Annotated in this window: 48 protein-coding genes and 3 tRNA genes (2 of these 51 cut by a window edge); 42 read left to right on the top strand and 9 right to left on the bottom strand. The window is 63.0% G+C overall.

Annotated elements, in window-relative coordinates; all coding sequences use genetic code 11:
• The 13 genes from leuB to AC3IYG_RS15130 form a co-directional block, all read left to right on the top strand.
• Nucleotides 1-709, top strand: partial view of a 3-isopropylmalate dehydrogenase gene (gene leuB, locus AC3IYG_RS15190; RefSeq protein WP_489309740.1) — the 3' portion only. It extends 374 nt beyond the left edge of the window; the window shows 709 of its 1,083 coding nt (coding positions 375-1,083); its start codon lies off the left edge, out of view; its stop codon occupies nt 707-709.
• A 72-nt stretch (nt 710-781) separates the two neighbouring features.
• Nucleotides 782-1,894 (top strand): aspartate-semialdehyde dehydrogenase, encoded by a 1,113-nt coding sequence (asd, locus tag AC3IYG_RS15185; protein WP_489309739.1) that lies wholly within the window; start codon nt 782-784, stop codon nt 1,892-1,894.
• Between the two features lie 95 nt (nt 1,895-1,989).
• Nucleotides 1,990-3,000, top strand: a complete 1,011-nt coding sequence (locus tag AC3IYG_RS15180; protein WP_489309737.1) for an aspartate-semialdehyde dehydrogenase — start codon at nt 1,990-1,992, stop codon at nt 2,998-3,000.
• 167 nt (nt 3,001-3,167) lie between these two features.
• On the top strand, nt 3,168-6,023 hold the full coding sequence (locus AC3IYG_RS15175) for a motility hub landmark protein FimV (RefSeq protein WP_489309735.1): 2,856 nt from the start codon (nt 3,168-3,170) through the stop codon (nt 6,021-6,023).
• Between the two features lie 36 nt (nt 6,024-6,059).
• Nucleotides 6,060-6,890 carry a tRNA pseudouridine(38-40) synthase TruA gene (truA, locus tag AC3IYG_RS15170; RefSeq protein WP_489313923.1) on the top strand — a complete coding sequence of 277 codons (831 nt, stop codon included), beginning with the start codon at nt 6,060-6,062 and terminating at the stop codon, nt 6,888-6,890.
• 47 nt (nt 6,891-6,937) lie between these two features.
• On the top strand, nt 6,938-7,558 hold the full coding sequence (locus AC3IYG_RS15165) for a phosphoribosylanthranilate isomerase (RefSeq protein WP_489309733.1): 621 nt from the start codon (nt 6,938-6,940) through the stop codon (nt 7,556-7,558).
• A gap of 393 nt (nt 7,559-7,951) precedes the next feature.
• Complete coding sequence (accD, locus tag AC3IYG_RS15160) at nt 7,952-8,824, top strand: acetyl-CoA carboxylase, carboxyltransferase subunit beta (RefSeq protein WP_489309732.1); 873 nt, start codon at nt 7,952-7,954, stop codon at nt 8,822-8,824.
• Nucleotides 8,821-10,128 (top strand): bifunctional tetrahydrofolate synthase/dihydrofolate synthase, encoded by a 1,308-nt coding sequence (folC, locus tag AC3IYG_RS15155; protein ID WP_489309730.1) that lies wholly within the window; start codon nt 8,821-8,823, stop codon nt 10,126-10,128. Before accD ends, folC begins: the two co-directional genes overlap by 4 nt.
• Entirely contained in the window at nt 10,112-10,738 is a 627-nt protein-coding gene (locus AC3IYG_RS15150) for an SPOR domain-containing protein (protein WP_489309728.1), read from the top strand. Before folC ends, AC3IYG_RS15150 begins: the two co-directional genes overlap by 17 nt.
• A 211-nt stretch (nt 10,739-10,949) precedes the next feature.
• Nucleotides 10,950-11,504 (top strand): CvpA family protein, encoded by a 555-nt coding sequence (locus AC3IYG_RS15145; RefSeq protein WP_489309726.1) that lies wholly within the window; start codon nt 10,950-10,952, stop codon nt 11,502-11,504.
• 45 nt (nt 11,505-11,549) lie between these two features.
• Nucleotides 11,550-13,055 (top strand): amidophosphoribosyltransferase, encoded by a 1,506-nt coding sequence (gene purF / locus AC3IYG_RS15140; RefSeq protein ID WP_489309724.1) that lies wholly within the window; start codon nt 11,550-11,552, stop codon nt 13,053-13,055.
• A gap of 12 nt (nt 13,056-13,067) precedes the next feature.
• Complete coding sequence (locus AC3IYG_RS15135; protein WP_489309722.1) at nt 13,068-14,279, top strand: O-succinylhomoserine sulfhydrylase; 1,212 nt, start codon at nt 13,068-13,070, stop codon at nt 14,277-14,279.
• 11 nt (nt 14,280-14,290) lie between these two features.
• Nucleotides 14,291-15,052 carry an SDR family oxidoreductase gene (locus AC3IYG_RS15130; RefSeq protein WP_489309721.1) on the top strand — a complete coding sequence of 254 codons (762 nt, stop codon included), beginning with the start codon at nt 14,291-14,293 and terminating at the stop codon, nt 15,050-15,052.
• An 89-nt stretch (nt 15,053-15,141) separates the two neighbouring features.
• On the opposite strand, the gene gspD is transcribed toward AC3IYG_RS15130, so the two are convergent.
• Together gspD and AC3IYG_RS15120 are read right to left on the bottom strand one after the other, a co-directional pair.
• Nucleotides 15,142-17,112 (bottom strand): type II secretion system secretin GspD, encoded by a 1,971-nt coding sequence (gene gspD, locus AC3IYG_RS15125; protein ID WP_489309719.1) that lies wholly within the window; start codon nt 17,110-17,112, stop codon nt 15,142-15,144.
• Nucleotides 17,113-17,116: 4 nt separating this feature from the next.
• Complete coding sequence (locus AC3IYG_RS15120; RefSeq protein ID WP_489309717.1) at nt 17,117-17,764, bottom strand: type II secretion system protein N; 648 nt, start codon at nt 17,762-17,764, stop codon at nt 17,117-17,119.
• A gap of 245 nt (nt 17,765-18,009) precedes the next feature.
• Between AC3IYG_RS15120 and gspE the strand changes: the two genes are divergently transcribed.
• The 12 genes from gspE (at nt 18,010) to AC3IYG_RS15060 (ending at nt 25,921) form a co-directional block, all read left to right on the top strand.
• Complete coding sequence (gene gspE, locus AC3IYG_RS15115) at nt 18,010-19,497, top strand: type II secretion system ATPase GspE (protein WP_489309715.1); 1,488 nt, start codon at nt 18,010-18,012, stop codon at nt 19,495-19,497.
• Nucleotides 19,497-20,714 carry a GspF family T2SS innner membrane protein variant XcpS gene (gene xcpS, locus AC3IYG_RS15110; protein ID WP_489309713.1) on the top strand — a complete coding sequence of 406 codons (1,218 nt, stop codon included), beginning with the start codon at nt 19,497-19,499 and terminating at the stop codon, nt 20,712-20,714. The genes gspE and xcpS overlap by 1 nt, the downstream gene beginning before the upstream one ends.
• Nucleotides 20,715-20,718: 4 nt before the next feature.
• The gene (gspG, locus tag AC3IYG_RS15105; protein ID WP_489332109.1) at nt 20,719-21,150 is read left to right on the top strand and encodes a type II secretion system major pseudopilin GspG; all 432 of its coding nucleotides are present in this window, start codon (nt 20,719-20,721) and stop codon (nt 21,148-21,150) included.
• A 6-nt stretch (nt 21,151-21,156) separates the two neighbouring features.
• Nucleotides 21,157-21,690, top strand: a complete 534-nt coding sequence (gene gspH, locus AC3IYG_RS15100) for a type II secretion system minor pseudopilin GspH (protein WP_489309711.1) — start codon at nt 21,157-21,159, stop codon at nt 21,688-21,690.
• Nucleotides 21,687-22,076 carry a type II secretion system minor pseudopilin GspI gene (gspI, locus tag AC3IYG_RS15095; RefSeq protein ID WP_489309709.1) on the top strand — a complete coding sequence of 130 codons (390 nt, stop codon included), beginning with the start codon at nt 21,687-21,689 and terminating at the stop codon, nt 22,074-22,076. Before gspH ends, gspI begins: the two co-directional genes overlap by 4 nt.
• Nucleotides 22,073-22,750 carry a type II secretion system minor pseudopilin GspJ gene (gspJ, locus tag AC3IYG_RS15090; protein ID WP_489309707.1) on the top strand — a complete coding sequence of 226 codons (678 nt, stop codon included), beginning with the start codon at nt 22,073-22,075 and terminating at the stop codon, nt 22,748-22,750. Before gspI ends, gspJ begins: the two co-directional genes overlap by 4 nt.
• Nucleotides 22,747-23,736, top strand: a complete 990-nt coding sequence (gene gspK, locus AC3IYG_RS15085; RefSeq protein WP_489309705.1) for a type II secretion system minor pseudopilin GspK — start codon at nt 22,747-22,749, stop codon at nt 23,734-23,736. The genes gspJ and gspK overlap by 4 nt, the downstream gene beginning before the upstream one ends.
• Entirely contained in the window at nt 23,733-24,878 is a 1,146-nt protein-coding gene (gspL, locus tag AC3IYG_RS15080; RefSeq protein WP_489309704.1) for a type II secretion system protein GspL, read from the top strand. The genes gspK and gspL overlap by 4 nt, the downstream gene beginning before the upstream one ends.
• The gene (locus tag AC3IYG_RS15075) at nt 24,875-25,399 is read left to right on the top strand and encodes a type II secretion system protein M (RefSeq protein ID WP_489309702.1); all 525 of its coding nucleotides are present in this window, start codon (nt 24,875-24,877) and stop codon (nt 25,397-25,399) included. The genes gspL and AC3IYG_RS15075 overlap by 4 nt, the downstream gene beginning before the upstream one ends.
• Nucleotides 25,400-25,548: 149 nt before the next feature.
• A tRNA-Val gene (locus AC3IYG_RS15070) sits at nt 25,549-25,624 on the top strand.
• A 37-nt stretch (nt 25,625-25,661) separates the two neighbouring features.
• Nucleotides 25,662-25,738 (top strand) — tRNA-Asp (locus AC3IYG_RS15065).
• Between the two features lie 106 nt (nt 25,739-25,844).
• Nucleotides 25,845-25,921 (top strand) — tRNA-Asp (locus tag AC3IYG_RS15060).
• Between the two features lie 233 nt (nt 25,922-26,154).
• Here the strand turns inward: AC3IYG_RS15060 and AC3IYG_RS15055 are convergent.
• Together AC3IYG_RS15055 and AC3IYG_RS15050 are read right to left on the bottom strand one after the other, a co-directional pair.
• A complete protein-coding gene (locus AC3IYG_RS15055) occupies nt 26,155-27,192 on the bottom strand; it encodes an AraC family transcriptional regulator (RefSeq protein WP_489309700.1) in 1,038 nt (345 codons plus the stop codon).
• Nucleotides 27,193-27,196: 4 nt separating this feature from the next.
• The gene (locus AC3IYG_RS15050; protein WP_489309698.1) at nt 27,197-28,327 is read right to left on the bottom strand and encodes a carbon-nitrogen hydrolase family protein; all 1,131 of its coding nucleotides are present in this window, start codon (nt 28,325-28,327) and stop codon (nt 27,197-27,199) included.
• Nucleotides 28,328-28,548: 221 nt separating this feature from the next.
• Here AC3IYG_RS15050 and AC3IYG_RS15045 point away from each other — a divergent pair, with 221 nt between their 5' ends.
• The 5 genes from AC3IYG_RS15045 to AC3IYG_RS15025 all read left to right on the top strand — a co-directional run bounded on the left by AC3IYG_RS15045 (nt 28,549) and on the right by AC3IYG_RS15025 (nt 34,813).
• Complete coding sequence (locus AC3IYG_RS15045) at nt 28,549-30,585, top strand: oxidoreductase (protein ID WP_489309696.1); 2,037 nt, start codon at nt 28,549-28,551, stop codon at nt 30,583-30,585.
• Between the two features lie 84 nt (nt 30,586-30,669).
• Complete coding sequence (locus AC3IYG_RS15040) at nt 30,670-31,098, top strand: nuclear transport factor 2 family protein (protein ID WP_489309694.1); 429 nt, start codon at nt 30,670-30,672, stop codon at nt 31,096-31,098.
• A 216-nt stretch (nt 31,099-31,314) separates the two neighbouring features.
• Complete coding sequence (locus AC3IYG_RS15035) at nt 31,315-32,682, top strand: chromosome partitioning protein ParA (RefSeq protein WP_489309692.1); 1,368 nt, start codon at nt 31,315-31,317, stop codon at nt 32,680-32,682.
• Nucleotides 32,683-32,724: 42 nt separating this feature from the next.
• Nucleotides 32,725-33,711 carry a 1-aminocyclopropane-1-carboxylate deaminase/D-cysteine desulfhydrase gene (locus tag AC3IYG_RS15030; RefSeq protein ID WP_489309690.1) on the top strand — a complete coding sequence of 329 codons (987 nt, stop codon included), beginning with the start codon at nt 32,725-32,727 and terminating at the stop codon, nt 33,709-33,711.
• Nucleotides 33,704-34,813, top strand: coding sequence for a cyclic nucleotide-binding domain-containing protein (locus AC3IYG_RS15025; protein WP_489309688.1), 1,110 nt, complete (start codon nt 33,704-33,706; stop codon nt 34,811-34,813). The genes AC3IYG_RS15030 and AC3IYG_RS15025 overlap by 8 nt, the downstream gene beginning before the upstream one ends.
• A gap of 51 nt (nt 34,814-34,864) precedes the next feature.
• Here AC3IYG_RS15025 and AC3IYG_RS15020 read toward each other — a convergent pair whose 3' ends face one another.
• On the bottom strand, nt 34,865-35,827 hold the full coding sequence (locus AC3IYG_RS15020) for a DUF1853 family protein (RefSeq protein ID WP_489309686.1): 963 nt from the start codon (nt 35,825-35,827) through the stop codon (nt 34,865-34,867).
• A gap of 229 nt (nt 35,828-36,056) precedes the next feature.
• Between AC3IYG_RS15020 and AC3IYG_RS15015 the strand changes: the two genes are divergently transcribed.
• The 12 genes from AC3IYG_RS15015 (at nt 36,057) to AC3IYG_RS14960 (ending at nt 52,360) form a co-directional block, all read left to right on the top strand.
• The gene (locus AC3IYG_RS15015; RefSeq protein WP_489309684.1) at nt 36,057-36,947 is read left to right on the top strand and encodes an NAD(+) kinase; all 891 of its coding nucleotides are present in this window, start codon (nt 36,057-36,059) and stop codon (nt 36,945-36,947) included.
• 2 nt (nt 36,948-36,949) lie between these two features.
• The gene (locus AC3IYG_RS15010; RefSeq protein ID WP_489313921.1) at nt 36,950-37,921 is read left to right on the top strand and encodes a metallophosphoesterase; all 972 of its coding nucleotides are present in this window, start codon (nt 36,950-36,952) and stop codon (nt 37,919-37,921) included.
• Between the two features lie 72 nt (nt 37,922-37,993).
• Nucleotides 37,994-39,343, top strand: a complete 1,350-nt coding sequence (locus tag AC3IYG_RS15005; protein ID WP_489309682.1) for an ATP-binding protein — start codon at nt 37,994-37,996, stop codon at nt 39,341-39,343.
• Nucleotides 39,343-39,828 (top strand): hypothetical protein, encoded by a 486-nt coding sequence (locus AC3IYG_RS15000; protein ID WP_489309681.1) that lies wholly within the window; start codon nt 39,343-39,345, stop codon nt 39,826-39,828. The genes AC3IYG_RS15005 and AC3IYG_RS15000 overlap by 1 nt, the downstream gene beginning before the upstream one ends.
• Nucleotides 39,828-40,754 carry a tetratricopeptide repeat protein gene (locus tag AC3IYG_RS14995; protein ID WP_489309679.1) on the top strand — a complete coding sequence of 309 codons (927 nt, stop codon included), beginning with the start codon at nt 39,828-39,830 and terminating at the stop codon, nt 40,752-40,754. The genes AC3IYG_RS15000 and AC3IYG_RS14995 overlap by 1 nt, the downstream gene beginning before the upstream one ends.
• A gap of 82 nt (nt 40,755-40,836) precedes the next feature.
• Nucleotides 40,837-41,097 carry a YeaC family protein gene (locus tag AC3IYG_RS14990; RefSeq protein ID WP_489309677.1) on the top strand — a complete coding sequence of 87 codons (261 nt, stop codon included), beginning with the start codon at nt 40,837-40,839 and terminating at the stop codon, nt 41,095-41,097.
• A complete protein-coding gene (locus tag AC3IYG_RS14985; protein WP_489309675.1) occupies nt 41,094-41,921 on the top strand; it encodes a DUF2797 domain-containing protein in 828 nt (275 codons plus the stop codon). The genes AC3IYG_RS14990 and AC3IYG_RS14985 overlap by 4 nt, the downstream gene beginning before the upstream one ends.
• A 19-nt stretch (nt 41,922-41,940) precedes the next feature.
• Entirely contained in the window at nt 41,941-44,598 is a 2,658-nt protein-coding gene (pepN, locus tag AC3IYG_RS14980) for an aminopeptidase N (RefSeq protein ID WP_489309673.1), read from the top strand.
• Between the two features lie 591 nt (nt 44,599-45,189).
• Nucleotides 45,190-47,193 (top strand): DUF1302 domain-containing protein, encoded by a 2,004-nt coding sequence (locus AC3IYG_RS14975; RefSeq protein WP_489309671.1) that lies wholly within the window; start codon nt 45,190-45,192, stop codon nt 47,191-47,193.
• Nucleotides 47,194-47,258: 65 nt separating this feature from the next.
• Complete coding sequence (locus AC3IYG_RS14970; RefSeq protein ID WP_489309669.1) at nt 47,259-48,629, top strand: DUF1329 domain-containing protein; 1,371 nt, start codon at nt 47,259-47,261, stop codon at nt 48,627-48,629.
• A 216-nt stretch (nt 48,630-48,845) separates the two neighbouring features.
• Complete coding sequence (locus tag AC3IYG_RS14965) at nt 48,846-49,958, top strand: WD40/YVTN/BNR-like repeat-containing protein (RefSeq protein ID WP_489309667.1); 1,113 nt, start codon at nt 48,846-48,848, stop codon at nt 49,956-49,958.
• 17 nt (nt 49,959-49,975) lie between these two features.
• Complete coding sequence (locus tag AC3IYG_RS14960; RefSeq protein ID WP_489309665.1) at nt 49,976-52,360, top strand: efflux RND transporter permease subunit; 2,385 nt, start codon at nt 49,976-49,978, stop codon at nt 52,358-52,360.
• A gap of 478 nt (nt 52,361-52,838) precedes the next feature.
• Here the strand turns inward: AC3IYG_RS14960 and AC3IYG_RS14955 are convergent, their stop codons facing one another.
• The 4 genes in view from AC3IYG_RS14955 to AC3IYG_RS14940 are tightly spaced (each overlapping or abutting the next) and all read right to left on the bottom strand, a layout consistent with a single transcriptional unit that may run on beyond the window.
• Entirely contained in the window at nt 52,839-54,479 is a 1,641-nt protein-coding gene (locus AC3IYG_RS14955; RefSeq protein ID WP_489309663.1) for a BatD family protein, read from the bottom strand.
• Nucleotides 54,476-56,227 carry a VWA domain-containing protein gene (locus AC3IYG_RS14950; protein WP_489309662.1) on the bottom strand — a complete coding sequence of 584 codons (1,752 nt, stop codon included), beginning with the start codon at nt 56,225-56,227 and terminating at the stop codon, nt 54,476-54,478. Before AC3IYG_RS14950 ends, AC3IYG_RS14955 begins: the two co-directional genes overlap by 4 nt.
• Nucleotides 56,224-57,252 (bottom strand): vWA domain-containing protein, encoded by a 1,029-nt coding sequence (locus tag AC3IYG_RS14945; RefSeq protein WP_489309660.1) that lies wholly within the window; start codon nt 57,250-57,252, stop codon nt 56,224-56,226. The genes AC3IYG_RS14950 and AC3IYG_RS14945 overlap by 4 nt, the downstream gene beginning before the upstream one ends.
• Nucleotides 57,245-57,254, bottom strand: partial view of a DUF4381 domain-containing protein gene (locus AC3IYG_RS14940; protein ID WP_489309658.1) — the end only. Its footprint extends 485 nt past the window's final position; only the last 10 of its 495 coding nucleotides appear in the window; its start codon lies beyond the right edge, outside the window — the gene reads right to left on this strand; the stop codon is at nt 57,245-57,247. The genes AC3IYG_RS14945 and AC3IYG_RS14940 overlap by 8 nt, the downstream gene beginning before the upstream one ends.

Below are 57,254 nucleotides of genomic sequence, written 5' to 3'. Positions count from 1 at the left end.
CGCGGGTCTGGATATCCTGATCGTTCGTGAGCTGACCGGCGGCATTTACTTCGGCGCGCCGCGTGGCACCCAGGTGCTGGAAAACGGCGAGCGCCAGGCCTTCGACACGCTGCCCTACAGTGAAAGCGAAATCCGCCGCATTGCCCGTGTCGGCTTCGACATGGCCCGCGTGCGCGGCAGCAAGCTGTGCTCGGTAGACAAGGCCAACGTGCTGGCGTCGAGCCAGCTGTGGCGCGAAGTGGTCGAGGAAGTGGCCAAAGACTACCCCGACGTCGAACTCAGCCACATGTATGTCGATAACGCGGCGATGCAGCTGGTACGCGCGCCCAAGCAGTTCGATGTGATGGTCACCGACAACATGTTCGGCGACATCCTGTCGGATGAGGCTTCCATGCTTACCGGTTCGATCGGCATGCTGCCGTCGGCATCCCTGGATGCCAGTAACAAAGGCATGTACGAGCCGTGCCACGGTTCGGCGCCGGATATTGCCGGGCAGGGCATTGCCAATCCGCTGGCGACCATTCTTTCCGTGTCGATGCTGCTGCGTTACAGCTTCAACCAGCACGCCGCCGCGCAGGCCATCGAAACCGCGGTGAGCCTGGTGCTCGATCAAGGGCTGCGTACCGGTGATATCTGGTCGCCAGGCTTTACCAAGGTCGGCACGCGAGCAATGGGCGATGCGGTAGTCGCAGCGCTCGGTACACTCTAGTTTGCAAGTCGGGTAATCTCTCGGGCCCGCTGCCCAGGCAGCGGCCCACTTTTCTATCAAGGTGTAGTTGCGATGAAACGTGTAGGTCTGATCGGTTGGCGCGGGATGGTCGGTTCCGTACTCATGCAGCGGATGCTCGAAGAGCAGGATTTCGATCTGATCGAGCCGGTGTTCTTCACCACCTCCAATGTAGGCGGCGAAGGCCCGGCCGTGGGCAAGGAAATCGCTCCGCTCAAGGATGCCTACAGCATCGAGGAGCTGAAAAGCCTTGATGTGATCCTCACCTGCCAGGGTGGCGACTACACCAGTGAAGTGTTCCCCAAGCTGCGCGAAGCGGGCTGGCAGGGTTACTGGATCGATGCGGCCTCGTCGTTGCGCATGGACGACAGCTCGGTCATCGTGCTCGACCCGGTGAACCGCAAAGTCATCGACCAGCAACTCGATGCGGGTACCAAGAACTACATCGGTGGCAACTGCACCGTCAGCCTGATGCTGATGGCGCTGGGTGGCCTGTTCGAAGCCGGTCTGGTCGAATGGATGAACGCCATGACCTACCAGGCCGCTTCCGGCGCCGGCGCGCAGAACATGCGCGAATTGATCAAGCAGATGGGCGCGACCCACGCTGCAGTGGCGGATGACCTGGCCAACCCGGCCAGTGCGATCCTCGACATCGACCGCAAAGTGGCTGAAGCCATGCGCGGCGAAGCCTTTCCGACCGAGAACTTCGGTGTGCCGCTGGCCGGCAGCCTGATTCCCTGGATCGACAAGGAATTGCCCAATGGCCAGAGCCGCGAAGAGTGGAAAGGTCAGGCCGAAACCAACAAGATTCTCGGTCGCTTCAAGAGCCCGATCCCGGTCGACGGCATCTGCGTGCGCATCGGCGCCATGCGTTGCCACAGCCAGGCATTGACCCTGAAGCTGAACAAGGACGTGCCGCTGAGCGATATCGAAGGGCTGATCAGTCAGCATAACCCCTGGGTGAAACTGGTGCCGAACCAGCGCGAAGCCAGCATCAAGGAGCTGACGCCGACTGCGGTGACCGGCACCTTGAGTGTGCCGGTCGGTCGTCTGCGCAAGCTCAACATGGGCTCGCAGTACCTGGGCGCTTTCACGGTGGGCGACCAACTGCTGTGGGGCGCTGCCGAACCGCTGCGACGCATGCTGCGGATTCTGCTCGAGCGTTGATGTCGGGCCGGCGCCGGCGGGCTCGTCGGCGCTCGATTGCCTGGGCGCGGGGTGGCGGTTAAAGTGCCGCTCCCCGTTTCGCCTGAGGTCGTTCCATGAGCCAGTCTTTCGATATCGCCGTGATTGGCGCCACCGGCACCGTCGGCGAAACCATCGTGCAGCTCCTCGAAGAGCGCGAATTTCCCATAGGCACCCTGCACCTGCTCGCCAGCATCGAGTCGGCCGGCCAGTCCGTGCCGTTTCGCGGTAAGAACGTACGGGTGCGTGAGGTCGATGAGTTCGATTTCAGCAAGGTGCGCCTGGTGTTCTTTGCCGCCGGCGAAGCAGTGACCCTGGCCTATGCGCCTCGCGTGCATGCCGCCGGTTGCGCGTTGATCGACTTGTCCGGTGCTTTGCCCGCGGCCCAGGCCCCGCGGCTGGTGCCCGAGGTCAATGCCGAGCTGCTCAAGTCGCTGTCGGCGCCTTATCAATTAAGTAGCCCAAGCGCCTCTGTGGCGGCATTGGCCGTGGTGCTGGCGCCGTTGTGCGGTCTGCTGACGCTGCAGCGCCTGAGCGTCACGGCGTGTCTGGCAGTCTCCAGTCAGGGGCGTGAAGGCGTGGTTGAGCTGGCGCGACAAACGGCCGAGCTGCTCAATGTGCGACCGCTCGAACCGCGGTTTTTCGATCGGCAGATCGCTTTCAACCTGCTGGCTCAGGTCGGGCCGACGGACGGCGGCGGGCATACGCTGTTGGAAAAACGCCTGGCGACCGAGTTGAAGCAGGTGCTCGCCGATCCGGGCCTGAAGGTGGCGGCAACCTGTGTGCAGGCCCCGGTGTTTTTCGGTGACAGTCTGAGCGTGTCGCTGCAGTCGGCAAATCCAGTTGATCTGGCGGCAGTCTGTGCGGCGCTGGACAGCGCGCCGAGCGTCGAGCGGGTAGAGCAGGGCGACTATCCGACGGCGGTAGGCGATGCGGTTGGCCAGGATGTGGTGTATGTCGGGCGGGTTCGCAACGGATTGGACGACCCGACAGAACTCAATTTGTGGATTGCGTCTGATAATGTGCGCAAAGGCGCCGCTCTGAACGCTGTGCAAATAGGTGAGTTGTTGATAAAACACTATCTGTAAAAGATACTTACCTAGAAATTTGAAGAATCATTCTAGCTTGGCCTATCTTGGTGATACCGAGGGGTTGAGCTGTTTGCTGGTGGGGAACCGCTGCAAGGCGGAAACAGGCAGCAACTATAAGACCCTCTCGCACGTCGAGAAAAAAAGATAAAACAAGGGATAACGCTATGGCTCGGGTTCGCAAACTGGTGCTGGCAATCGCGGCTGCTTCGGCCTTGACCTCCGGTGTGGCACAGGCGCTGGGGCTCGGGGAAGTAACCCTGAAGTCTGCGCTGAATCAGCCGTTGGTAGCCGAAATCGAATTGGTGGAGGTTCGTGATCTGGCCTCTAACGAGGTAATTCCGAACCTGGCGTCTCCTGAAGAGTTCAGCAAGGCTGGCGTCGACCGCCAGTATTTCCTCACGGACCTCAAGTTCACTCCCGTGCTCAAGCCCAATGGCAAGAGCGTGATCCGGGTGACGTCGAGCAAACCGGTGCGCGAGCCCTACCTTAACTTCCTGGTAGAAGTGCTCTGGCCAAGTGGTCGCGCCCTGCGCGAATACACCCTGTTACTGGACCCGCCGCTGTATTCCCCGCAGACCGCCGCGGCTGCCGCACCCAAGCTGCCGGTCGCGGCCCCGGCACCCCGTCCACTGGCGGCGCCTGCACCGCGGCCAGCGGCACCGGTCGCCACTGCACCGGTCAGCCGTCCTGTGGCGTCTGCCCCGGCTGCCAGCAGCAAGCTGGAAGGCAACGAATACAAGACCACCTCCAGCGATACCCTGTGGGAAATCGCCGAGCGGGCGCGTGACAGTGGCTCGGTGCACCAAGCCATGCTGGCGATTCAGGACCTCAACCCGAATGCCTTCGTCGATGGCAACATCAACCGCCTGAAAAGCGGTCAGGTGCTGCGTCTGCCCGACGAGCAACAGATCAAAAGCCGCTCGCAGAGCGAGGCGATTGCCCAGGTCGCCGAGCAGAACGCTGCCTGGCGCGAAGGCCGCAGCGTGGCTGCAGCCGGTGCGCGCCAGTTGGATGCGACCAAACGCGCCGCTGCGGGCGCTGCCCCAGCCCAGGCCGAAAGCAAGGACAGCCTGAAGCTGGTGTCCGCCGAATCGGGCAAAGCCACTGCCGGCAGCGATAAAGGTGCGAGCGGTGACAGCAAGGCGCTGAATGACAAGCTGGCGGTAACCAAGGAGAGTCTGGACTCCACCCGTCGTGAGAATGACGAGCTGAAAGGCCGCATGGGCGATCTGCAGAGCCAGTTGGACAAGCTGCAACGCCTGATTGAATTGAAGGACAGCCAGCTCGCCAAGCTGCAGGCCGATCTGGCCACCAAGGCCAAGCAACCGGCCGTCGAGGCTGCTGTGCCAGCCACTCCGGTGGTTGCCGCGCCAGTGACGCCAGCACCTGCTGCTGAGCCGGCCGCATCTGCTGCACCTGAAGCGGCACCAGCAGCGGCACCAGCAGCGGCAACGCCGCCCGCCGCCGCGACGGACTACAACTACAGCGAGGAGCCGGCCGCCAAACCGGAAGCCGCGCCTGAAGTCGTTGCCAAGCCTGCCGTCGAGCCGGCTGCGGCCCAACCGGTCGCGCCTGCCCAGGCTCCAGCACCTGCCGCTGCTCCCGTGGTGAAAGATGAGCCGGCCACCGGCTTTGTCGATGACCTGATGGCCAATCCGATGTTGCTGGGCTTGGTCGGTGGCGGTGCGCTGCTGTTGTTGCTGGTTGGCTTGATGGTGCTGTCGCGCCGCAATGCCTTGAAAGAGGCCGAGCTGCAGAACAGCCTGGCTGCCCAGGACGAAGAAAGCCCCTTCGACACCGATCTGGAGCTGGCTGGCAGCAGCTTCGATGGCCTCGACAGCGATGCCGACGCCGAAGCGCCGGCTCCGGCCCAGGACGGTCGCGTTACTGCGCAAACCGGCGATGTGCTCGGCGAGGCCGATATCTACATTGCCTATGGCCGCTTCACTCAAGCTGCCGAGTTGCTGCAGGACGCCATCAACGATGAGCCGCAACGCAGCGACCTGCGCCTGAAGTTGATGGAAGTGCAGGCCGAGTTGGGCGACCGTGAAGGGTTTGCCCGCCAGGAAAGCGAATTGCGTGAAATCGGCGGCGCCAGTGCTGAAGCCGAACAGTTGAAAGCCAAGTACCCGGCCATGGCGGCGGCTGCTGTTGCAGGTCTGGCCGGTGCGGCTGTTGCCGATGACCTGGATGGTTTCAGCCTCGACGACCTGACGTTTGAAGAAGAGCCCGCTGCTCAGGCCGCGCAGCAGGACGATGCACTGGATTTGAGCTTGGACGACCTCGAAGCTGAGTTCGATCGTGATCTGTCGACTTCCAGCGCCAATGATTCCCTGGGCGATTTTGCCGGGCTGAGCCTGGGCAGCGACCTGGACCTGGCTTCGCCGAGCCCGTCGAGTGCCGTTGCGAGTGATGATCTGGATTTCGACCTGAGCCTCGACACTGGCGGTGCTGACGACAGTCTGACCTTGAGCGATGATCTGGCCGATTTCAGTCTGGATCTGGAAACGCAGAGCAAGCCCTCGGCCGCCGATGAAGATGATTTCCTGCTGAGTCTGGATGATGACCTGAGCGCAGCATCGACCACCGATGAGTTTGCCGATTTGAGCTTGGATCTCCCGGAAGAAAATGTGGGCGCGGACTTGGAGTTGCCGGTTGATTTCGACTTGTCCCTGGCCGATGAAACGCCGGCAGCGCCTGCCGCCGATAGCTTCGCCGCCAAGCTGGATGAGGTGACCGCCGAGCTCGATCAGTTGAGCGTGAGCCTGGATCAGCCTGATGAGTTCGATGAGTTCCTCTCGCCGGTGGCCAGTACTTCGCAACCGACCAGCCTGGATGCCGACGACGATTTCGACTTCCTTTCCGGCACCGATGAGACCGCCACCAAGCTGGATCTGGCGCGGGCCTACATCGATATGGGTGATACCGAAGGCGCTCGCGACATTCTCGATGAAGTGATCTCCGAAGGTAGCGATGGCCAACAACAGGAAGCGCGCGAATTGATCGCTCGTATCGTCTGATCCATGACTGAAGCAATACCGACAGCGGCTGCCGAAATGGCAGCCGTTGGCTTTTCCAGGATTGCCCTTGGTGTCGAGTACAAAGGCTCGCGCTACCGTGGCTGGCAGCGCCAGGCCTCGGGTGTGCCGACGGTCCAGGAAGTGCTTGAGACGGCCCTCTCCAGAGTGGCGGACGCCCCGGTTTCGTTGATGTGTGCCGGGCGTACCGATGCCGGCGTGCATGCCTGCGGCCAAGTGGTGCACTTCGATACGCAGGCCGAGCGCTCGCTCAAGGCCTGGGTGATGGGCGCCAATATCAACCTGCCGCCGGATATCAGCGTAACCTGGGCGAAAGTCATGCCTGCGCACTTTCATGCGCGCTTCAAGGCCGTGGCCCGGCGTTATCGCTATGTGATCTACAACGACCAGATCCGCCCGGCGCATCTGGCCGAAGAGATCACCTGGAATCACCGCCCGTTGGATGTCGAGCGCATGCGTGAAGCGGCGCAGGCGTTGGTGGGTATCCATGATTTCAGTGCGTTTCGGGCTGGGCAGTGCCAGGCGAAGTCGCCAATCAAGAAAATGCACCACCTGCGCGTGACCCAGCACGGCAAGATGATCGTGTTGGATGTGCGGGCTAACGCATTTCTTCACCACATGGTGCGCAATATCGCCGGAGTGCTGATGACCATCGGCGCTGGTGAACGGCCGGTGGAGTGGGCGAAAGAGGTGCTGGAGGCGCGGATACGGCGCTCCGGTGGCGTTACCGCGCATCCTTTCGGGCTGTATCTGGTGCAGGTCGAGTACCCGGCGGAGTTCGTCTTGCCAGAGCGTTACATTGGGCCGCATTTCCTTTCGGGCTTGCCGGAACTTGCGGCTGACGCTTAAAAAGGCATTTGCTACCATCCATAGCCTTTCCATCAAGGTGCAGTATTTTGTCAGCCGTTCGCAGCAAAATTTGTGGCATTACTCGAGTCGAGGATGCGCTGGTCGCCGCCGAAGCCGGTGCGGATGCGATTGGCCTGGTGTTTTACGACAAAAGCCCACGGGCGATCAGTATCCAGCAGGCGCGGGCGATTATCGCGGCCTTGCCACCGTTCGTGACCACGGTCGGGCTCTTCGTCAACGCCAGTCGCTCGGAGCTGAGCCGGATTCTCGATGCCGTGCCGCTGGACCTGTTGCAGTTCCATGGCGATGAAACCGCGGCCGACTGTGCCGGCTACCATCGCCCTTACATCAAGGCGCTGCGGGTCAGGGCGGGCGATGATATCGCCGCGCAAGTGGCTCACTATGCCGAGGCTTCCGGTATTCTGCTGGACACCTATGTCGCCGGCGTACCGGGCGGTACGGGTGAGATTTTCGATTGGTCGCTGGTGCCGCAGGGGCTGTCCAAACCGATCATCCTGGCTGGCGGTCTGTGTGTTGAGAATGTCCGGACGGCGATCCAGCAGGTGCGTCCCTATGCGGTGGACGTCAGCGGTGGCGTCGAGGCGAGCAAGGGCATCAAGGATGCGGAAAAGATTCGGGCCTTCATTCGCGAGGTCGGTGCCGCCTGACTTCGCGGGCTGCGCCAGCCAGGCGTGATGCGCTATGTGACGGGCGAGGACTCTGGGCCGTCCATTAGCCTGCCGCTGCTGGAGTTGCAGGTCAGTCTCGGTGCTGGGCTGAACTTCGCAAGGTGTGCGTGGTTGAAGGCTGTGACGAAGCGCAAAAGGGTAAGGCGGGCTCGACTACGCTGAGTGTCGGGCCGGTAGCTGAGGGTCGGACGTTTCGCTTGGAACAGTCGCCCGGGTAGTTGATGGCCTGGTGGTAGGTTCTGCGTTGTTCGGGCGATCTGCCGGATGTGCGGAGTCGGCCCCGGCCAGGGCTGCAATCGTGAATTTGCTCGAGGACATGCGTGCGGCGATCGTCCGCCAGTGTCCGGGCCAACAGCTTTGGAGAATGAGTGCATGAGTAACTGGCTGGTAGATAAGCTGATCCCCTCGATCATGCGTTCCGAGGTTAAGAAAAGTTCGGTGCCCGAGGGGCTCTGGCACAAGTGCCCGTCTTGCGAGGCGGTGCTCTATCGCCCCGAGCTGGAAAAGACCCTGGATGTTTGCCCCAAGTGCAACCATCACATGCGCATCGATGCGCGTGCCCGACTGGATATCTTCCTGGATATCGATGGGCGCGAAGAGATCGGCGCTGAGCTGGAACCGGTTGATCGCCTGAAGTTCCGTGACGGCAAGAAGTACAAGGATCGCCTGACCGCCGCGCAGAAGCAGACGGGCGAGAAGGATGCGTTGATCGCCATGCGTGGCACCCTCGAGAAAATGCCCGTGGTGGCCTGTGCTTTCGAGTTCGCCTTCATGGGTGGTTCGATGGGGGCCATCGTCGGCGAGCGCTTTGTGCGCGCTGCCAATGTGGCGCTGGAGCAGCGTTGCCCGCTGGTCTGCTTCGCGGCTTCCGGTGGTGCGCGGATGCAGGAAGCACTGATTTCGCTGATGCAGATGGCCAAGACCTCGGCGGTACTGGCGCGTCTGCGCGAAGAGGGCGTGCCGTTCATTTCCGTGCTGACCGATCCGGTCTATGGCGGTGTATCGGCCAGCCTGGCCATGCTCGGTGACGTGATCGTCGCCGAACCCAAGGCACTGATCGGCTTTGCCGGGCCGCGCGTGATCGAGCAGACCGTGCGCGAGAAGCTGCCGGAAGGCTTTCAGCGCAGTGAATTCCTGCTGGCGCATGGTGCGATCGACATGATCATCCACCGCGAAGAGTTGCGTCCGCGCCTGGCTCGTCTGTTGGCGCAGATGATGCGTCTACCGTCACCTGTCTCGGCATGACTGAACGTACCCTGGCCGACTGGCTCGCTTATCTGGAGCGGCTGCACCCCACGGCAATCGACATGGGGCTGGAGCGTTCGCGCGAAGTGGCGCGCCGGCTTGGCCTGGGCAAGCCGGCGGCCAAGGTGATCACGGTCACCGGTACCAACGGCAAGGGCTCCACCTGCGCTTTTCTGGCCGCGCTGCTGCAAGAGCAGGGCCTGCAGGTCGGCGTCTACAGTTCGCCCCATCTGCTGCGTTACAACGAGCGGGTGCAGATTGCCGGCGTCGATGCCACGGATGCCGACTTGTGCGCGGCCTTTACTGCCGTAGAGGGCGCGCGCGGCGAGATATCCCTGACCTATTTCGAAATGGGCACCTTGGCCGCCTTCTGGCTGTTCGAGCGCAGCGCTCTGGATGCGGTGGTGCTGGAGGTCGGCCTGGGTGGCCGGCTCGATGCGGTCAATCTGATCGACGCCGATCTTGCGCTGGTCACCAGCATCGGCCTGGACCATGCCGATTGGCTGGGCGATAGCCGGGAGTCGGTGGCTGCCGAGAAGGCCGGTATTTTCCGCGCCGGGGTGCCGGCCTTGTGTGGCGATCTCGATCCGCCGCTGCCGTTGCTGGCGCAAGTGGCGGCGCTGGCGTGCCCGTTCTTCTTGCGTGGCCGTGATTACGACCTGGCCGTTGCCGAGCAGGCCTGGCATTGGCGCGGCCTGACGCTGGCGGGCGCTGTGCTTGAACTGCATGATCTGCCGTTGCTCGATCTGCCTATGGAAAACGCCGCCTTGGCGCTGCAAGCTTATGCCTTGCTTGGCCTGCCCTGGCAAGCTGAACGGCTGGCCGCGGCAGTGTCGCGTACCCGGCTCACCGGGCGCCTGGATCGGCGAACGCTGAATTGGCAGGGTAAGGCACTCACGCTGCTGCTGGATGTTGGGCATAATCCCCATGCCGCTGAGTACCTGGCGCAGCGACTGGCCAGTCGCCCGGTGGCGGGTAAGCGTCTGGCGGTCTTTGGTCTGCTGGCCGATAAGGACTTGTCGGGTGTTTTGGCGCCGCTGCTGGAGACGGTCCAGGAATGGGCGGTCGCGCCGTTACCGATCGCACGTACGCGCCCAGCCGCCGAGCTGGAAGCCGCCTTGCTCAACCAGGGTGCCACGGTTACGGCTTACGCCGATGTGGCTGCGGCCCTGGAAGCACAGTTGGCGCGGGCTGCGACGGATGATGAAATTCTGTTGTTCGGATCTTTTTATTGCGTGGCCGAGGCCCTGGACTGGCTGGCCCGCCATGCCAAGGGGGAAGTAGGGAATGGCTTTGCTGGATAAAGGACTGAAGCAACGGATAGTCGGTGCCCTGGTGCTGGTCGCATTGGCGGTGATCTTTCTGCCGATGCTGCTGTCGCGCGAGGATGAGTTGCGCCGCGTGGTGGTCGATGCGCCGGCCATGCCGCAAGCGCCGGAGATGCCGAGCGTGGTGGTCGAACAGGTGGCGGTGCCTGAGCCGCAGTTGCTGCCGGAAGAGCCGGTGCCGGTCGATTCCGCTGTGAGCGCTGCCCAGCCGGCGCCGCCAGTACCTGTGCCAGCGCCAGCGGTTGCCGCGCCGAGCCCGCCGCCGGTCCAGGCCGGCGCCCCGGTGGCTCCTGCTCCATCTCCATCTCCTGCGCCGGCAGCGGCGAGTCGTCTGGACGCCAACAGTCTGCCCGTCAGTTGGTCGATCCAGTTGGCCAGCCTGTCCAATCGCGCCAGTGCCGAAAGCCTGCAGAAATCGCTGCGTAGCCAGGGTTACAACGCCTATATCCGCAGCGTCGACGGCATGAATCGGGTTTTTGTCGGGCCGCTGATCGAGCGCGCCGAAGCCGATCGTTTGCGCGATCAGTTGACCCGCCAGCAGAAGCTCAAGGGTTTTATCGTGCGCTTCCAGCCGGAAAGCAGCTGAGAGCAGCTGAGAGCAGGCTATGTAAGCCGCGTGGGGGCGTCAGCAGTGGGCGTGCCCGCGCTGCCGGTTCAGCTCGAAGCGTGAGCCGGCCGTGTCGGCAGATGTTTTAGCTCAACGGCAGCGAATAAGTCCGAGCCGATTGCATCCTCGACTTACCCCTGGGGAAGGGCTCTGTTAAAATGCAGCGCCTTTTCCGTACGTAGGCTGCACTGTGCCATTCACCTGGGTCGATTGGGCGATTATCGCCGTCATCGCCATTTCCAGTTTAATCAGCTTGAAACGTGGCTTCGTCAAGGAAGCACTGTCGCTGGTAACCTGGATCATTGCTGGGGTCGTCGCCTGGATGTTCGGTGGCGCGCTCGCGCAGCACCTCGTCGACTATATCGATACCCCCTCGGCTCGCGTGATCGCCGGCTGCGCCATTCTTTTTGTCGCCACCTTGCTGGTCGGCGCCCTGCTCAATTTTCTCATTGGCGAACTGGTGCGGGTCACCGGGCTGTCCGGCACCGACCGCGTGCTCGGCATGGTTTTCGGCGCGGCGCGTGGCGCTCTGCTGGTGGTGTTGCTGGTCGGTTTGGTCAGTCTGGGGCCGATCCAGCAGGATTCCTGGTGGCAGCAGTCGAGTCTGGTGCCGCATTTCCTGATGGTCGCCGATTGGTCGAAAAATCTTATTTTGGGGCTCGCCAGTCAGTGGCTTGCCAGCGGCATCAGCGCACCCGCTGAGCTGCCGTTTAAAGAAGTCCTCTCGCAGCCTAAACTGCCGTAAGAGCCTTCGGAATTAGCCTGATTCACTCAGTAGGGGTTGCGTCGCATGTGTGGCATCGTCGGTATCGTCGGTAAGTCGAACGTCAATCAGGCGCTGTATGACGCGCTAACCGTCCTCCAGCACCGCGGCCAGGACGCTGCCGGTATCGTGACCAGCCATGATGGCCGGTTATTTCTGCGCAAGGACAACGGTCTGGTGCGCGATGTGTTTCATCAACGGCATATGCAGCGCCTGGTCGGGCACATGGGCATCGGTCATGTGCGTTATCCAACCGCTGGCAGCTCGACCTCGGCCGAAGCGCAGCCGTTCTATGTCAACTCGCCGTACGGCATCACCCTGGCGCACAACGGCAACCTGACCAACGTCGAGCAGTTGGCCAAGGAGATTTACGAGTCCGACCTGCGCCACGTCAACACCAACTCCGATTCGGAAGTGCTGCTCAACGTGTTCGCCCATGAATTGGCGGTGCGCGGCAAGCTGCAACCGACCGAGGATGACGTGTTCGCCGCGGTCAGCGATGTGCACAAGCGCTGCCGGGGAGGTTACGCGGTGGTGGCGATGATCACCGGTTACGGCATCGTCGGTTTCCGCGACCCCAATGCGATCCGCCCGATCGTCTTCGGCCAGCGCCACACCGATGAAGGCGTGGAGTACATGATCGCCTCGGAAAGCGTCTCGCTGGACGTGCTCGGCTTCACCCTGATCCGCGATCTGGCGCCGGGCGAAGCGGTGTACATCACCGAAGACGGCAAACTCTACACCCGTCAGTGCGCGACCAATCCGAGCCACACGCCGTGCATCTTCGAGCACGTCTACCTGGCGCGGCCGGATTCGATCATGGACGGCATCTCGGTGTACAAGGCACGCCTGCGCATGGGTGAGAAGCTCGCTGACAAGATCCTCCGCGAGCGCCCCGACCACGACATCGACGTGGTCATCCCGATTCCGGATACCAGCCGTACGTCGGCGCTGGAGCTGGCCAACCACTTGGGCGTGAAATTCCGCGAAGGCTTCGTCAAGAACCGCTACATCGGCCGCACCTTCATCATGCCGGGGCAGGCCGCGCGGAAAAAATCCGTACGCCAGAAGCTCAATGCCATCGAGCTGGAGTTCCGCGGCAAGAACGTGATGCTGGTCGATGACTCGATCGTGCGCGGCACCACCTGCAAGCAGATCATCCAGATGGCCCGCGAAGCCGGGGCGAAGAACGTCTACTTCTGCTCGGCCGCGCCGGCCGTGCGCTACCCGAACGTGTACGGCATCGACATGCCGAGCGCCCACGAACTGATCGCCCACAACCGCACGACCCAGGAAGTGGCCGACCTGATCGGTGCCGACTGGCTGATCTATCAGGATCTCAGTGACCTGATCGAGGCCGTGGGCGGTGGTAAGGTCAAGATCGCAGCCTTCGACTGCGCGGTGTTCGACGGCAAATACGTCACCGGCGACGTCGACGAGCATTACCTGAACAAGATCGAGCAGGCGCGTAACGATGCGTCCAAGGTCAAGACCCAGGCGGTCAGCGCCATCATCGATCTGTACAACAACTAAGGAGTAGGCGGCATGACACAGGATTGGGATGCCGGCCGGCTGGACAGCGACCTCGAAGGCGCAGGTTTCGATACCCTGGCGGTGCGTGCCGGCCAGCACCGCACGCCGGAAGGCGAGCACGGCGAGCCGTTGTTCTTCACCTCAAGCTATGTGTTCCGCACCGCTGCAGATGCGGCGGCGCGCTTTGCCGGCGAGGTGCCGGGCAATGTCTACTCGCGTTACACCAACCCGACGGTGCGTACGTTCGAGGAGCGTATCGCCGCGCTGGAAGGTGCCGAGCAGGCTGTCGCGACGGCGTCGGGCATGTCGGCGATCCTGGCTACGGTGATGGCGCTGTGCAGCGCCGGTGATCATGTGCTGGTTTCGCGCAGCGTATTCGGCTCGACCATCAGCCTGTTCGAGAAGTACCTCAAGCGCTTCGCGGTAGAAGTCGACTACGTGCCGCTGGCGGATCTGGCGGCCTGGTCGGATGCCTGCAAGCCCAATACCAAGCTGTTGTTCGTCGAGTCGCCGTCCAATCCGCTGGCCGAGCTGGTGGATATCGCGGCCTTGGCCGACGTGGCGCACAGCCATGGCGCGCTGCTGGTGGTGGACAACTGCTTCTGCACGCCGGTGCTGCAGAAACCCTTGGCCCTGGGGGCCGATGTGGTCGTGCATTCGGCGACCAAGTTCATCGACGGCCAGGGGCGTTGCCTGGGCGGCGTAGTGGCCGGCCGTAACGAGCAGATGAAAGAAGTCGTGGGCTTTCTGCGCACCGCCGGGCCGACGCTCAGTCCGTTCAATGCCTGGGTGTTCCTCAAGGGCCTGGAAACCCTGCGCCTGCGGATGCAGGCCCATTGCGCCGGTGCGCAGGCGCTGGCCGAGTGGCTGGAGCAGCAACCGGGTATCGAGAAAGTGCACTATGCCGGTTTGCCCAGCCATCCGCAGCATGAGTTGGCCAAGCGCCAGCAGAGCGGCTTCGGTGCGGTGGTCAGTTTCGAGGTGCAGGGTGGCAAGGACGGTGCCTGGCGCTTTATCGACGCCACCCGGCTGCTTTCCATCACCGCCAACCTGGGTGATACCAAGTCCACCATCACCCATCCGAGTACCACCTCGCACGGGCGGCTTTCGCCGCAAGAGCGGGCGGCGGCGGGGATTCGTGACAGCCTGATCCGCGTTGCCGTGGGCCTGGAGGATGTCGCTGACCTCAAGGCTGACCTGGCGCGCGGCCTCGCCACCTTGTGATCGAGTTGCACGTGCAGCGCCCGGCTGCGAATAACGGCAAGGTTGCGCTGGTCACCGGCGCGGCGCGCGGCATTGGCCTGGGTATCGCGGCCTGGTTGATTGCCGAAGGCTGGCAGGTGGTGTTGGCCGATGCCGACCGCGTGCGTGGTTCCAAGGTTGCCAAGGCCCTGGGCGATAACGCCTGGTTCGTGGCGATGGACGTTGCCCAGGAAAGTCAGGTGGTCGTCGGCGTGGCCGAAGTGCTCGGTCAGTTCGGTCGCCTGGATGCGCTGATCAATAATGCCGCCGTCACCGAGCCGCATAACCCACCACTGGAAAGCCTTGAGCTGAAGCAGTGGAACCGGGTGTTGGCGGTCAATCTCAGCGGCCCATTGCTGCTGGCCAAATATTGCGCGCCTTATCTGCGCGCCCACTACGGCTCGATCATCAACCTCACCTCGACCCGCGCCCGGCAGTCCGAGCCGGATTCGGAGTCTTACGCCGCCAGCAAAGGCGGCCTGCTGGCGCTGACGCATGCCTTGGCGGTCAGTCTGGGCCCGGATGTGCGGGTCAATGCGCTCAGCCCTGGGTGGATTGATAGCCGCGATCTTTGCGAGCGGCGCGCGGCCCCCTTGTCTGCCGAAGAGCATGCCCAGCATCCGGCTGGCCGGGTGGGTACGGTCGAGGACGTTGCCGCATTGGTTGCTTGGCTGTTGTCGGGCAACGCCGGGTTCGTTACTGGTCAGGAGTTCGTGGTCGACGGCGGGATGACGCGCAAGATGATCTATCGCTGAGCGCCCACAGATAAGAAAACGGCGGCGTAGCTGAAAGGCACGCCGCCGTTTTTCTATCGGCCTATTGTTGCCGCGCCGGCGCGCCGCGGTTATTGCCGCAGGTCGATCGCCGAGTCGCCCTGGCCGTCAAAAAGCTGCCCTGGCTTGGGTGGCAGGATGCTCGGTCGGGTGCTGCCGGCCTGGTCGCCGAGCACGCGGATGTCGCTGTATTTCTTCCCGGAAAGCGCTGCCAGGCCGGCCGCATCGCGAACCACACTGGGGCGCAGGAAGACCATCAGGTTACGTTTGGTGTGCGACTCCTTGGTGGAGCGGAACAGCCGGCCCAGCCAGGGAATGTCGCCGAGCAGCGGCACTTTGGAGTTGGTCATGGTCACGTCATCCTGGATCAGGCCGCCGAGCACGATGACCTGGCCGTCCTCGGCGAGGATGGTGCTTTTGATCGAGCGTTTATTGGTGATCAGATCGACCGCCTGGGCCGTGAGCGTGGCACTGGGGGCGATCGAGGAGATTTCTTGCTCGATTTCCAGGCGCAGGGAGGCGCCTTCGTTGATATGCGGGGTGACTTTGAGGGTGACGCCTATGTCCTGGCGTTCGATGGTGGTGAACGGGTTGCTGGCGCCATCGGTGTTGGTCGTGAAAGAGCCGGTCTGGAAGGGCACGTTCTGCCCCACCAGGATTTCCGCTTTCTGGTTGTCCAGGGTCAGCAGGCTGGGGGTGGACAGCAGGTTGCTCTTGCTATTGGCCGACAGCGCGGTGATCAGGGCGCCAAAGCTGTCGGTGCCGATGCCGATGATGGCGCCGTCCGGCAGGTTATCCAGGATGGCGTTGTCGACGTCGTTCCGGCTGTCCTGGATGGCTTGCAGCACGGAGCCGATCGACAGTCCGGTGCCGCCGAAGTTGACGCCGCCGAGGCCGCCCGTGCTGCCTCGGGCATCCACGGCCCACTGCACGCCGAGGGCGTCGGTGATATCGCCGGATACCTCGACTATGGCGGCTTCCACCAGCACCTGGGCGCGCGGTACATCGAGTTGGCGGACGATGTCTTCGAGCATCACCACCATGTCCGGTTCGGCCAGTAGTACCAGGGCATTCAAGCTCTCATCGGCCCGAATCATCAGGTTCTGCGGCCTGCCGACGGCCTGGCTGGCGGCTTCTCCGGCAGCGGCTGGGGCGATCAAGCCTTCGGAAATTTCCCCGAGGGTCTGCGCCAGTGCCTTGGCGTCGTTATAGCGCAGGCGAATCACGCGGGTGTTGGCGGAGCGCGTGGTCGGGCTGTCGAGGGACTGGGCCAGCGCTACCAACTTGGCGCGCGCGGCTGGCGGGCCGAGGATGATCAGGCGGTTGGTGCGGGCGTCGGCAATCACTTGTGCGCCGGAAGCGCCTTTGGCCTGACCGCGGGCGAGGCTGGCATTGAGGGCTTCGGCAGCGTCTATCACCCAGGCGTTCTGCAGGTTGAGCACGCTGTAGTCGTGATCGCTTTTCTGGTCGAGTTGCTTAATCAGGGTTTCGATGCGCGCGATATTGGCGCTGCGGTCGCTGATGATCAACGCATTGGCCGAGGTCACGGCGGCCAGGTGGCCGAATTGCGGCACGAGTGGGCGGATCAGCGGAATCAGTTCGGTCACCGAGCCGTGTTGCACCTGAATCAGTCGGGTTTCCAGGCGATCCGCCGCCGCGCGGCCGCCGTTGGCTTCGGCCTTGGCCTCGGCGTTGGGCACGATACGGGCCTGCTCGCCCTGGGTGATCAAGGTGAAGCCATGGGTGGCCATCACCGAGAGGAACAATTGGTAGATCTCACTCAATGTCAGGGGCGTTTTGGATACCACGCTGACCTGGCCCTTGACCCGCGGATCGACGATGAAGGTTTCACCCGTGATGTCGGCGATCTGCTCGATGAACTCATGGATTTCGGCGTCTTTCAGGTTGATGGTCCAGCGTTCCTGCTCCTGTTGGCTGGCGTTAGACGGTGCGGGGGTGATCGCAGCGCTCGAGGGCAGTGCAAGGGCGAACAGGCCGCTGGCGAGTAGGGCGAAAGTCAGGCGCGAGAAGATCGGGGGCATCGTGTCAGTCGCTTTCCGTTGGCTGTGCGGTGGAATTGGCTTCGGCGTCGGGCAGGGTGCCGGCTGCGTCCATTTGCTGACGTAGCGCGTCCATGCGTTCACGCAGTTGCGTGGCATTTTCGTCCTGTAGCGCAGACAGATCGTCCACCGGATCATCTGGCGTTGCCAGTTCGCTGGGGTCGCTACTGCTTGGGCTGTTCGTGTAAGTGGGAAAGGCCAGGCTTTCCAGGCGGCCATTGCGTTCGAGTTCCACGCGGTCGCGATAGACCGCATGCAGGCGTAAGCCTTTGTCCAGTTCGCTGCCGACGGCATAGCGTTGTGGTTTGCTGCCTTCGCGCTGGATGATCGCGCTGGAGCGCTGTGGGTCGGTGTGCACGAAGCTGCCATGCAGGCTCAGGCGCAGATTGGTGGCCGGCGGTTGCCCGCTGCTGGCAACGCTGCTGGGGCCGAACAGGGGTTCCAGGCGTTCCAGTGCCGGTGCGCTCAGCGGGGTGGAGGTGTCGCTGCTGCTGGCGGCTGCTGGCGCGCGCAACAGGCGCAGCCAGGCGGTGGTTTGCCAGGCTAGACTGAGGCTAATGATCAGGATCAGTGCGGCACCGAGCAGCGTCGGGGCATGCACGTGCAGCCAGCGCGGAGATCCAAGCAAGGACAAGGGCGTCACTCTGTTAAGTTGTTGTTATTGTAGGTATGGGTCGCGGCAAGATCATAACAGTTAGCATATCCGCCCCTGCATCCAATTTGCTGTGCGTCTTAGTTTGATGTGTTAAAGATAGACCCATGTGATTCCCCCTGCGGTGGGAACATTTATAACAACAAAAAAGGCGGAGTCGCGATGTATAACGGACAAACTTGCCTGTGATACTTGCTGAAGATTACCGTTTGAAGGTCTGATCGAATATGAACGCTCTCCCTGCCCAGGCGCCTCTGCGCCGTTTGCCATTCAGCTTCGCCAGGCGCCATGGTGTGGTGTTGTTGGTGGAAGCCGAGCAGACGTGCCTGGGGCATCGTCCGGCGGTCGAGCTGGTGGCCCTGGCCGAGGCCCAGCGCTTCGCCGGTCGGCGCTTGCCCCTGCGCGCGCTCTCGGCCGATGCGTTCGAGCTGGCGTTGGCCAATGCCTACCAGCATGACTCCGCTTCCATGCAACTGGCCGAAGATATCGGCGGCAGCATGGACTTGGCTGCCTTGGCCGAGCAGGTCCCGGAAACCGAGGACTTGCTCGAGCAGGAGGATGACGCACCGATCATTCGCCTGATCAACGCCATTCTCGGCGAGGCGATCAAGGAGAACGCCTCCGATATCCACCTGGAAACTTTCGAGAAGCGCCTGGTGGTGCGTTTCCGCGTCGACGGTATCCTGCGTGAAGTCCTCGAGCCCAAGCGTGAGCTGGCGGCGCTGTTGGTGTCGCGGATCAAGGTCATGGCGCGGCTGGATATCGCCGAAAAACGGGTGCCCCAGGATGGGCGGATTTCGCTGCGGGTGGGGGGGCGCGAAGTGGATATCCGGGTGTCCACCTTGCCCTCGGCCAATGGCGAGCGGGTGGTGTTGCGTTTGCTCGACAAGCAGGCCGGGCGCCTGACGCTGCAGCACCTGGGCATGTCCACGCGCGATCGTCGGTTGATGGAAGAAACCGTGCGTAAGCCTCACGGTATCCTGCTGGTCACCGGTCCCACCGGTTCGGGCAAGACCACCACGCTGTACGCCAGCCTGGTCAGCCTGAATGACCGTACGCGGAACATTCTCACGGTCGAAGACCCGATCGAATATCACCTGGAGGGCATCGGCCAAACTCAGGTCAACCCCAAGGTCGACATGACCTTCGCCCGTGGCCTGCGCGCGATATTGCGCCAGGACCCGGACGTGGTGATGGTCGGCGAGATTCGCGACCAGGAAACCGCGCAGATCGCCGTGCAGGCCTCGCTGACCGGGCACCTGGTGCTTTCCACCCTGCACACCAACAGCGCCATCGGCGCCATCACCCGGCTGGTCGATATGGGGGTCGAGCCGTTCCTGTTGTCCTCGTCCTTGCTCGGGGTGTTGGCCCAGCGCCTGGTGCGCGTGCTTTGCCCGCATTGCAAGGAGGCCAGCCCCGCTGATGCCGCGGAGTGTGCGCTGCTGGGGGCCGACAGCGCGCAGCCGCCCTTGATCCAGCATGCCCGTGGCTGCCCCGAGTGCAAGCAACTGGGCTATCGCGGACGTACCGGCATCTATGAGCTGGTGGTGTTCGATGATCACCTGCGCACCCTGGTGCACAGCGGTGCGGCCGAGCAGGAGATGATCCAGCATGCCCGCAGCTTTGGGCCGAGCATCCGTGAGGATGGCCGGCGCAAGGTGCTGGAGGGCATTACGACCCTCGAAGAAGTGCTGCGCGTGACGCGGGAAGACTGATGGCCGCTTTCGAATACCTCGCCCTCGACGCCAAAGGCCGCCAGCAGAAAGGCGTGCTGGAGGCTGACAGCGCGCGCCAGGTGCGGCAGATGCTGCGTGATCGACAGCTGGCGCCGCTGGATGTGAAGGCTACCCGCACCCGCGAGCAAGCCAGCAATGATGGGCATTTCAGCTTCGTGCGCGGGCTTTCCGCACGCGATCTGGCGCTCGTGACCCGGCAGTTGGCCACCCTGATTCAGGCCTCGTTACCGATCGAGGAAGCCCTGCGCGCTGCCGCTGCGCAGTCCACCGCGCCGCGTATCGAGGCGATGCTGCTCGCCGTGCGCGCCAGGGTGCTGGAAGGCCATGGCCTGGCCGCCAGCCTGAAAGAATTTCCTGCGGCATTTCCCGAGTTGTATCGCGCCACGGTGGCCGCCGGCGAGCACGCCGGGCATCTGGGGCCGGTGCTGGAACAACTGGCCGATTACACCGAGCAGCGCCAGCAGTCGCGGCAGAAGATCCAGCTGGCCTTGCTCTATCCGCTGATCCTGATGGTCACCTCGCTGATCATCGTCGCCTTTCTGCTGGGCTACGTGGTGCCGGATGTGGTGCGTGTGTTTGTCGACTCCGGGCAGACCTTGCCGGCCCTGACCCGCGGTTTGATCGCGCTCAGTGACCTGGTTAAAAGCTGGGGCTGGTTGCTGGTGGTGGTGGTGTTTGTTGGTGGCTTTGGCCTGCGCTGGGCGTTGCGCGACGAACAGGTCAAACAGCGTTGGCATGGCGTGTTGTTGCGAGTGCCTCTGGTTGGGCGGCTGGTGCGGGCGACCGACTGCGCGCGCTTCGCCTCGACCTTGGCGATACTCACCCAGAGTGGCGTGCCGCTGGTCGATGCCCTCGGCATTGGCGCCCAGGTGATCGCCAACCGGGTGATTCGCGCCGAGGTGCTGCTGGCCGCGCAGAAGGTCCGTGAGGGTGGCAGCCTGACCCGCGCACTGGAGGCCAGTGGGCAGTTTCCGCCGATGATGCTGCATATGATTGCCAGTGGTGAGCGTTCCGGCGAGCTGGACCAGATGCTCGCCCGTACCGCCCGCAATCAGGAGAATGATCTGGGTGCGCAGGTCGCCTTGCTGGTCGGTCTGTTCGAGCCATTCATGCTGGTGTTCATGGGGGTGGTGGTGCTGTTGATCGTGCTGGCCATCCTCCTGCCGATTTTGTCGTTGAACCAACTGGTGGGGTAAGCAAGTGAAGGACGTGCGCAAGCAACAGGGATTTACCCTGATCGAAATCATGGTGGTGGTGGTGATCCTCGGGATTCTCGCGGCCTTGATCGTGCCGCAGGTGATGAGCCGCCCGGATCAGGCCAAGGTCACGGTGGCCAAGGGTGATGTCAAAGCCATTTCCGCCGCGCTGGACATGTACAAGCTGGACAACCAGGCCTACCCCAATACCCAGCAAGGGCTCGAAGCCCTGGTGAAAAAGCCCAGCGGCAACCCACCGGCGAAGAATTGGAACCAGGACGGCTACCTCAAGCGCATGCCGATCGACCCGTGGGGCAACCCTTATCAATACCTGGCGCCAGGCAGCAAGGGGCCTTTCGATCTGTATTCCCTGGGCGCCGATGGCAAGGAAGGTGGCACCGATCACGATGCCGATATCGGCAACTGGGACCTGTAAGCCGCGATGAAGCGCACGCGCGGCTTCACCCTGATCGAGCTGCTCGTGGTGCTGGTGATCCTCGGCAGCCTGGTCGGCCTGGCCGTGCTCAGCACTGGGGTTGCCGGGCCCGCGCGGGAATTGAGCAACGAGGCGCAGCGCCTGAGTGGCCTGATAGGCGTGTTGGCGGATGAAGCGGTGCTGGATAACCGCGAATATGGCCTGCTGCTGAGCCCCGAGGCCTATCAAGTTCTGCGCTATGACGAAAGCAGCGGTAAGTGGTTGGCGCTGGATAAGGCGCCGCATCGTTTGCCGGGTTGGGCGGTGCTGAGTTTCGAGCTGGATGGCGAAGCCTTGAACCTGCCGGCGCCGGTCGCGGATAAGGATAAAAAAGCTGAAAACCAGCCCCCGCAGTTGCTGATTCTCTCCAGTGGCGAACTCAGCGCGTTTCGCCTGCAACTGGCCGAGCGGCGCAAGGATGGCCTGCGCCTGCAGATGTCCAGCGATGGCTTCCGGTTGCCCAAGGTCGAGGTTGAGGCCCGCAAGGGGCGGGCCGGATGAAACGCGCCGGCGGCTTTACCCTGCTCGAGGTGCTGGTCGCCCTGGCGATTTTCGCCATGGTCGCGGCCAGCGTGCTGACCGCCAGTTCGCGCAGCCTGCAGACGGCCGCGCGGCTGGAGGACAAGACCCTGGCCATGTGGATTGCCGATAACCGCTTGAGCGAGCTGCAACTGGCCGAAACGCCGCCGGCCGATGGTCGCGTGCAAGGGCGGTTGGACTTCGCCGGGCGCCGCTGGGAATGGCTCAGCCTGATCGAGTCCACCAGCGAGCCGACAATGCGCCGGGTCACGCTCTGGGTGGCGCCGGACGCCGAGCGCGGTGCCCGTGGCGAGCTCAAGGAGCGTGCGGTCGTGAGCCTGACCGGCTTCCTCGGCGTTGAACCATGAGGCGCTGTGCGGGCTTCACCTTGCTGGAGCTGCTGATCGCCATCGCCATCTTTGCCCTGCTGGGGCTGGGCACTTACCGCATGCTCGACAGCGTGTTGCGCACCGATACGGCGACGCGTATTCAGGAACAACAACTGCGCGAGCTGATCCGCGCCGTGGCCGCTTTCGAGCGCGACGTGCTGCAAGTGGTGGCGCGCCCGGTGCGCGATCCGTTCGGTGAGCCGCAAGCCGCTTTGCGCGGCGAGGATGGCCAGCTGTCGGCGCTGGAATTCACCCGCACGGGCTGGCGCAACCCTCTGGGGGCATCCCGTTCGCGCTTGCAGCGGGTGCGCTGGGAATTGAGTGGCGAGCAGTGGCAGCGGCGTTACTGGACGGTATTGGATCAGGCCCAGGATAGCCAGCCACAAGTGCAGCAGGCGCTGGATGGTGTCACTCGGTTCGCCGTGCGTTACCTCGACCGTGAGGGGCGTTGGTTGAGCAACTGGCCGCCAGCCGAGGGCAGCCAGGACGATCGGCTGCGACAGTTGCCCAGAGCCGTTGAGCTGGTGCTGGAGCATCGCCGTTATGGTGAGTTGCGCCGGGTTCTGCGTTTGCCGGATCTACCCAAGGATGCCACTCAGCAATCCCCCGAGGGTGGCGAGCCGCCCGCACCGGAAGCCGAGGGCGGCACATGAGGCGCGAACGGGGCGTGGCCTTGATCACGGTGCTGCTGGTGGTGGCCGTGGTGACGGTGGTCTGTGCCGGGCTGATCGCGCGCCAGCAGTTGGCCATTCGCAGCAGTGCCAACCTGTTGAATGTGCGCCAGGCCTGGCATTACGCCCTGGGTGGCGAAACCTTGGCGAAGGCGGTGTTGCTGCGCGATCTGCGCCAGGGCGATCCGCGTCAGCCGGTGGATCACTGGGGGGAGGCGTGGGCACGTCCGCTGCCGGCCTTTGCCCTGGATGAAGGTGGCGAATTGCGCGTGCGGATCGAGGACCCGAGTGGGCGCTTCAATCTCAACGGCCTGGTGCGCGGGGGCAAGGCCAATGAAGCGGCCGTGGCGCAGTTTCGCCGCCTGTTGCTGCGCCTGGAGATCGAGCAGCCCTATGCCGAGCGCCTGCAGGACTGGCTGGATGCCGATCAGGAGTCGAGCGGTGCCTATGGCGCGGAAGACAATCAGTATCTGTTGGCAAAGCCCGCCTATCGCGCGGCTAACCAGTTGCTCGGCGATGTTTCCGAGCTGCGGTTGCTGTTGGATATGAATGAGGCGGATTACCGGCGCTTGCTGCCCTATGTCAGCGCTTTGCCGGCGGATGCCACGTTGAACGTCAATACTGCCAGTGCCGTGGTGTTGTCGAGCCTCGCGGATGGCTTGACCCCAAGCGCGGCGCAGGGTCTGCTGGCGGCCCGTGGGAATGAGGGCTTTGCCAGCCTGGAAAGTTTCCTTGGTCAGCCGGCATTGGCGGGGTTGGGTATACAGGGGCAGGGCTTGGCCGTGGGCAGTCATTATTTTCAGGTGGTCAGCGAGGTGCGCGTGGTTGATCGTCGTCAAGTACTGGTGAGCAGCGTGCAACGTGCTGAAGATGGCCGCGTGCGGGTGCTGGCCCGTGATTTGGGGCAGGCGGGTTCACGGCAAGTTGCCAGCGGCGGGCCAATGTCTATCGAGGAGTCCGCTCAATGAGCCAGGTGTCTATCTTCCTTCCTCCGGCCGCCTGCGCGGGTGCCGATCCTGCGCTTGAGGTGTGCCTCGTGCAGGCGGGGGAGTGCTTGCAACTGGACTTCGCCGCGGCAGTGGCAGGGCTGGATGCGCCTTGGCGCCTGGTGCTGCCGGTGGAGGTGGTGACCAGTTGCGTCGTGCAATTACCGACGCAGAAGGCCCGCTGGATGCGTCAGGCCTTGCCGTTTGCGGTCGAGGAGTTGCTGGCCGAGGAGGTTGAGCAGCTGCATCTGGCCTTGGGCGAGCAATTGGCCGACGGACGCCACCGTGTGTTTGCCGTGCGCCGCAGTTGGCTGGCGGAGTGGTTGACGTTGTGCGGGGAGAGCCCGCCGGCGCGAATTCAGGTCGATGCCGATCTGCTGCCGGCGCAGGGTACGCAATTGCTCTGGCTGGATGAGCGCTGGCTGCTCGGTGGCGCCACGCCGACTCGCATGGCGCTGACCGGTGAGGATTGGCCGGCGCTGGCGCCGCTCTGTCCACTGCCGCACATGGCGTATGCACCAGCCGAGCAGGCGCTGCCGGCCGGGGTGGTCGAGTGTCGGCGTGAGGCGGATCTACATCTTTGGTTGGCCGGCCAGACTGCGGGCTGCAACCTGGCGCAAGGCGAATTCGCCTTGCGCGAATCGGGCCAGGCCTGGCTGCGTTGGCGCCCGCTACTGGGCCTGGTGGGCCTGTGGCTGCTGCTGCAGTGGGGCTTCAATCTGGCCCAGGGCTGGCATTTGCAGCGCCAGAGCGAGGCCTATGCCGCGTCCAATGCCGCGCTTTATCGCGAGCTGTTTCCGCAGGACAGCAAGCTGGTCAATCTGCGTAGGCAGTTCGACCAGCATCTGGCCGAAGGCGGTACAGGCGGGCAGAGTCGTTTGCTCGGGCTGCTCGCCCAGGCCACTGCCGCGCTGGTAGCCGAAGGCGCGCAGGTGCGCGTGCAACAACTGGACTTCAGTGACAGCCGCGGCGACTTGGCCTTGCAGGTGCAGGCGCCGGGGTTCGACGCGTTGGAGCGGCTGCGCGAGCGCCTGGCGGCGGCCGGGTTGGCGGTACAAATGGGCTCGGCCAGCCGTGAAGCGGCTGGGGTGAGTGCCCGCCTGGTCATTGGAGGTCGGGGATGAGCGATTCGAGCCTGATGAAAAAATCGTTCTCGGCGCAGCTGGAGCGTTCCGTGCTGGTGCAGCGCTGGCGTGCACTGGTTCCGCGCGAGCGCTTGGCGTTGAGCCTGCTGGCGTTTTTTCTGCTGGCGGTGCTGCTTTATCTGAGCGTCTGGCGCCCGGCCGAGCAACGGCTGATCGCCGCGCGCAGCGCGTTCGAGCAGCAGCGTGAGCTGAATGCCTATCTGCAGGCGCGAGCGCCCCTGGCCCGTGCGCTGTCGAGCAAACCCACGGTCAGCCTGGACCCCGCGAACCTGCAGGGGCTGGTCACCGCCAGCGCGGCCCAGCAGAGCTTGGCGGTGGAGCGCCTGGACAGCGAGGGCGATGGCGGCTTGCAGGTCAGCCTGCAGCCGGCGCCATTCGCTCAGTTACTGCGCTGGTTTGCCTGGCTCGAAGGGCAGGGCGTGCGCATCGATGAGGCGGCATTGGATCGTGCTGAAGAAGGGCGGGCCAGCGCACGCCTGACCTTGCGTGTAGCGCATTGAACGGGTGCTGCGAGCAGGGTCGGCGGTCGTGCGGGCAGCCTGGGACAAACCCGAAGGTTGTCGAGATAAATCCCCCTTTGAAGAAAAACTCTATGTAGGGTGTTGACTTAGGTGCGTCTCCCGCGTAGATTTCGCGCCTCGCAAGCAGCGGGTGATTAGCTCAGCTGGGAGAGCATCTGCCTTACAAGCAGAGGGTCGGCGGTTCGATCCCGTCATCACCCACCACTCTTGTGAGATTTTTCGGACGCAAGTCCACCGACGCGCAGCGGTAGTTCAGTCGGTTAGAATACCGGCCTGTCACGCCGGGGGTCGCGGGTTCGAGTCCCGTCCGCTGCGCCATATTTCCCAGGTTCGATTTAGGTCGGCCTGAGACGAGTGAAGCCCTAACGGGCGGAGCTGGTCAGAAGCTTAAAAGAGTTCCATTGGACGCAAGTCCAACCGACACGCAGCGGTAGTTCAGTCGGTTAGAATACCGGCCTGTCACGCCGGGGGTCGCGGGTTCGAGTCCCGTCCGCTGCGCCATATTAGAAAACCCCAGGTTGCAAAACCTGGGGTTTTTTATTGCCTGCGATTTTTGTTTCATCTGTTGTTCATCTGGGATCTTTAATCTGCTTCGTAGGTCTTTTTTAGACCGATATATTCAGATCGAGAGGTGGATGCAATGGACGATTATCAAGAAGAGCTCCTCGAATGCCGCGCAGGCGAGCAGGAAGATCCCGCCGAACTCGCGGAAGACGCCACTGAGCTGTGACGCCCTAGCTGGCTTGCCGTTGTGCGCGGCGGAACTCGCCAGGGGTTTGCCCACTCCAGCGTTTGAAGGCGCGCTGAAAGGCTTCCGCCGAGGCGAAGCCCAATAGATAGGCGATCTCGCCAAAGGCCAGCTCGGTGTCGCGGATATAGGCCATTGCCAGATCGCGGCGGGTGTCGTTGAGGATGGCGCGGTATTGCGTGCCTTCCTCCGCCAGCTTGCGCCGCAGCGTCCAGGTGGGCAGTTGCAGGCGTGCCGCCACCTCTTCCAGATCGGGCTCGCGCCCATGCAACAGCGGGCCGAGCAATTGGCTGATGCGCTCGCGCAGGCTGCGGGTGCGGGTCAGTTGCTCCAGTTCGCGTTCGCAAATTTCCAACAGATGACGCCAGGTGCTCGGGCAATGCTCGGGGTTGCGCAGGGCCAGGTTCGCCTGGTTCAGGCGCAGTTGGTTGGCGCTGGCAGCGAACTCCAGCGGGCAGCCGAAGACTTCGGCGTAACGCTCGGCATAGCTGGGTGCCGGGAACTCGATGTCGACCTTTTCCACGCGCAACCTTTGCCCGGCCAGGGCGCTGAGTTGGCAGGCCCAACTGGCCAGTACCGAGTCGACGACAAAGCGGTTGTAGGCGTTGTACGGGTTGATCGAATAAAAGCGCAACCAGGCGCCTTGCGCATCCTCGTGCAGGCTCGACTGGCCACGATAGTTGTAGGCGTACAGCGGTTCAAAACGAATCAGGGCGCGGGCGGCTTCGCGCACGGTCGGGGCTTGTGCGGCAGTGACGCCTGCCAGGCCGACCTGGCTGAGGCGGTTCAGCTGGCCCATCGCCAGGCCAAGGCCGGGGTCGCCCGTCAGTTGGATCGCGGCGTGCCCGAGGCGCATATAGCGCGGGATTGACAGCCTGGCGCGTGGCTCGGCCAGACGTGCGGCATCCAGGCCGTATTGTTCGAGTAGCGGTGCGGGGTCTTGCCCGCGTGCGCGTATGGACTCGGCCAGGCTGTGGACGAAGCCGACCGAGAGGTCGCCGAGCCGGACGCGCGTGGGTTTCATCGGCCTACAGCCAGAGGTTGAGCAGGCGGGCGCCGTGGCCGTCGCCCGCCAGGCTGTGTTGGTCGGGAGTGGCGAGCAGGCTTTGGCCATCGCTGCCCAGGTCCCACAACTGGCCGCGCATGAATACGGTGATGCCCGCCCGGGCACCGCTGCTGGAGAGGCGGGCGGGCATGGCCAGACGTTGCCAGGCTTCGCCTTCGCTCAGTTCGCCGGGTTTCAGGCTGACGTCGCTGGGCGTCGCGCGGCCGTTATAGCCGTTCCAGGGCTTGGACCAATGGCCGTTGCCGGTGATAAACGCCGGCACGGCCAATAGCTCGACACCGCTGCTGGCCAACTGGGCATAAGCCGCCGGGTACCAGCTGTCGGCGCAGATCAGTACGCCCAGACGCCCGGCGGGTGTATCCAGGACCTGCAGCGCAGTGCTCGGCGCAGCGGCGGTGAAACCCTGCTCGTCGCGAATCGGGAAACTTTTGCGCTGCGGCTGGCCAAGCGGTGCGCCATCGCTGCCGAACACCAGGCTGACGTTGTACAGCGGGCCGCCGCCGACCGTCAGGGTGCCGTTCACCACGCTGGGCTCCGGCAGCACGATCGAGCCGGCCACCAGGGTGATGCCGAACTCTTTGGCCAGGCCGCCGAACAGGGTTTGGTAGTCGCGGGCCATGGCCTGGCCCTTCATGCGGAATAAGGCATCGGCCACACGATCCTCGCCTTGCGCGGAAACCAGCGCGCGCACGAATTGCAGCGGATGGCTGGCAGCCAGCCAGGCCATCGCGTCCTCGATGGTTTTGGCCTGATAGACCTCGGGTTTTTCGCCGCTGGCGACCAGCCAGGTGCCGACGTGCTCCGGCAGTACGGCGATGGTCTTGTGGTTGAGCAAGCCTTCGTCGCGGGCCTTTTCCAGGTAGGCGGCGAGTTTCAGGCGCAGCAGGTCGACGCTCTGGTAGTCGCCGGAAAACAGTTCCGGCTGGATGCCCAGCAGGTTGCCGCGTTCACCGGGTTGGCCCTGGTTGAGCGCGACCTGGCTGCGCAGGTCGGACAGGTAATGGCCACGCGGACGCAGCTCGGTCCACATGGCGTAGGCGCTGATGGTGGCGATCAGGAGGGTGAGGGCGGCGAAGCTGAGTAGTTTGCGCATGGGATAAATGTGTGCGGGATTCGGCCTCTAGGGTAGGGCGCGGTGCTTGGCTTGCCAAGTCGCGCTGCGCGTTTTGATCAATAACTTGTAACTTTGGATCATTGAGTGGGGTTCGGTAGCTCTTTATCGTCTGCTGCATAACTGATCGCTGCCCAGCGCCGGCAATAACCGGCACCGAGGCGGCGACATTCCGTGAATACACTGCTTGTCGTGGAGCACCTATGACCGCCGCTCACTTTCCGCACCTGTTGGCCCCGCTTGACCTGGGTTTCACCACTCTGCGCAACCGCACCTTGATGGGTTCGATGCACACCGGCCTGGAAGAGAAACCGGGTGGCTTCGAACGCATGGCGGCCTACTTCGCCGAACGTGCCCGCGGTGGCGTTGGCCTGATGGTGACCGGCGGTATCGGCCCGAACGCCGAGGGTGGGGTGTATTCCGGCGCGGCCAAGCTGACCACCGAGGAAGAGGCGCAAAAGCACAAGATCGTCACCCAGGCGGTGCACGAGGCGGGCGGTAAGATCTGCATGCAGATCCTGCATGCCGGCCGTTATGCCTACAGCCCGAAGTCGGTGGCGCCGAGCGCGATCCAGGCGCCGATTAACCCGTTCAAGCCCCAGGAGCTGGACGAGGAGGGTATCGAGAAGCAGATCGAGGATTTCGTCACCTGTTCCAGCCTGGCCCAGGTGGCCGAGTACGACGGCGTCGAGATCATGGGCTCGGAAGGTTATTTCATTAACCAGTTCCTCGCTGCGCACACCAACCAGCGTACCGACCGTTGGGGCGGCAGCTACGAGAATCGCATGCGCCTGCCGGTGGAAATCGTCCGCCGCGTGCGCGAGGCGGTCGGGCCGAACTTCATCATCATCTATCGCCTGTCGATGCTCGATCTGGTGGAAGGTGGCAGCACCTGGGACGAGATCGTGCTGCTGGCCAAGGCTATCGAGAAGGCCGGCGCCACTCTTATCAATACGGGTATCGGCTGGCATGAAGCGCGTATCCCGACCATCGCCACCAAGGTGCCGCGTGCCGCGTTCACCAAGGTCACCGCCAAGCTGCGTGGCGAAGTCGGCATTCCGCTGATCACCACCAACCGCATCAACACCCCGGAAGTCGCCGAACAGGTACTGGCCGAAGGCGATGCCGACATGGTGTCCATGGCGCGGCCGTTCCTCGCCGACCCGGACTTCGTCAACAAGGCCGCCGAAGGCCGCAGCGACGAGATCAATACCTGCATCGGCTGCAACCAGGCCTGCCTGGACCACACCTTTGGTGGCAAGCTGACCAGTTGCCTGGTCAACCCGCGCGCCTGCCATGAGACCGAGCTGAACTACATCCCGACCACCCAGGTGAAAAGGATCGCCGTGGTCGGTGCCGGCCCTGCCGGGTTGTCGGCTGCCACCGTGGCGGCCGAGCGTGGCCACCAGGTGACCCTGTTCGACTCCGCCAGCGAAATCGGCGGCCAGTTCAACGTGGCCAAGCGCGTGCCGGGCAAGGAAGAGTTCTTCGAAACCCTGCGCTACTTCAAGCGCAAGCTGGAAACCACCGGCGTCGACCTGCGCTTGAACACTCGGGTGAATGCCGTCGAGCTGGCTGCGGGCGGTTTCGACGAGATCATCCTGGCCACCGGTATCGCGCCGCGCACGCCAGCCATTCCCGGCGTCGACAGCCCGAAAGTGATCAGCTACCTGGATGCCATCCTCGAGCGCAAAGCGGTCGGGCAAAAAGTGGCGGTGATCGGTGCCGGTGGTATCGGCTTCGATGTCTCCGAGTTCATCGTGCATCAGGGCCAGGCCACCAGTCAGAACCGCGACGCGTTCTGGAAGGAGTGGGGCATCGACGCCGATCTGGAGGCGCGCGGCGGTGTCGCCGGTATCCAGGCTGAGCCCCATGCGCCGGCCCGTGAGGTGTTCCTGCTGCAGCGCAAGAAATCCAAGGTCGGCGACGGCTTGGGTAAGACCACCGGTTGGATTCATCGCGCCGGGCTGAAGAACAAGCAGGTGCAGATGCTCAACAGCGTCGAGTACCTGAAGATCGACGACGCGGGCCTGCATATCCGCATCGCCGAGGGTGAGCCGCAGGTGTTGGCGGTGGATACCGTGATCATCTGCGCCGGCCAGGACCCGCTGCGTGAGTTGCAGGACGACCTGCTCGCCGCAGGGCAGCAGGTGCACCTGATCGGCGGCGCCGATGTGGCGGCCGAGCTGGATGCCAAGCGCGCGATCAACCAGGGTTCGCGCCTGGCTGCCGAGCTTTAAGGCGTTCTGAGTAAACCGTCTTGTCCGTGAAGCGGGCGGGACGGTTTGCGCTTTGTTCCGCAGGTTTTCCCAAGGAGTACGTTTATGCCGGCTCTATCGCCCAGCCCCGCTGTCGCCCTTACCCTGGAACACTGGCATGCCATGCTCGAGAGCAAAGATCTGCGCGCTCTGCCTGGTTTGCTGCATCCGCAAGCGGTGTTTCGTTCGCCGATGGCGTACACGCCTTACAACGGTGCGCCTGTGGTTTCGATGATCCTCAATACGGTGGTGCAGGTGTTCGAGGACTTTACTTACCATCGGCAGCTGTTCAGCGCCGACGGTTCGAGCGTGATGCTGGAGTTCAGCGCCCACGTCGGTGAGCGTCAGCTCAAGGGCATCGACCTGATTCAGTTCGATGCGCAAGGCAAAATCATCGATTTCGAAGTGATGATTCGGCCCATGAGCGGCCTGCAGGCTCTCGGTGAGGAAATGGGGCGTCGGCTGGCGCCGTTCCTGGCGGCCGCAACAACCTGAGGCGTTGCACCAAACCCATCACACTTTCGCTCCGCCGCTGGTTCGCTCGCGTGCCACGGTGGGCGACTGCCAACCCAGTCACATTGCCCTTGGTCCTTTTTCCCCTAGACTTGTCGAAAATACGCGATAGCGCCTGATTGTGCCGATTGCGCGCAATCTGACACGAGCGCCACCCGCCCAAGCGGACTATCACCGTGTTGGCCTAGAGGGAAACCGATGAGCATGCAGATCAAGCCGCAGATGGTGGAAGCCGTGATGTTCTTCAATGAGCGCGGCATCTGCAAGGAAATGCTCTTTCCTGAATTTGAGGCCCTGCTCGATGGCATCGTCAACATGCCGGAGTTCACCGATCAGCAGATGCGCGTCGCCTATGTGCTGATCAACCCGCGCTTGCTGGTGCGGGCGGTGGTGTTCTTCTACCTGGATTTCGACGAAAAAGGTTCGCCCGACAGCGGCTGGAACATCCCTTTGCGGCACCTGGCCGAGCGCTCGGGGCGGGGGCCGGATCTCGGCGCCGGGCCGATCCGTTTGGCGTGCCGCAGCCAGTGCCCGGTGTCCTGGCATCAGATGCACCTGTGGGACCCGAACCTGGCGCCAGGGCAGAACGATCTGGTGCTGCTGCGCGATGCGGCCAAGCGTAATCAGCTGGGTTTGCTGGTCGAGGATGACTCGGCGCAGTCGGTCGCCCTCGAGCGCCTGAACATGGCCTCCGAGGACAAATGGCACGCGCCGGATACAGCCAGGGAAGACGCCGCGAAGCTGGCGGAGAAAATCGATCATGAGCACCGCCTGAAAACCGCGCAACTGATCAAACAGCAGCGTCTGCGCATCACCAGCCAGGGCCAGCGACACGAAGAGGAGTTGGCCAAGCTCAAGCTGGCCAGCGCCGAGGAAAGTAAAACGCTGCAGGTACGGATCCATGGCCTGCACCAGGCATTGCGCCAGCAGGAAGAGCTCAATGCCAGCCTCAAGGCGCAATTGGCTGCGCAAGCCGATGGCTTTCAGAAAAGCCGCGAGGAAATGACTCAGCAATTGCGCGCCGTCGAGCGCCATGGCCGCACCGAGAACGATATTCTGCGCACCCAGTTCGACGCCGAGCTGCAAGCCAGAATCGCCTCGGCGGTGGTGGAGTACAAAGAACAGATCGCCATTCGCGATGTCGAGCTGGCCTACCGCAATGAACTGGACACGCAGCAGCAACAGGAGATCGAGCGTCTCAAGCGTGAGCGTGACGCCTTCGCCAGCCAGGGCGGTGAGCAGATTCTCGAGCGTCTGGCCAAGCTCGGCGTGGTGTTCGTGGTTTATCACCCGGGCGCCGGCCACCTGACGATCCCGCTGCAGGATATCGCCCGTTATCAGGACAATCCGCTGGCTTACGCCGCGGCCAAGAGCTTCGTTTCCGAGACGCAGTACCGCCAGTGGCTGGCGCATTACCAGACCTCGACCTGCGAGGCGAGCTTGCCCGGTGGCGAGCGCTGCGCCATGCCGATCGACCGGGTGGACAGCCCCAGCCGGTTCGTCGCCGGCGATTCCGATTGCTGTGCGCGGCACAAGGCCAGCAACCGCCTGCGCACTGTCAGCTAAGCCTTGTCTCTCGTTGTTCCGCACTGGGCGCCAAGGGCGCCATTGGAGCTTTTGCCGCTCGATTGGCTGACGCTGGCTGGCGTCGAGCTGGCGGTGCTGCGCCTCGACCGCATCGATGCACTGATCAGCGGTAACAAATGGTTCAAGCTGACCGAACACCTGTCCGCCGCCGCGGCTGCCGGTGCCGATGGGTTGATCAGCCTGGGCGGGGCGCACTCCAATCACCTGCATGCCTTGGCGGCAGCAGGCAAACGCTTCGGTTTCCCGACTGTCGGCTTGCTCCGTGGTGAAGCACAAGACACCCCGACCGTGCGCGATCTGCAGGCCTGGGGCATGCAGCTGCACTGGCTCGGCTACGGCGGTTATCGCGCCAGGCATCGGCCGCAATTCTGGGACGAGTGGCAGGCACGTTATCCGGCCTTGCATGCCGTGCCGGAGGGTGGCGGCGGCTTGCCGGGGGCGCTGGGTTGCGCGGTGCTGCTGAGGCAGGCGCGCGAGCAGTTGGCGGCGATCGGCTGGGCAGGTTACGACGGCTGGTGGCTGGCCGTTGGCACGGGCACCACGCTGGCCGGCCTGGTGTTGGCGGAGGCGGGCGAGCATCCGGTATTCGGTGCCATGGCGGTGCCGGGTGACCATGGTGTGGCGCAGCAGGTGCAGACGATTCTGTCCCAGGCCGGCGTGGCCGACAGCGGTTATCACCTGCTGGATGCCTGCCGCGGCGGGTTTGCCAAGGTCGATGCCGCGTTGACGGGCTTCATGCTTGAGCACGAGGCGGGCCGTGGGGTGCCGCTGGAACCGTTATATACCGGGAAAGCATTAATGGCATTGCGCCAGCAGGTCGAGGCCGGTTACTTTGCCCCTGGCACGCGCCTGCTCTTCGTCCATACGGGCGGTTTGCAAGGGCGCAGGGCCGCCGGCATGAGCACTTTGGCCATGAACAGCGAACCGCTGCATTTGCGCGATGTGGCTGAACCTGTGCTCGGCGACATTGAGCGCCGAGCTGTGGAGTCTGGAAATTTTCATGAGTGACCCGCTGAATCCCGAACAACTGCGCAGCCTGACGCCGCTCAACGTGCTGTCCGAGCAGCAGTGGCGTGAGCTGCGCGCCCAGTTGGTGCCGCAACCCCTGCTTGCCGGTCAATTGCTGTTCCGCCAGGGCGATCAGGCGCGGCAGACCCATTACCTGCTGGCGGGCGAGCTGCTGCTGACGGCTGTCGATGGGCAGCAGGAGCGCCTGGTGGCGGGCACTGAAGCCAGCTGTCACCCGTTGTCGCCCAGCCTGCCGCGCTTGCATGAAGCCCGGGCGCTGACCGATGTCAGCCTGCTGAGGCTGGACAGCGCGACCCTGAGCCGCTTGTTGACCTGGCGCCTGGCCTATCAGGACCTGCTGCTGGAGCTGGGGCAGGCCGGCGCGGATGTGGAATGGCTCGAGCAATTGCTGGCCAACCCCCTCTTCGCCAAGGTGCCGTCGCCGAATGTGCGGGCCATGCTCGAACGTTTGCAGCGCATCGAATTGCCAGCCGGGAGCACGGTGTTGCGCGAGGGTGAGGTGGGCGATTGCTGCTTCTTCCTCAACAGCGGCCGCGCCGAGGTGATTCGCAGCGAGGGCAGCGAGCATCAGGTGCTGGCTGAGCTGGAGGTCGGTGCCTGTTTCGGTGAGGAGGCGCTGCTGGCCGACCGGCCACGCAATGCCACCGTGACCATGCTGGAGGATGGCGTGGTCTTGCGCCTGGATCGCCAGGACTTCTTCGTCTTGCTCAAGGCGCCGGTGGTCGACGAGGTGTCGTTCGGTGAGGCGGCGCGGCTGCTGTCGGGTGGCGCGCAGTGGCTGGATGTGCGGCTGCAAGAGGAGTATGAGCGCGCCCACGCCCTCGAGTCGCTGAACATGCCGCTGCAGTTGCTGCGCCTGAAGGCGCGGTTGTTGGACAAGGCGCGCACTTACCTGTGCTACTGCGACAGCGGTAAACGCAGCGCCAGTGCCGTGTTCCTCCTGTCACAGCTGGGCTTCACCGTGTATGCCTTGCGCGACGGTTTGGATGCTTTGCCGGCGGTGCTGCGCGATGGCCTGCTCTGCGAAAGTGGTTCGGGCTACCTGGCCCGCTCCGGCGGGCGCACCGAACGCAGCCGCTAAGGCGTTTACCCAGCGCGCCGTCCGGGGGCTCAGAACCGCTGGCGGCGAGGCCTACAGCGGGGCTTTGCCGGCGCCGCCGTGGTGCGGCCAGTGGTCTGCGACCAGAAATAAGCGCTCGGCTTCTTCCCAGCTTCCCGCTGAATTCTCGCTGAATCTGACCAGCAACTGAGCTGGCGCATGCTCGTCCAGTTGTGTCAGCCATTGCGTCAGCTCCAGCGTTGTCCAGATATCCGCATGGGCCACGCGCGCCGGCGCCAGCCAGGTCTGTCGCGGTATCGGTTGCCAGCGCCCGTCGGCGCTGGCGGCGAGAAAGGCCGGCCAGTCGCGGCGGTGCAGCCAGCTGCCACGCAAATGTTGCGGGTGGGCGCCGTGCGGGGCCACACTTTTTCCGGGCCAGGGGTAGAACAGGTAACCGCCGAGCCAGAGGTCGGCCTGGAGCTGCGTGATGCCAAACTCGGCCAGCACGGCCTGCGCTTCGGGGCGGGCGGAGAGGGGGAGTTGGTGCTGGCACAGATGGCTCAGCTTGAGATCCAGGCGATCATGGCTGCCAGGGCCGAGCCAGTGCATGGCGGCAGTGCCATCGCCGCATTGGGGGCCGAGGTAGAGCTTGATCGCCAGCTCCAGGTGATGCACGCCCTCGTCATCGCGCAGCAGCAGGTCCAGTTCGCCCAGGGTATGCCCGGCCTGGCGGATCGGCAGGTTGGACGCCAGCAGCACGATGCCCGGGGCCGCCTCCAGGGCGAATTGCCAAAGCCGCTCGTAGTACAGGCCCAGGCGTCGCACCGAATGCTGTGCCAGCCAGGCTTCGAGCGCAACGCTGTTGCGGTCCAGGGTGTGCAGCCAGTCGGCCAGTTTTTCCGGTGCAGCGGCCCAGGCGCTGGCACTCAACGGATGGCGCTGCGGCCATGGGCTGCTGCTGAGCAGCGGTGGGGCGAGCAACACCCAGGCCAAGTCGCGCACCTGGGGCTGGTGCAATCGGTGGGGCAGGTCGGCAAGCATGGCGAAAGGCATCATGTTGCGAGCATAGCGCCTGTCAAGGGGAAAAGGCGTTGCGGCCGCTATGCAGAGGGGCGGCCAGCCGCTTTCGTCATGCCGCGCGGCGGCTGCCCGCTCGCACTCGCGGGCGGAATCCACGCGCTTGGCCCGCACCGAGCCACTGGAGTGCAGCACTGGTTTGCCGCTGTCGGCGGCTTTCGCCCATAATCGGCCTATCTTGACTGTCCCCGTGCCCCGTAGGAGCCCCATGGAGCAATTTCGCAATATCGGCATTATCGGTCGCTTGGGTAGCTCGCAGGTGCTCGACACCATTCGCCGGCTGAAGAAATTCCTGCTCGAGCGCCAGTTGCACGTGATCCTCGAGGACACCATCGCCGAGGTGTTGCCCGGCCACGGCTTGCAGACGTCGTCGCGCAAGAGCCTGGGCGAAGCCTGCGACCTGGTGATCGTGGTCGGCGGCGACGGCAGCCTGCTCGGCGCCGCGCGGGCCCTGGCGCAGCACAAGGTGCCGGTGCTGGGGATCAACCGTGGCAGCCTGGGCTTTCTCACCGATATCCTGCCGGATGAGTTGGAGGTCAAGGTCGCCGCGGTGCTCGACGGCAAGTACCTGGTGGAAAACCGTTTTCTGCTGGAGGCTGAAGTGCGCCGGCATGCCGAAACGATCGGCCAGGGTGACGCCCTCAACGACGTGGTGCTGCACCCCGGTAAATCTACGCGGATGATCGAATTCGAGCTGTATATCGACGGCCAGTTCGTCTGCAGCCAGAAGGCCGACGGCCTGATCGTCGCCACGCCCACCGGCTCGACCGCCTATGCGCTGTCGGCTGGCGGGCCGATCATGCACCCCAAGCTGGATGCCATCGTCATCGTGCCGATGTACCCGCACACCCTGTCCAGCCGCCCCATCGTGGTGGACGGCAACAGCGAGCTGAAAATCGTCGTGGCCAAGGACATGCAGATCTACCCGCAGGTTTCCTGCGATGGGCAGAACCACTTCACCTGTGCGCCCGGCGACACCATCACGGTCAGCAAGAAGCCGCAGAAGCTCTGCCTGATTCACCCGCTGGAGCACAATTATTACGAGGTCTGCCGAACCAAACTGGGTTGGGGCAGCCGGCTCGGTGGCGGGAGCGATTGATGCTGCTCGACCCGGCTCGCGGCTATGACTTGATCGGTGATGTACACGGTTGTGCGCACACTCTCGAGCGCTTGCTGGACATGCTTGGCTACCGTCAGCAGGCTGGCGTCTGGCGCCACCCACGGCGCATGGCGCTGTTTCTCGGCGATATCGTCGACCGTGGACCGCGCATCCGTGAGGCGCTGCATATCGTCTATGGCATGGTCGAAGCGCAGCAGGCGCTGTGCATCATGGGCAACCATGAGTTCGACGCGCTGTGCTGGAACACCCCCGCGCTGCCGGGCAGCGGTCGGCAGTTTGTCCGTGAGCACTCGCCGCGCAACGCCCGGTTGATCAAGCAAAGCCTGGAGCAGTTCGAGGCGTACCCGGATGAGTGGCGCGAGTTTCTCGGCTGGTTCTATGAATTGCCGCTGTTCATCGATGCCGGCCATTTCCGTGTGGTGCATGCCTGTTGGGATGCCGGTTTGATCGACTCGTTGCGCGCGCTGTATGCCGATGGCCGGGTGGATGAGCCGTTTCTGCAGGCCGCCGCAGCGCCGGGCAGTTTTGCCAGCCAGGTGTTCAACCGGCTGCTGCGCGGCACCGGCATGCGCTTGCCCGATGGCCTGACGCTGACCGGCGACGACGGTTTTACCCGCGCCTTCTTTCGTACCAAGTTCTGGGAAGAGGACCCGCAAACCTACGGTGACATCGTGTTTCAGCCGGACGCCTTGCCCGAGCAGGTGGCGCGCACACCGCTGAGCGCGGCGGAAAAAACCGAACTGCTGCGCTATGGGCCGAAGGAGCCGCCGCTGTTCGTCGGCCACTACTGGCGCAAAGGTCGCCCGGCACCAATCCGCCCGAACCTGGCGTGCCTGGACTACAGCGCCGTGCTCTACGGCAAGCTGGTGGCCTACCGCATGGACCAGGAAAGCCGTATCGACCCGAATAAATTTGCCTGGGTGGATGTTGAGCGCCCGGAAGCCCCGCAATAAGAACCGCCGCAATCAGAGACGCCGCGCCGCGCGCGGTATGCCACTACTTTCCCGATGGAGCTATTGCGCTATATGGATGACGCGACGCTGGTGCAGTTGGAGACGGCGTTAAGCCTGTCTCCGGACAATGAGGCGCTGCTGGTGCTGGTGCTGCAGGCCTGTATCGACCGCAGTGAATGGGCACGTGGCCTGGGCAAATTGCCGGCTGGCCTGGAGCAACGCAGCGACGCCGAGGCCTTGCGCCTGCTGGCCGCGCGCCTGTGCCTGGGCGCTGGTGAGGCTGAGCGAGTGTTGCTGCTGGTGCCGCAACCCACCCCCGAGGCGCAACTGCTGCGCGCCCAGGCGCTGGGCGATTTGCAGCGGCGTGACGAAGGCCTGCAGGAATACCGCGCGGCGGTGCAGGCCAACCCGGCGTTGGAAGACGTCAACCTGCAGCGTCGCCTCAGCGCGCAGGTGGTGGACTTTCCCGGCGGCGAAGGGCGGCCGCGTTTGCGGGTGATCTCCAACGACGACACGGAGAAAAGCGAAACCACCCGCCTGCTGGCGCCCGAGCTGGAAACCCTGACGTTTGACGACGTCGGCGGGCTGGATGAGTTGAAGAAAACCATCCATAAAAAAATCATTCTGCCGTACCAGAAACCGGGGCTGTTTCAGAGGTTTCGCAAGCGCGTCGGCGGCGGCATTTTGCTCTACGGGCCGCCCGGTTGCGGCAAGACTATGCTGGCGCGTGCCACGGCCGGCGAGTGCAAAGCCACGTTTATCAACGTGGCGATTTCGGATGTGCTGGATATGTACATCGGCGAGTCCGAACGCAAGCTGCACGCCCTCTTTGAAGAGGCGCGGGCCAAGGCGCCGGCGGTGCTGTTTTTCGACGAAGTGGAAGCCTTGGGTGGCAAACGAACCAACGCCCGTGAGGCGACGTCGTCAAAGTTGGTCAGCCAGTTTCTGACCGAAATGGATGGCTTCGCGCAGACCAATCATGGCGTTCTGATCCTAGCTGCGACCAACGTGCCCTGGTCGGTGGACGCCGCGTTCCGCCGTCCGGGTCGTTTTGATCGCGTGCTGTTTGTGCCGCCACCGGATCGCCCGGCGCGCGCCAATATGCTGCGCCTGATGATGGCGGAGCGGCCCACCGAGGGCGAGATCGACTACGACTTCCTGGCCAAGAACACCGCGGGTTTCTCCGGCGCCGATTTGCGTGAGCTGGTGGAAACCGCTGTCGACGAAGCCATCGAGGAATCCATTAACGAAGGCCGCGAGCAACCGATCACCGACCGCCACCTCAAGGCCGCACTGAAAGAAGTGCGCGCCACCACCGTGGAATGGCTGACGACCGCGCGGAACTACGCGCGCTACGCCAACGAAGGCGGGCAGTACGACGAAGTGCTGAAGTTTCTTGAACAACATGGCAAGGGGCGTTGATGGGCGAGCGAGCGATGTATCGGATCGACGATGAACCGCGCCCTGGAACCTTGGCGAAATTCGCTGTGGAACCGTTGTGGCCATTGCTGGGCTTGATGATGGGTGGTGCGTGGCTGGGGCTGCCCTGGTTTGTTTTCAACGGCATTGCTGTGGGTAGCCCGACCCGCGTGCGTGAAGCAATCGTGGCGTTGATCGGCCTGCTGGGTAGCCTGGCCCTGGCCTTCGCTTTGCTCTATCTGTGGGAGAGCGGGCTGATTGTTTCCAGGGAGCTGTTGCCTTACGCCTTGCTGGTGTTGGTGGTGTGGAAACTGATCATTGGCTATGTGCTGTTTCTCCTACAAAGCAGAACCATCGAGCTTTATCAGTACTACGGTGGCGTGCTCAATCGCTTCGGTTTGCCGGTGGCGTTATTGGGGGCCTTTGCCTTGCGCGGCATGGTGCTGAACCTGTTGCCCTTTACCCTCTGGCATCTGGTGATGAACTGATGAACGACTCTTACTTGTTGAGTCAGGCGTACCAGCGTCTGAATAGCGGCCAGGTGGAAGGGGCCATCAATTGCCTGCGTCAGTTACTGAGCGATGAGCCAGAGCATGCCGAGGCCCACGCTCTGTTGGCGCTGTGCTTGTTGGAAACCCGTCGCGCGGTGGCGGCGGAGCGCGAAGTAGCCCTGGCGCTGGCCGGTGACGCGCAATCCGAATTCGCCCATTACGTGGCGGCTCGTGTGGCCATGGCGCGGCGCAAGTTCAGCCTGGCGCAGCGCCATCTGGATCAGGTGCTGGAGATCAATCCGCTTGAGGTTCGCTATCAGTTGGCCCAGGCCAATCTGCTTGATTTGATGGGCAAGCGCGCACAGCAGCAACTGCCGTTTTTGCAGCGTGCGCTGGAGTTGGCGCCCGACGATCCAGACTGTCTTGCCGAGCTCGCGGAGTTCTATCGGCGCAACGGTGAAGTGGATAAATCAGAGCATTTCGCCCGTCAGGCGTTGCAGCAAAATGCCAGCCACAGCGGTGCAATCGTCACCCTTGGGCATCTCTTGCTACGTCGTGGCAAGGTACAGGCTGCGCGTGAGCACGCCATCTGGGCGCTAGGCGAAGATGCCAACGATGTGGCTGCGCTCTATCTCATCTCTGCGGTTAAGGCGCGCAGCAATCCGCTGTTGGGTCTGTGGTGGCGCTACAACTCGTGGATGTCAGATATGGGGCCAACGCGTTCGATAGTGGTGCTGTTGGCGATGTTTGTCGTCTATCGGGTCGCGGTGATTTTCTTTGGTCAGCACGGCCAGCCTTTGTTGTCTCAGGCTATTCAGTGGGCCTGGCTGGCCTTTGTGCTGTACAGCTTTGCGGGTCCGCAGATGTTCAAGCGCTCGCTGGCTAAGGAACTCGAACAGGTCAAGCTGTCGCGGGACTTCTAGTGCAGTGGAACAACTTCTGACCGGTGTCGGTGCACTGGCGCGCCGTCGCCGTTAAACTGCGACTTTGTTTTTGGAGGCGTCTATGTCGTCCTTTGCTGAAATGATTGAAAACATCACCCCGGATATTTACGAAAGCCTGAAGTTGGCGGTGGAAATCGGTAAGTGGTCCGATGGCCGCAAGCTGAGCCAGGAGCAGAAGGAGCTGAGTTTGCAGGCGGTCATCGCCTGGGAATTGCACAATCTGCCCGAGGAGCAGCGCACCGGCTACATGGGGCCGCAGGAGTGCAGCTCGAAAGCCGCGCCAGTGCCGAACCTTCTGTTCAAGTCGGACGCTATCCATTGAGTGAATTGGGTCGTGGCGCCTTGCGCAAAATGTCGGTGCGCCTGGAAGCGCCGGTGCAGTACGCGTTCCGCCTGGGTGATGAGGAAGTGCCGGTCAACCCGCTGATCGGTAAAACCCTGCGCCTGGAATACCTCGGGGCTATCCATTGCAGCCATTGCGGGCGCAAGACCAAAACCAGTTTCAGCCAGGGCTATTGCTACCCGTGCATGACCAAACTGGCGCAGTGCGATATCTGCATCATGAGCCCGGAACGCTGCCACTATGATGCTGGCACCTGCCGGGAGCCGAGCTGGGGCGAGCAGTTCTGCATGACCGATCATGTGGTCTATCTGGCCAATTCGTCCGGGGTCAAGGTCGGCATTACCCGTGGCACCCAAGTGCCCACCCGCTGGCTGGACCAGGGCGCGAGCCAGGCGCTGCCGATCTTGCGGGTAGCGACCCGGCAGCAGTCCGGCTTCGTCGAAGACCTGCTGCGCAGCCAGGTGGCGGACAAGACCAACTGGCGCGCCTTGCTCAAAGGCGATGCGCAGCCAGTGGACCTGCCGGCGATTCGTGAGCAGTTGTTCGACAGCTGTGGTGCAGGCCTGCTGGCGTTGCAGCAGCGTTTCGGCTTGCAGGCGATCCAGCAGTTGAACGACCTGGAACCCATCGAGATTCGTTACCCGATCGAGGCTTACCCGGCCAAGATCACCAGCTTCAACCTGGACAAAGACCCGATCGCCGAAGGTACGCTGTTGGGCATCAAGGGCCAGTACCTGCTGTTCGATACCGGTGTCATCAATATCCGCAAATACACGGCTTACCAACTCGCCGTGCATTCCTGAACGTAAAGGGCCATAAGCCATGCGCACCGAACAACCGAAGATGATTTACCTGAAGGACTATCAGGCGCCGGACTACCTGATCGACGAGACCCATCTGACCTTCGAGTTGTTCGAGGACCACACCCTGGTTCATGCGCAACTGGTGATGCGCCGCAATCCCGAGCGCGGCGCCGGTTTGCCGCCGCTGGTGCTCGATGGCCAGCAGCTCGAACTGTTGTCCCTGAGCATGGATGGCCAGGCTCTGTCGGCGGCCGACTACCAGTTGAGCGACAGCCACCTGACCCTGCAGCCAGTGGCGGCCAGTTTCACCCTCGACAGCAGCGTGCGCATCCACCCGGAAAGCAACACCGCGCTCGAAGGCCTGTATAAATCCGGCAGCATGTTCTGCACCCAGTGCGAGGCCGAGGGTTTTCGCAAGATCACCTATTACCTCGATCGCCCGGACGTGATGAGCACATTCACCACCACGCTGAGCGCCGAGCAGCATCGCTACCCGGTGCTGTTGTCCAACGGCAACCCGATTGCCAGCGGGCCGGAAGAGGGCGGTCGGCACTGGGCGACCTGGGAAGACCCGTTCATGAAACCGGCCTACCTGTTCGCCCTGGTCGCCGGTGATCTGTGGTGCATCGAAGATACCTTCAACACCATGAGCCGGCGCGAAGTGGCGCTGCGCATCTATGTCGAGCCGGAAAACATCGACAAGTGCCAGCACGCCATGGATAGCTTGAAAAAATCCATGCGCTGGGACGAAGAGGTGTATGGCCGCGAGTACGACCTGGACATCTTCATGATCGTCGCGGTCAATGACTTCAACATGGGTGCCATGGAGAACAAGGGCCTCAATATCTTCAACTCCAGTTGCGTGCTGGCCCGCGCCGAAACCGCCACCGATGCCGCGCACCAGCGGGTGGAAGCGGTGGTCGCCCACGAATACTTCCACAACTGGTCGGGCAACCGCGTGACCTGCCGCGACTGGTTCCAGCTGTCCTTGAAGGAAGGCTTTACGGTGTTCCGTGATGCCGAGTTCAGTGCCGATATGAACTCGCGCACGGTCAAGCGGATTGAGGATGTGGCCTTCCTGCGTACCCACCAGTTCGCCGAAGATGCCGGCCCGATGGCCCACCCGGTACGCCCTGACAGCTTCATGGAAATCTCCAACTTCTATACCCTGACCGTGTACGAGAAGGGTTCGGAAGTGGTGCGCATGCTTCACACCCTGCTGGGCGCCGAAGGCTTCCGCAAGGCGACCGATCTGTACTTCCAGCGCCACGATGGTCAGGCCGTAACCTGCGATGACTTCATCCAGGCCATGGAAGATGCCAACGGCGTCGAGTTGAGCCAGTTCAAGCGCTGGTACACCCAGGCCGGCACGCCGCGCCTGCAGGTCAGCGAGGCTTATGATGCCGCCGGCAAAACCTACACCCTGACGTTCCGCCAAAGCTGCCCGGCCACGCCTGGGCAGGCGCAGAAGCTGCCGTTCGTGATTCCGGTCGAGTTGGGGCTGTTGGATAGCCAGGGCGGGGCGCTGCCATTGCGGCTGTCCGGTGAGGTCGGGGCGCAGGGCGAGACGCGGGTGCTGGCGGTTACCGAGGCCGAGCAGGCGTTCACCTTCGTTGACCTGGCGGATAAGCCATTGCCGTCGCTGCTGCGCGGGTTATCTGCACCGGTCAAGCTGAGCTTCCCCTACGACCGCGATCAATTGATGTTTCTCATGCAGCACGATGCCGACGGCTTCAACCGCTGGGAAGCCGGCCAGCAGTTGTCTGTGCAAGTGCTGCAAGAGTTGATCGGCCAGCATCAGCGGGGTGAGAAACTGCTGCTCGATCAGCGCCTGGTCGCTGCCTTGCGCACAGTGCTGGAAGATCACCAGCTGGACCAGGCCATGGTGGCTGAGATGCTGTCGTTGCCGAGCGAGGCGTATCTCACCGAAATCAGCGCAAGCGCGGATGTCGATGCCATCCATGCCGCCCGCGAGTTCGCCCGCCAGCAGTTGGCCGAGGCCTTGTTCGCACCGTTGTGGCAGCGTTATCAGGCGAATCGTGAGTTGTCTCGACACAGTGCCTATGTCGCCGACGCGGCGCATTTCGCCCGGCGCAGCCTGCAAAACATTGCGCTCTCATACTTAATGCTGAGTGCCAAGCCGCAAGTGCTCAGCGCCTGCCTGGAACAATACGACGCGTGCGACAATATGACCGAGCGCCTGGCGGCGCTGGCCGTATTGGTCAACTCGCCGTTCGAGCAAGAGAAGAGCAAGGCGCTGGCGGCGTTCGCCGAGCACTTCAAGGACAACCCGCTGGTGATGGATCAGTGGTTCAGCGTGCAGGCGGGGAGCGCTCTACCGGGCGGCCTGGAGCGGGTTCAGCAATTGATGCGGCACCCGGCGTTCACCCTGAAAAATCCGAACAAGGTGCGCGCGCTGATCGGCGCCTTCGCTGGCCAGAACCTGATCAACTTCCACCGCGCGGACGGTGCCGGTTATCGCTTCCTGGCGGACCTGGTGATCACCCTCAACGGCCTCAATCCGCAGATTGCCTCTCGCCAGTTGGCGCCATTGACGCGTTGGAGCAAGTACGACGCGGCCCGCCAGGCGCTGATGAAGGCCGAACTGGAGCGAATCCTGGCTTCGGGCGAGCTTTCCAGCGACGTCTACGAAGTCGTCAGCAAAAGCCTAGCCTAAGGCGAGTCCTGCCTTTCTGAGGTGTTACCGGCCATTGGTCGGTAACACTTTTTTGTTACCTATTGAAATAACCAGCACCCTGCTTATTAGCAAACCCGCTTTAGGTTGGGGGTTTGGCCTTGACTGTGGGGTGCGCGCGTGGGTAAGAGAAATTATGTGATGTGGCGTTGAGTGACAATACGCGCCAGATCGTAGGACAGGTTGCGCGATTGTCCACTGCTCGATGGGTTAATCGATCAGTGAATGATCAGTCATAAAAAGGCCTTGTGTTCACAATTTGTTGGCGCCAGTTTATTGAATTAAAACGACTGTTTGGCACCATGGTTGCAGGACAGTTCAGGATTTGGCCCCGAAATGGTGCGTTTAGAATCAGGGGCGCGCGTCAAGCGTGTTGGGGGATTTTCTTCCGATCAACTAAAAAAGACCGCCACGACAGGCCGTTTGAAAACCGAGCGAGCGCAGGTCAGACATGGCTGAGGCCACAGACCAAGCGCAGTCGTTTTCACCCGGCCGGATCAGTGCGGCTGCGCTGCGCCCCTTTAGTCCGGAGGCGCAATAAAAAGAATGATCTGTCCACGGAGTAAAGTTTCGATGGAATTCAAGTCCCGTAGTCCCATGTTGCGTTTCGCGCCGTCCAAGGCTGGTTTTGCCTTCGCCGGTATCCTGCCGTTGCTGGTCGCCGCTCAGGCCCAGGCGGTGGAGTTCAGCTTTGCCGACAATGAAGTCAGCGGTTCCATCGACACCACCGTGTCCTACGGCCAGTTGTGGCGCGTACAGGGGCAGGACAAGTCCAACAACGACATCAACACCAACGACGGTAACCGTAACTTCGATACCGGCTTGGTCTCCGAGGTTTACAAGGTGACTTCCGACCTGGAAGCAACCTACAAGAACTACGGCCTGTTCGTGCGTGGCACCGCGTTCTATGACACCCAGATCATGGATAAGCGCAATGACTACTACGACAACAACAGCCCGGTACAGCCGAGCCAGAGCTTCCCGGACGACGACAGCTTCACTTACGAAACCCGCCACAAGGCCGGCCGTGATGCGCAAATCCTCGACGCCTACCTGTATGGCAACTGGGACATCGCCGATATGCCGGTTACCGGCCGTATCGGTAAGCAGGTATTCAACTGGGGCGAGGGCATTTTCTATCGCGGTGGCGTGAACACCACCAACCCGCTGGATGCTGCCAAGTTCCGCCTGCCGGGCTCCGAATTGAAAGAAGTGCTGGTGCCGGTCGAGGCGCTGAGCTTCAACCTCGGCCTGACCGATAACCTGTCGATGGAAACGTTCTACCAGTTCAACTGGAAAGAAAGCGCGATCGACCCGGTTGGTACTTATTTCTCTGAAACCGACTTGTTTGCCGATGGTGGCAATACCGCTTACACCACCAACCCGGCGGCGAGCAGCGCTACTTTCCAGAGTGCCTATTCGACGCTGGTGAATGGCGGCAATGTGCTCGGCTTCATTCCTGTCGGCGCCAACTTTGGCGGGATCCAGGGCACCCAGTTCCTCAACAGCAATGGCACTTTCAAGGTCGCCGAGATCGGTTCTGACATCAATGCCAAGAACGATGGTCAGTTCGGCGCGGCCTTCCGCTATATCGCCGAGGAGCTGAACTCCACTGAGTTCGGGCTCTACTTCGTCAATTACCACGCGAAAGAGCCGACCATCAACGCCAGCCTCAATAGCAGCTATGCCGGTCTGGATATCGATCAGCTCGCCAGCCTGGGTGGCTTCTTCGCTGACTACGACACTCTGGAAAGTGCTGCAGGCGGCGGTAACGCCTTGGCCCAGACGGTCCTCGGCCTGGTCAACGGCGCAGCTTCTGTCGATGTGGCCAACCAGGTCACCGCTCGTCGCGAGTACGCCGAAGACATCCGCATGTACGGCATGAGCTTCAACACCACCCTGGGTGAAGCCTCGGTATTCGGCGAGCTGGCCTACCGGCCGAACCTGCCGATCGGCATCGCCACTACCAACGACCTGCTCGGTGATCTGCTGCTGCAGGCGGCTAAGCTGGCTGATGGGCGGGTGGTGAACATTGGTGGCACGGATGTGCAGATCACTGACCAGATCCACAACTCCGAGCGCGTCGAGGCCTACAACACCTCGCTGGGTACCATCTACAACTTCGGTCCGACCCTGAGCTTCGACTCGCTGTTCGGCGTCGCCGAATTGGCCTCCGAACACCTGCGCGGCAGCGATCTGCAATACACCGCCTTCAACGGCACCACTCGCTACTACTCTGGCCGCGGCAACAGCTCCTATGTCAGTGGCGGCGACCGTGACGATCAGGTCAACAAGAACGCCTACGGCTACACCTTGCTACTCAACGGCACCTGGAACGACGTATACGCTGGCGTGAACGTTTCCCCCTATGTCGTCTACAAGGATGACTTCGAGGGCAACTCCTACCAGACCGGTAACTTCATCGAAGGCCGCAAGGCTTACACCCTGGGTGTCAAGGCCAGCTACCTGAGCAGCCTGGAAGCCGAACTGCAGTACACCGAGTTCTTCGGCGGTGGGCAGAACAACTCGAGCCGTGACCGCGACAACGTCGGCGTCAACGTCAAGTACTCCTTCTAAACCCTATTAGAAAAATGCCGGGCGTCTACGGGCGCTCGGTCGATGATTTATCACGGAGAAATATGATGCTGAAAAAGCACACGCTGATTGGCGCCGCGATCGTTCTGGCGCTGACCGCTGGTAGCGCGCTGGCGGCGGTCTCGTCGCAAGAAGCGGCCAAGTTGGGCGCTAGCCTGACTCCTTTCGGGGCCGAGAAGGCCGGCAACGCTGCCGGTACCATCCCGACCTGGACCGGTGGTATCACCAAGGCGCCGGCGGAATACAAGACGCCTGGCCAGCACCACCCGGATCCGTTCGCCGGCGACAAGCCGCTGTTCACCATCACCAAAGCCAACCTGGACCAGTACAAGGGCAACCTGACGCCTGGTCAGATCGCCCTGTTCAATGCCTACCCGAACAGCTACCAGATGCCGGTCTACCAGACTCGCCGCTCCGGCTCCGCGCCACAGTGGGTCTATGACAGCAGCATGAAGAACGCCGCCAGCGCCAAATTGCTGGACGGCGGCAACGGTTTTGCCGACGCCTACGGCGGCATCCCGTTCCCGATTCCGCAGAATGGCGTGGAAGCGGTGTGGAACCACATCACCCGCTACCGTGGTACTTACATCGTCCGTCGCGCGTCCGAAGTGGCCGTGCAGCGCAATGGCGCGTTCACGCTGGTGACCTCGCAGCAAGAAGCGATGTTCAAGTTCTACAACCCCAAGAACACCTACGCTGACCTGAACAACATCATGTTCTATTACCTGTCCTTCACCAAGAGCCCGGCGCGCTTGGCGGGTGGTGCGGTATTGGTGCACGAGACCCTCGATCAGGTGAAAGAGCCGCGTCAGGCCTGGGGTTATAACGCCGGTCAGCGTCGCGTGCGTCGCGCGCCGAACCTGGCCTATGACACCCCGATCGCTGCGGCCGATGGCCTGCGTACCGCCGATGACACCGACATGTTCAACGGTGCGCCGGATCGTTACGAGTGGAAACTGGTTGGCAAGAAGGAAGTCTACATTCCTTACAACAACTACAAAGTCACCAGCCCAGACGTGAAGTACGCCGATCTGCTGCAGGTCGGGCATTTGAACCCGGCGCTGACGCGTAACGAGCTGCACCGTGTGTGGGTGGTGGAAGGCACGCTGAAAGCTGGCGCGCGTCACATCTACTCCAAGCGTACCCTGTTCCTCGACGAAGACAGCTGGCAAGCTGCTGAAGTTGACCAGTACGACGGTCGCGGCGAGCTGTGGCGTGTGTCCGTGGCTTACCTGAAGAACTACTACGAACTGCCGACCACCTGGTCTGCGCTGGACGTGTTCCACGATCTGCAAGCGCGTCGTTACCACGTGCAGAACCTGGATAACGAGGAGCCGACCACCATCGACTTCAGCCAGCCGATTCCGGACGACGGCTACTTCAAGCCGGCCGCACTGCGTCGTCGCGGCACGCGTTGATCGCTGTCATCACAACTGCGGTTGTGTAGTGTTGAGCAAAGGCCGCTACAGTAGTAGCGGCCTTTGTGCATCAGGAGGCCGAATTAGCTGTCAATCATGCGGGTTTGCCTTAACAAAACATAACGTCATGTTGATTGTCAGGCCTTTCGAAAGCTGGATAGGATAGGCGGCCTGCTAAAAGGCTGATCGTCCCATAACAATAAAGGGGAAAGGTGTATGAGTGAGCCCGTCATGCGGCGCACCCAGTCCGGTGAAGCTATGAAGTTCCTGCGCGCGCCGGCGTTCCGCTTCCACTCGCCGCTGGCTAAAGTGCTTTCGCTGTGTAGTGTGTTGTCTGTTCTGAGCTTTGCGGCCGTGCCGTTGCAGGCGCAAGCTGCCGCCGATTCAGCAACTGCCTATTCCATCGAGTCGGCGAAGGCCGTGAGCGCTCTGCTGCTGGATGTAGCGCATGCGGGCAAGCGCTTGGTGGCGGTCGGCGATCGCGGCCACATCCTTTTCTCCGATGACAACGGCAAGGTCTGGACTCAGGCCAAGGTGCCGACTCGGCAGATGCTGACGGCGGTCTATTTCGTCGATGACAAGCATGGCTGGGCCGTGGGTCACGATGCGCAGATCCTCGCCAGCGCAGACGGCGGCACCACTTGGGTGCAGCAGTTCAGCGACCTGGAGCGCGAAGAGGGCGCCCCTTTCCTGGATGTCTGGTTCAAGGACCAGAACACGGGTTTTGCCGTGGGCGCCTACGGTGCATTGTTCACGACGACCGATGGCGGCAAGACCTGGGAAGACGTCAGCGATCGGATGGACAACCCGGACGGCTATCACCTGAACGCCATCGCCGAAGTCAAGGACTCCGGTCTGTTCGCCGTGGGCGAAATGGGCAGCATGTTCCGTTCCTCCGACTGGGGGCAAACCTGGGAAAGCCTCAAAGGCCCTTACGAGGGCTCGCTCTTCGGCGTGCTTGGCACCAATCAGCCTGCTACGTTGCTGGCTTATGGCCTGCGCGGCAATGTGTTCCGCTCCACTGATTTCGGCAGCACCTGGCAACCCATCACGGTGAAATCCACGCGCGGTACGCTGGAGTTCGGCCTGTCCAATGGTGCCTTGCTCAAAGACGGCTCGCTGGTCGTCGTCGGGCACGGCGGCAGCGTACTGAAGAGCACCGATAACGGCCTCACCTTCAGCCTGGTCAACCGCCCGGATCGCTTGTCCTTGGCCGGCGTGACCGCTGGCGACAATGGTGACTTGATCCTGGTGGGACAAGGCGGTGTGCATGTGTCCTCGCCGACGGGTGTCGAGCCAGGTCAACCTGATTCAGGCCAAAAACAATAAGCCGTGGCTTTTGAGGTATGAGTACGATGAGTAACCATCACCAGGATAAGGCGACTTTCCTTGAGCGCCTGATCTTCAACAACCGACCGGCAGTGATCCTGATCTGCCTGCTGGTCAGCATCTTCCTGTTCTACCAAGCGTTGCAGGTGCGTCCGTCCACCAGCTTCGAAAAGATGATTCCGCTGCAGCATCCGTTCATCCAGAAGATGATCGAGCACCGCAACGACCTGGCCAACCTCGGCAACACCGTGCGTATCTCGGTGGAAGCGGTGGATGGCGACATCTTCAGCAAGGAATACATGGAAACCCTGCGTCAGGTGAATGACGAGGTTTTCTATATTCCAGGCGTCGACCGTTCCGGGTTGAAGTCGCTCTGGAGTCCGAGCGTGCGCTGGACCGAAGTGACCGAGGAAGGTTTCGCCGGTGGCGAAGTCATCCCGCAGACCTACGACGGTTCCGCCGACAGCCTCGACGAGCTGCGCAACAACGTGCTCAAGTCCGGGCAGATCGGCCGTCTGGTGGCGAACAACTTCAAGTCGAGCATTGTCGACGTGCCGCTGCTCGAGTCCTACCCGGACCCGAACGACCAGGGCACGCTGCTCAAGCTCGATTACCGCCAGTTCTCCCATGAGCTGGAAGAGAAGATCCGCGACAAGTACGAAGCGCAAAACCCGAATGTGAAAATCCACATCGTCGGTTTCGCCAAGAAAGTCGGCGACCTGATCGATGGCCTGATCATGGTGGTGGCGTTCTTCGGCGTAGCCTTCCTGATCACGCTGGTTCTGCTCTACTGGTTCACCTGGTGCATTCGCAGCACCATCGCCGTGCTTTCCACCACCCTGGTGGCGGTGGTCTGGCAGTTGGGGTTGATGCACACCGTCGGTTTCGGGCTGGACCCCTACTCGATGCTGGTGCCGTTCCTGATCTTCGCGATCGGTATCTCCCACGGGGTCCAGAAAATCAACGGTATCGCCCTGCAGTCGAGCGAGGCGGAGAACGCCTTGACCGCTGCGCGGCGGACCTTCCGCCAACTGTTTCTGCCGGGGGCGATTGCGATCCTGGCCGACGCCGTGGGCTTCATCACGTTGTTGATCATCGACATCGGGGTGATTCGTGAGCTGGCCATCGGTGCGTCCATCGGTGTCGGCGTCATCGTGTTCACCAACCTGATCCTGCTGCCGGTGGCGATTTCCTATGTCGGCATCAGCAAGAAGGCGGTCGAGCGCAGCAAGAAGGATGCGGTGCGTGAACACCCGTTCTGGCGTTTGCTGTCGAACTTCGCGCACCCGGTCGTGGCACCGATCTCGGTGGTCATTGCCTTGGCGGCCTTCGCCGGCGGCCTGTGGTACGGCCATGACCTGAAGATCGGCGACCTGGATCAGGGCGCGCCCGAACTGCGTCCGGATTCGCGCTACAACCTGGACAACCAGTTCATCATCAACAACTACTCGACCAGTTCGGATGTATTGGTGGTGATGGTCAAGACCGCCGCCGAAGGCTGCTCGACCCACGAAGCCATGCAGCCGATCGACGAGCTGATGTGGACGATGAGCAACACCGAGGGTGTGCAATCGGCGATTTCCCTGGTCACTGTGTCGAAGCAGATGATCAAGGGCATGAACGAGGGCAACCTGAAGTGGGAAACCCTGTCGCGCAACAAGGACGTGCTGAACAACTCCATCGCCCGTGCCGATGGTCTGTTCAACACCAACTGCTCGTTGGCGCCGGTGCTGGTGTTCCTCAATGACCACAAGGCCGAAACCCTGGATCGCGTCGTAGGTGCGGTGCAAGTGTTCGCCAAGGATCACAACAAGGAAGGCCTGGAGTTCCTTCTCGCGGCCGGTAACGCCGGTATCGAGGCGGCCACCAACGAAGTGATCAAAGAGTCCGAGCTGACGATCCTGATCCTGGTGTACATCTGCGTCGCGGTGATGACCCTGATCACCTTCCGCTCCGTGGCGGCCACGCTGTGTATCGTTCTGCCGCTGGTGCTGACCTCCGTGCTGGGCAATGCGTTGATGACCTTCATGGGCATTGGCGTGAAGGTCGCGACCTTGCCGGTGATCGCCCTGGGCGTGGGTATTGGCGTCGACTACGGCATCTATATCTACAGTCGCCTGGAAAGCTTCCTGCGCGCAGGCTTGCCGTTGCAGGAAGCCTACTACCAGACGCTGAAGTCCACCGGTAAAGCCGTGCTGTTCACCGGCCTGTGCCTGGCGATCGGCGTGGCGACCTGGATCTTCTCGGCCATCAAGTTCCAGGCCGACATGGGCCTGATGCTGACCTTCATGTTGCTCTGGAACATGTTCGGCGCCTTGTGGTTGCTGCCAGCCCTGGCGCGGTTCCTGATCAAGCCGGAGAAACTGGCCGGCAAAGTAGGCGGCTCGCTGTTCTCGCACTAAGCACTATTGCAAGACCGGAAACCGCAGCTCAGGCTGCGGTTTTTTTATGCGCGGAATAAAGGCCGGGGAGGCATGGGGCAGGGGCGGGAGCTGTTTTGGGTTTTCCCGATCCCGTGGTTTCTTCAGCCTGTATGGCTACTGGTAGCGAGGTCTTTGTGGTTGGCGTGAAGCAGTCTGGGGTGACATCCAGTGGCGCCGTGCCCGCTCACTGGATCCCCGCCTTCGCGGGGATGATGGGGGCGAGCGGTGTTTGTGTGTTGTGTCTTTCCCATCCTCACGGGGGTGTGGTTGGGCGCGCTGATGTCGCCGCGCCTTTCCCGTGTTTGCGGGGATGATGGGGGCGGATTGGGCTGGGGGTTGGTCTTTGCGTCGTCACTCCCGCGAAGGCGGGAATCCAGGTGCTTTGGGCGTTCTGGATAGTTCGGTAGGGTGGATTAGCCGCGTAGCGGCGTAATCCACCAAATAGGCCTGGATAATGTCAGCGCGGATACAGTGGCGGCAGCGGGCTGGGTTCCTGCGTGCCGGCCAGGGCGACTTCGGCGGCGGGTAGTGCACGGATCGCTTTCCACAGCTCTTCACCTTGCCAGTATTGGCCGCTTTCGCTGTACAGCGCGCCGTTCAGGCCGTCGAGCGTCTCCGACAGCGGGACGAAGCGTGCCGCCATATCGGCGAGGGTTTCCGGTTGCTGGCGGGCCCAGGCGTCGAGTGCCTGGCGGGTGGCTTGCGAGTCGTTGGCCAGGCAGGCGCGCTTGAGGTCGTCGAGCAAGCTGCGCGGGCTGGGGCCATTCTGCGCCGCCCGGGATACCGCGGGTTGCCGGCGGGCGTGCCACCAGAGGCCGAAGCCCAGCAGGGTGGTAGCGCTCAGCAGGGCGCAGGCCAACTGCCAGGGCCAGAGTGTCGGGCTCTCGATGGGTGTAGCTGAGGGTTCCGAGCTGACGGGCGTTTCCACGTCCAGCGTCGGGTTGTTGGTCACCTGCAAGGTGTGCGCAGGCAGAGTGGTGCGTTCCAGATGGTCTTCGTGGGTGTTCCACCACACCACCTCCACGGCGGGTAGTTCGATCCGCCCGCTGCGGTTGGGCACCAGGGCTTCACGTTCTTCACGGCTGCCGATCAGGCCGCGTTCGTTGGCCTGGTCGGCCAGCTGTGGCTGGTCGGGATAGCGCCGCAGGCCACTCACCGCCGTTGCGGGCAATGGCGGAAGTTGCGCGCTGGAGAGCCCTTCGACCTTGAGCATCAGGTTGCGTGTCAGCGAGTCGCCGACCTGCACGTTGTTTGGCTCCGGGCTCCAGGCTTCGGCGATGCTCAGGGCGCGGGCCGGCAGCCAGGGGGCATCGGCCGGGTAGTCGCCGGGTTTGGCCTTGACCGTCAGGGCAATGGCCGGGGATTTAACCCGCATCAACTTGCCGGGGCGCGGGCCGAAGGGTTGGTAGTCGTCACTTTGTGTCCGGTCTGCCGCCGTGGCGCTGAACAGCAGGGCGGGAATCTGCAGCTCGCCACTTTGCTGCGGGTAGATCGCATAGCGCAGTTCGATCACCCCGTGGCGCACGCCATTGATCTCTTTCTCGTAGGTGCGTGGCTCGCCCAGGCTCTCGATGCGGGCCTCGTGGATTTGCAGTGGGGTCAGGCTGCTGTCGTCGTACAGCGAGACGGAGTGGTAGATGCGCAGCGTCAGCACGGCCTGGGCCTGCACGTAGACGCTTTCATGATCCAGGCTGGCATCGATGAAGACCGGTGCGACCTGCTCGCTGTCGGCTCTTTCGTTGCTTTTCAGCACGTGCAGGGTGATCGGTTTGCTTTCCACATCGCCCAGGCGCAACGGCGGAATGACCACGGTGCCGCTGAGTTTCGGCTGCAGGGTGACCATCCAGCGAGTGGTGGCGCGCGCCTCGCCGTTGAGGGTGCTCAGGCGGTTGAGCTGACGGGTGGCGAGCACCTCGAACAGGGTGTCCAGTGGTGTCAGGTCAGGTTTGCCGAACAGGGTGGCGTCATCGGATTCGAGGGTCAGCTCGATGCTTTCACCTTCGCTCAGGCGTGTGCGGTCGACGCTGGCGGAAAACCCTACGGCGCTGGCATGCAGCGCCATGAGACTGAGTACAAGAGCGCAAAGCAGGCGGGTCATTGTGGCTGTTCCTGACGTTGTTGCTGTTCATACCAGAACTTGCGTCGCAGCAGTTCGCCCGGGTCGTCCGGAATCTGCCGCAGCCACTGCTCCAGGGCTTGTCGACGCTCACCGCCGAGGGCTTCCTGTGCATTGGCCTGGGTTGACTCGGCGGTTTTTTCGGCGCCGGGTGTACCGGGTTGCGGCTCGTCGCTCTGACTTTGCGGCTGGTCCGCGGCTTTCGATTCGCCGTCCTCGCTGCTGGCCTCGTTCGGCGGCGGCTCGTTCGCCGCCTGTTCACCCGGTTCGCCGGTTTGTGGCTGGCCGGGCTGATTCTGCTGCGGTTGTTGACTGTCGGCAGGGGCCGGCTGCTGTGCATCTGCCGGTTGCTGTTGCTGTTGCTGTTGCTGTTGTTGCTGTAGCAGTTGTTCGATCAGGGTCTTGTTCTTGAGCGCCGGTTGCAGGTCGGCCTGGCGCTCCAGTGCCTGCTCGTAGGCATCCAGCGCCGCTTCCAGTTCCCCGCTTTTGGCCAGGGCATTGCCGCGGTTGTAGTGGGCGGCGGCATTATCGGCCTGGGCGAAGTGCGCGGCCGCCCCGGCGTAGTCGCCGGCTTCATAGAGCGCCAGGCCCTGCCATTGCGGGTCGTGGAAGCGTTGCGCGGCCTGCGCCGGGCGTTTGGCTTCGAGCAGGCGTTGGCCCTGCTGGTCGGCCCGCAGCCAGAGGTCGTTGAACTCGAAGGCATAGCTTGGCTGCGGGTTCAGGAGTAGCAACAGTGGCAGGCAGAACAGCCAGCCACGGCGCCCGGCGCAGGCGGCGAGCAGCAGCAGCGGCAGGAGCAGCCAGTGGCCCTGGTCGGCCCAGGTCGCCAGTTGCATGGGTTCGGCATCGCGCAGGCTCTCGGCGCTGTCGAGCAGGCCGAGGCTGCGCAGATCGCTGTCATCCAGGCGGGCGCTCATGTAGCGCCCACCGAGCTCGCCGGTGAAGCGCTTGAGGCTGGCGCCGTCCAGGCGCGGCAGCAGGATCGCCCCTTGCTCATCTTTAACGAAACCGCCGTCTTCCTGCACGATGGGCGCGCCCTGGGCGGTGCCAATACCAAGGATTTGCAGGCGTTGGCCGTTGTCGCCAAGGGCCAGGCGAATGCCTTGGCGCTCCTGTTCATCCAGCGCGGTGCCCATCAGCAGCAAGCGTCCCTTGCCTTGTGCCCCCTGTTCCAGGAGTGTCAGTGCTTTGCTCACGGCCAGGTCGGCGCGGTGGCCCGGTTCGGGCATGATCGACGGCTTGAGCGATTCGAGCAGGTTGCGGGTCGTCGCCAGGTCGTCGGAAAGCGGCACCAGGGTATGGGCGCTACCGGCGAACACGACGATGGCGGTTTGGGCGTCGCGGCGGGCTTCGAGCAGGTCCAGCAGCTTGCGTTTGGCGTGCTCCAGGCGCGTTGGCGCAATGTCGCCGGCAAGCATCGAGGGGGTCAGTTCAAGCAGCACCACCAAGGGGTCGGCGCGTTTCTGGCTGGCCTGTTCGACGCGTTGCCAACTGGGGCCGAGCAAGGCGAGCAGGGCCAGCAGCCAGGCGAGGCCCAGGGCGATCCAGGGCAGGCGGCTGCGGCGGTTGTCGCCGCCGCTCAACAGAACGTTATGGAAGGCCACCGGCAGCAGCATTTGCCAGCGGCCGACACGCCGTTGCCGATGCCAGAGCTGCCACAGCAACCAGCCCAGCAGTGGTAACAGGAGCAGCCAGAAGGGGCGCAGCCAGTGTGGCCAGAGGGCAATCATGTGCGCCTCCGCAGCCACTGTGGCCGGCTGATCCGTGGTGGCGGGCGCTGTTGCAGCAACTGCGGCCAGAGCGCGTGGGCGACCAATAACAGGCTGAGCAGGAGTGAGCCGGCCAGCGGCCAGCTGTAGAGCTCCAGGGTCGGCCGGGCCTGGGTCGGTTGCTGGGCCACCGGTTCGAGCTGGTCGAGGCTGGCTTCGATGGCTTTCAGTTCATCGCTGTCGCGGGCCCGGAAGTACTGGCCACCGGTCTGCTCGGCAATCGCTTGCAGGGTCGGTTCATCCAAGTCCAAGCCCGGGGTGAGGCCGAGTGCGCCTTCCCCGGGTTCGGCGCCGATGCCGATTGGGTAGATCTTCACCCCTTCTTCAGCGGCCAGGCGGGCGGCGGTCAGTGGTTCGATCTCGCCACCGTTGTTGGCGCCGTCGGTGACCAGCACCAGGATGCGACTCTGCGCCGGGCGCTGGCGCAGGCGTTTGACCGCCAGGCCGATGGCATCGCCGACGGCGGTATTCTTGCCGGCGATGCCGATCAGCGCTTCGTCCAGCCAGGTGCGCACGGTGCGGCGGTCGAAGGTCAGCGGGGCCTGGAGGTAGGCCTGGCTGCCGAACAGAATCAGGCCGACGCGATCGCCCTGGCGGCCTTCGATAAAGTCGCCGAGCAGGTGTTTGACCAGGGTCAGGCGACTGACCGGGAGGTCATCCCATTGCATATCGGGGTAATCCATCGAGCCGGAAACGTCCACGGCGAGCAACAGGTCGCGCCCGCTGGCAGCCAGTGGCAGCGGCTCGCCGACCCAGGCCGGGCGCGCAGCGGCGCTCAGCAGCAGCAGCCAGAGCAGGGCGAAAGGCGCTTGCTGGCGCCATGCCGGCAGATTGGCGCGCGCGCGGCGCCCGGCCAGGCCTTCGAGCTCATTGAGGAAGCTGACCTTGAGCGCCGGCTCGCCGCTGTCGGCCTCGGGCAGCACGCGCCGCAGCAGCCAGGGCAGCGGCGCGAGCAGGAAGACCCACAGCCAGATGAACTCAAACATGT

It is taken from the genome of Pseudomonas sp. KH_027 (genome assembly GCF_057838565.1).
The sequence above is the reverse complement of the archived record's forward strand: the minus strand, read 5'-3'. Positions and strand labels throughout refer to the sequence as shown.

Bases quoted from the DNA above. Each gene is read 5' to 3' on its own strand.
- AC3IYG_RS14955 (WP_489309663.1), bottom strand. From the start codon at position 54,479: ATGACCCGCCTGCTTTGCGCTCTTGTACTCAGTCTCATGGCGCTGCAT.
- xcpS (WP_489309713.1), top strand. From the start codon at position 19,497: ATGGCCGCTTTCGAATACCTCGCCCTCGACGCCAAAGGCCGCCAGCAG.
- AC3IYG_RS15075 (WP_489309702.1), top strand. From the start codon at position 24,875: ATGAGCGATTCGAGCCTGATGAAAAAATCGTTCTCGGCGCAGCTGGAG.
- AC3IYG_RS15045 (WP_489309696.1), top strand. From the start codon at position 28,549: ATGACCGCCGCTCACTTTCCGCACCTGTTGGCCCCGCTTGACCTGGGT.
- gspK (WP_489309705.1), top strand. From the start codon at position 22,747: ATGAGGCGCGAACGGGGCGTGGCCTTGATCACGGTGCTGCTGGTGGTG.
- AC3IYG_RS15050 (WP_489309698.1), bottom strand. From the start codon at position 28,327: ATGCGCAAACTACTCAGCTTCGCCGCCCTCACCCTCCTGATCGCCACC.
- folC (WP_489309730.1), top strand. From the start codon at position 8,821: ATGACTGAACGTACCCTGGCCGACTGGCTCGCTTATCTGGAGCGGCTG.
- AC3IYG_RS14995 (WP_489309679.1), top strand. From the start codon at position 39,828: ATGAACGACTCTTACTTGTTGAGTCAGGCGTACCAGCGTCTGAATAGC.
- AC3IYG_RS15035 (WP_489309692.1), top strand. From the start codon at position 31,315: ATGAGCATGCAGATCAAGCCGCAGATGGTGGAAGCCGTGATGTTCTTC.
- AC3IYG_RS15055 (WP_489309700.1), bottom strand. From the start codon at position 27,192: ATGAAACCCACGCGCGTCCGGCTCGGCGACCTCTCGGTCGGCTTCGTC.
- AC3IYG_RS15015 (WP_489309684.1), top strand. From the start codon at position 36,057: ATGGAGCAATTTCGCAATATCGGCATTATCGGTCGCTTGGGTAGCTCG.
- gspL (WP_489309704.1), top strand. From the start codon at position 23,733: ATGAGCCAGGTGTCTATCTTCCTTCCTCCGGCCGCCTGCGCGGGTGCC.
- gspD (WP_489309719.1), bottom strand. From the start codon at position 17,112: ATGCCCCCGATCTTCTCGCGCCTGACTTTCGCCCTACTCGCCAGCGGC.
- AC3IYG_RS15175 (WP_489309735.1), top strand. From the start codon at position 3,168: ATGGCTCGGGTTCGCAAACTGGTGCTGGCAATCGCGGCTGCTTCGGCC.
- AC3IYG_RS14950 (WP_489309662.1), bottom strand. From the start codon at position 56,227: ATGATTGCCCTCTGGCCACACTGGCTGCGCCCCTTCTGGCTGCTCCTG.
- AC3IYG_RS14945 (WP_489309660.1), bottom strand. From the start codon at position 57,252: ATGTTTGAGTTCATCTGGCTGTGGGTCTTCCTGCTCGCGCCGCTGCCC.
- AC3IYG_RS15005 (WP_489309682.1), top strand. From the start codon at position 37,994: ATGGATGACGCGACGCTGGTGCAGTTGGAGACGGCGTTAAGCCTGTCT.
- pepN (WP_489309673.1), top strand. From the start codon at position 41,941: ATGCGCACCGAACAACCGAAGATGATTTACCTGAAGGACTATCAGGCG.
- gspH (WP_489309711.1), top strand. From the start codon at position 21,157: ATGAAGCGCACGCGCGGCTTCACCCTGATCGAGCTGCTCGTGGTGCTG.
- truA (WP_489313923.1), top strand. From the start codon at position 6,060: ATGGCAGCCGTTGGCTTTTCCAGGATTGCCCTTGGTGTCGAGTACAAA.
- AC3IYG_RS15020 (WP_489309686.1), bottom strand. From the start codon at position 35,827: ATGATGCCTTTCGCCATGCTTGCCGACCTGCCCCACCGATTGCACCAG.
- gspE (WP_489309715.1), top strand. From the start codon at position 18,010: ATGAACGCTCTCCCTGCCCAGGCGCCTCTGCGCCGTTTGCCATTCAGC.
- AC3IYG_RS15000 (WP_489309681.1), top strand. From the start codon at position 39,343: ATGGGCGAGCGAGCGATGTATCGGATCGACGATGAACCGCGCCCTGGA.
- purF (WP_489309724.1), top strand. From the start codon at position 11,550: ATGTGTGGCATCGTCGGTATCGTCGGTAAGTCGAACGTCAATCAGGCG.
- accD (WP_489309732.1), top strand. From the start codon at position 7,952: ATGAGTAACTGGCTGGTAGATAAGCTGATCCCCTCGATCATGCGTTCC.
- gspI (WP_489309709.1), top strand. From the start codon at position 21,687: ATGAAACGCGCCGGCGGCTTTACCCTGCTCGAGGTGCTGGTCGCCCTG.
- AC3IYG_RS14970 (WP_489309669.1), top strand. From the start codon at position 47,259: ATGCTGAAAAAGCACACGCTGATTGGCGCCGCGATCGTTCTGGCGCTG.
- gspJ (WP_489309707.1), top strand. From the start codon at position 22,073: ATGAGGCGCTGTGCGGGCTTCACCTTGCTGGAGCTGCTGATCGCCATC.
- AC3IYG_RS14990 (WP_489309677.1), top strand. From the start codon at position 40,837: ATGTCGTCCTTTGCTGAAATGATTGAAAACATCACCCCGGATATTTAC.
- AC3IYG_RS15150 (WP_489309728.1), top strand. From the start codon at position 10,112: ATGGCTTTGCTGGATAAAGGACTGAAGCAACGGATAGTCGGTGCCCTG.
- AC3IYG_RS14965 (WP_489309667.1), top strand. From the start codon at position 48,846: ATGAGTGAGCCCGTCATGCGGCGCACCCAGTCCGGTGAAGCTATGAAG.
- AC3IYG_RS15040 (WP_489309694.1), top strand. From the start codon at position 30,670: ATGCCGGCTCTATCGCCCAGCCCCGCTGTCGCCCTTACCCTGGAACAC.
- AC3IYG_RS15025 (WP_489309688.1), top strand. From the start codon at position 33,704: ATGAGTGACCCGCTGAATCCCGAACAACTGCGCAGCCTGACGCCGCTC.
- AC3IYG_RS15180 (WP_489309737.1), top strand. From the start codon at position 1,990: ATGAGCCAGTCTTTCGATATCGCCGTGATTGGCGCCACCGGCACCGTC.
- asd (WP_489309739.1), top strand. From the start codon at position 782: ATGAAACGTGTAGGTCTGATCGGTTGGCGCGGGATGGTCGGTTCCGTA.
- AC3IYG_RS15135 (WP_489309722.1), top strand. From the start codon at position 13,068: ATGACACAGGATTGGGATGCCGGCCGGCTGGACAGCGACCTCGAAGGC.
- AC3IYG_RS14975 (WP_489309671.1), top strand. From the start codon at position 45,190: ATGGAATTCAAGTCCCGTAGTCCCATGTTGCGTTTCGCGCCGTCCAAG.
- AC3IYG_RS14960 (WP_489309665.1), top strand. From the start codon at position 49,976: ATGAGTACGATGAGTAACCATCACCAGGATAAGGCGACTTTCCTTGAG.